Origin of the sequence: Nocardia nova NBRC 15556 (genome assembly GCF_001613005.1) — a bacterium.
Taxonomy (GTDB): Bacteria; Actinomycetota; Actinomycetes; order Mycobacteriales; family Mycobacteriaceae; genus Nocardia; species Nocardia nova.
In genome coordinates, this window is the sequence record NZ_BDBN01000074.1 from 1 (window position 1) to 53,968 (window position 53,968).

Annotated in this window: 37 protein-coding genes; 13 read left to right on the forward strand and 24 right to left on the reverse strand. The window is 67.2% G+C overall.

Annotated elements, in window-relative coordinates; genetic code table 11:
- Nucleotides 1-435 precede the first annotated feature (435 nt).
- Nucleotides 436-1,467, reverse strand: coding sequence for an alpha/beta hydrolase (locus tag NN2_RS26280; RefSeq protein WP_082857270.1), 1,032 nt, complete (start codon nt 1,465-1,467; stop codon nt 436-438).
- Between the two features lie 229 nt (nt 1,468-1,696).
- On the opposite strand from NN2_RS26280, the gene rfbA reads away from it, so the two are divergent.
- The gene (gene rfbA / locus NN2_RS26285) at nt 1,697-2,587 is read left to right on the forward strand and encodes a glucose-1-phosphate thymidylyltransferase RfbA (RefSeq protein WP_063016822.1); all 891 of its coding nucleotides are present in this window, start codon (nt 1,697-1,699) and stop codon (nt 2,585-2,587) included.
- Nucleotide 2,588: 1 nt separating this feature from the next.
- A complete protein-coding gene (locus tag NN2_RS26290; protein WP_063016824.1) occupies nt 2,589-3,146 on the forward strand; it encodes a dTDP-4-dehydrorhamnose 3,5-epimerase family protein in 558 nt (185 codons plus the stop codon).
- Between the two features lie 61 nt (nt 3,147-3,207).
- On the opposite strand, the gene NN2_RS26295 is transcribed toward NN2_RS26290, so the two are convergent.
- Nucleotides 3,208-4,674 (reverse strand): MFS transporter, encoded by a 1,467-nt coding sequence (locus NN2_RS26295; protein ID WP_063016868.1) that lies wholly within the window; start codon nt 4,672-4,674, stop codon nt 3,208-3,210.
- A 236-nt stretch (nt 4,675-4,910) separates the two neighbouring features.
- On the opposite strand from NN2_RS26295, the gene NN2_RS26300 reads away from it, so the two are divergent.
- The gene (locus tag NN2_RS26300; RefSeq protein ID WP_036525409.1) at nt 4,911-5,264 is read left to right on the forward strand and encodes a MarR family winged helix-turn-helix transcriptional regulator; all 354 of its coding nucleotides are present in this window, start codon (nt 4,911-4,913) and stop codon (nt 5,262-5,264) included.
- A gap of 28 nt (nt 5,265-5,292) precedes the next feature.
- On the opposite strand, the gene NN2_RS26305 is transcribed toward NN2_RS26300, so the two are convergent.
- Both NN2_RS26305 and NN2_RS26310 read right to left on the reverse strand, forming a co-directional pair.
- Nucleotides 5,293-6,165, reverse strand: a complete 873-nt coding sequence (locus NN2_RS26305; protein WP_063016826.1) for a helix-turn-helix domain-containing protein — start codon at nt 6,163-6,165, stop codon at nt 5,293-5,295.
- Between the two features lie 123 nt (nt 6,166-6,288).
- Entirely contained in the window at nt 6,289-6,990 is a 702-nt protein-coding gene (locus NN2_RS26310; RefSeq protein ID WP_231509340.1) for a DUF4282 domain-containing protein, read from the reverse strand.
- Between the two features lie 367 nt (nt 6,991-7,357).
- On the opposite strand from NN2_RS26310, the gene NN2_RS26315 reads away from it, so the two are divergent.
- The 3 genes from NN2_RS26315 (at nt 7,358) to NN2_RS26325 (ending at nt 11,173) form a co-directional block, all read left to right on the forward strand.
- Nucleotides 7,358-7,840: a hypothetical protein gene (locus NN2_RS26315; RefSeq protein ID WP_036525405.1), complete on the forward strand. Its 483-nt coding sequence runs from the start codon at nt 7,358-7,360 to the stop codon at nt 7,838-7,840.
- Nucleotides 7,841-7,950: 110 nt separating this feature from the next.
- Nucleotides 7,951-10,182, forward strand: a complete 2,232-nt coding sequence (locus NN2_RS26320; RefSeq protein WP_063016828.1) for a molybdopterin-dependent oxidoreductase — start codon at nt 7,951-7,953, stop codon at nt 10,180-10,182.
- Nucleotides 10,183-10,552: 370 nt separating this feature from the next.
- Nucleotides 10,553-11,173: a pyridoxamine 5'-phosphate oxidase family protein gene (locus NN2_RS26325; RefSeq protein WP_063016870.1), complete on the forward strand. Its 621-nt coding sequence runs from the start codon at nt 10,553-10,555 to the stop codon at nt 11,171-11,173.
- 25 nt (nt 11,174-11,198) lie between these two features.
- On the opposite strand, the gene NN2_RS26330 is transcribed toward NN2_RS26325, so the two are convergent.
- Nucleotides 11,199-11,681: a GtrA family protein gene (locus NN2_RS26330; RefSeq protein ID WP_104379108.1), complete on the reverse strand. Its 483-nt coding sequence runs from the start codon at nt 11,679-11,681 to the stop codon at nt 11,199-11,201.
- 142 nt (nt 11,682-11,823) lie between these two features.
- Here NN2_RS26330 and dprE1 point away from each other — a divergent pair, with 142 nt between their 5' ends.
- The 6 genes from dprE1 (at nt 11,824) to NN2_RS26360 (ending at nt 25,025) form a co-directional block, all read left to right on the forward strand.
- Nucleotides 11,824-13,314 carry a decaprenylphosphoryl-beta-D-ribose oxidase gene (gene dprE1 / locus NN2_RS26335; protein WP_167356699.1) on the forward strand — a complete coding sequence of 497 codons (1,491 nt, stop codon included), beginning with the start codon at nt 11,824-11,826 and terminating at the stop codon, nt 13,312-13,314.
- Nucleotides 13,311-14,072 carry a decaprenylphospho-beta-D-erythro-pentofuranosid-2-ulose 2-reductase gene (gene dprE2 / locus NN2_RS26340; protein ID WP_063016831.1) on the forward strand — a complete coding sequence of 254 codons (762 nt, stop codon included), beginning with the start codon at nt 13,311-13,313 and terminating at the stop codon, nt 14,070-14,072. Before dprE1 ends, dprE2 begins: the two co-directional genes overlap by 4 nt.
- 175 nt (nt 14,073-14,247) lie before the next feature.
- Entirely contained in the window at nt 14,248-16,212 is a 1,965-nt protein-coding gene (locus NN2_RS26345) for a galactan 5-O-arabinofuranosyltransferase (protein WP_063016833.1), read from the forward strand.
- Between the two features lie 173 nt (nt 16,213-16,385).
- On the forward strand, nt 16,386-18,239 hold the full coding sequence (locus NN2_RS26350) for a DUF6541 family protein (protein ID WP_155525839.1): 1,854 nt from the start codon (nt 16,386-16,388) through the stop codon (nt 18,237-18,239).
- 50 nt (nt 18,240-18,289) lie between these two features.
- The gene (locus NN2_RS26355) at nt 18,290-21,541 is read left to right on the forward strand and encodes an arabinosyltransferase domain-containing protein (protein ID WP_063016835.1); all 3,252 of its coding nucleotides are present in this window, start codon (nt 18,290-18,292) and stop codon (nt 21,539-21,541) included.
- A gap of 112 nt (nt 21,542-21,653) precedes the next feature.
- Complete coding sequence (locus NN2_RS26360; RefSeq protein ID WP_439955867.1) at nt 21,654-25,025, forward strand: arabinosyltransferase domain-containing protein; 3,372 nt, start codon at nt 21,654-21,656, stop codon at nt 25,023-25,025.
- Nucleotides 25,026-25,117: 92 nt separating this feature from the next.
- On the opposite strand, the gene NN2_RS26365 is transcribed toward NN2_RS26360, so the two are convergent.
- The 19 genes from NN2_RS26365 to NN2_RS26455 form a co-directional block, all read right to left on the reverse strand.
- Nucleotides 25,118-25,318, reverse strand: a complete 201-nt coding sequence (locus NN2_RS26365) for a DUF5988 family protein (RefSeq protein WP_036497026.1) — start codon at nt 25,316-25,318, stop codon at nt 25,118-25,120.
- A 156-nt stretch (nt 25,319-25,474) separates the two neighbouring features.
- Nucleotides 25,475-27,019 (reverse strand): acyl-CoA carboxylase subunit beta, encoded by a 1,545-nt coding sequence (locus NN2_RS26370; protein WP_030516810.1) that lies wholly within the window; start codon nt 27,017-27,019, stop codon nt 25,475-25,477.
- A complete protein-coding gene (gene pks13, locus NN2_RS26375; protein WP_063016874.1) occupies nt 27,016-32,208 on the reverse strand; it encodes a polyketide synthase Pks13 in 5,193 nt (1,730 codons plus the stop codon). Before pks13 ends, NN2_RS26370 begins: the two co-directional genes overlap by 4 nt.
- 375 nt (nt 32,209-32,583) lie before the next feature.
- Nucleotides 32,584-34,506, reverse strand: coding sequence for a long-chain-fatty-acid--AMP ligase FadD32 (gene fadD32, locus NN2_RS26380; RefSeq protein WP_193615461.1), 1,923 nt, complete (start codon nt 34,504-34,506; stop codon nt 32,584-32,586).
- A 242-nt stretch (nt 34,507-34,748) separates the two neighbouring features.
- A complete protein-coding gene (locus NN2_RS26385; RefSeq protein ID WP_030516807.1) occupies nt 34,749-35,783 on the reverse strand; it encodes an LLM class F420-dependent oxidoreductase in 1,035 nt (344 codons plus the stop codon).
- A 138-nt stretch (nt 35,784-35,921) separates the two neighbouring features.
- The gene (locus tag NN2_RS26390) at nt 35,922-36,914 is read right to left on the reverse strand and encodes a cutinase family protein (RefSeq protein WP_063016841.1); all 993 of its coding nucleotides are present in this window, start codon (nt 36,912-36,914) and stop codon (nt 35,922-35,924) included.
- Entirely contained in the window at nt 36,911-37,459 is a 549-nt protein-coding gene (locus NN2_RS26395; RefSeq protein ID WP_169812448.1) for a DUF732 domain-containing protein, read from the reverse strand. The genes NN2_RS26390 and NN2_RS26395 overlap by 4 nt, the downstream gene beginning before the upstream one ends.
- A 133-nt stretch (nt 37,460-37,592) precedes the next feature.
- A complete protein-coding gene (locus NN2_RS26400; RefSeq protein WP_063016843.1) occupies nt 37,593-39,401 on the reverse strand; it encodes an alpha/beta hydrolase-fold protein in 1,809 nt (602 codons plus the stop codon).
- Nucleotides 39,402-39,634: 233 nt separating this feature from the next.
- Nucleotides 39,635-40,564, reverse strand: coding sequence for an alpha/beta hydrolase (locus tag NN2_RS26405; RefSeq protein ID WP_063016845.1), 930 nt, complete (start codon nt 40,562-40,564; stop codon nt 39,635-39,637).
- 492 nt (nt 40,565-41,056) lie between these two features.
- A complete protein-coding gene (locus tag NN2_RS26410) occupies nt 41,057-42,067 on the reverse strand; it encodes an alpha/beta hydrolase (RefSeq protein WP_063016847.1) in 1,011 nt (336 codons plus the stop codon).
- A 368-nt stretch (nt 42,068-42,435) separates the two neighbouring features.
- The gene (locus tag NN2_RS26415; protein ID WP_245658854.1) at nt 42,436-43,440 is read right to left on the reverse strand and encodes an alpha/beta hydrolase; all 1,005 of its coding nucleotides are present in this window, start codon (nt 43,438-43,440) and stop codon (nt 42,436-42,438) included.
- A 288-nt stretch (nt 43,441-43,728) separates the two neighbouring features.
- A complete protein-coding gene (locus NN2_RS26420) occupies nt 43,729-45,687 on the reverse strand; it encodes an arabinofuranosyltransferase AftB family protein (RefSeq protein ID WP_063016851.1) in 1,959 nt (652 codons plus the stop codon).
- A gap of 4 nt (nt 45,688-45,691) precedes the next feature.
- The gene (locus tag NN2_RS26425; RefSeq protein WP_030516799.1) at nt 45,692-46,639 is read right to left on the reverse strand and encodes a decaprenyl-phosphate phosphoribosyltransferase; all 948 of its coding nucleotides are present in this window, start codon (nt 46,637-46,639) and stop codon (nt 45,692-45,694) included.
- A 1-nt stretch (nt 46,640) separates the two neighbouring features.
- Nucleotides 46,641-47,174, reverse strand: coding sequence for a phosphatase PAP2 family protein (locus tag NN2_RS26430; RefSeq protein ID WP_030516798.1), 534 nt, complete (start codon nt 47,172-47,174; stop codon nt 46,641-46,643).
- A 62-nt stretch (nt 47,175-47,236) separates the two neighbouring features.
- On the reverse strand, nt 47,237-49,192 hold the full coding sequence (locus NN2_RS26435) for a glycosyltransferase (protein WP_063016853.1): 1,956 nt from the start codon (nt 49,190-49,192) through the stop codon (nt 47,237-47,239).
- 37 nt (nt 49,193-49,229) lie between these two features.
- Complete coding sequence (gene glf / locus NN2_RS26440; protein ID WP_030516796.1) at nt 49,230-50,432, reverse strand: UDP-galactopyranose mutase; 1,203 nt, start codon at nt 50,430-50,432, stop codon at nt 49,230-49,232.
- A gap of 250 nt (nt 50,433-50,682) precedes the next feature.
- Nucleotides 50,683-51,285 carry a hypothetical protein gene (locus tag NN2_RS26445; RefSeq protein ID WP_063016855.1) on the reverse strand — a complete coding sequence of 201 codons (603 nt, stop codon included), beginning with the start codon at nt 51,283-51,285 and terminating at the stop codon, nt 50,683-50,685.
- 179 nt (nt 51,286-51,464) lie between these two features.
- Nucleotides 51,465-52,103, reverse strand: a complete 639-nt coding sequence (locus NN2_RS26450; RefSeq protein WP_063016857.1) for an NAD(P)-dependent oxidoreductase — start codon at nt 52,101-52,103, stop codon at nt 51,465-51,467.
- A gap of 23 nt (nt 52,104-52,126) precedes the next feature.
- Entirely contained in the window at nt 52,127-53,137 is a 1,011-nt protein-coding gene (locus NN2_RS26455; protein ID WP_082857277.1) for an EamA family transporter, read from the reverse strand.
- A 107-nt stretch (nt 53,138-53,244) separates the two neighbouring features.
- On the opposite strand from NN2_RS26455, the gene NN2_RS26460 reads away from it, so the two are divergent.
- On the forward strand, nt 53,245-53,745 hold the full coding sequence (locus NN2_RS26460) for a MarR family winged helix-turn-helix transcriptional regulator (protein WP_063016859.1): 501 nt from the start codon (nt 53,245-53,247) through the stop codon (nt 53,743-53,745).
- Nucleotides 53,746-53,968: the final 223 nt, after the last annotated feature.

The following is a 53,968-nucleotide window of genomic DNA, read 5'->3' on the forward strand; positions in this document are numbered from 1 at the left end:
CTGTGTCGCCGGTGCCGCCGCCGTCGGCTTCCTGGGCGTGCTCGCCGGGCAGATCTTCATCACCGCCCCGGTCGCCATCGGCGCCGCGATCCAGTACTTCGCCACCACCACCGCGCCGTTCAACCCGCCGGCGCCGGCGCCGGCCAAGTAATTCCGCAGGCTGCCCGTCCCCCTGAGCGGGCGGATACCTCGGATCAGAGACAGTGCCCCGCCCACCGTCACGGTGGGCGGGGCACTGTCGTTTCCGTGGTTACGCTCCGCTGCCGCCTACGGGCCGTACCTGTCAGGCGGTGTTCGATGCGCCTGACAGGTCCGGCCCTCCGTGGTTACGCTCCGCTGCCGCCTCCGGGCCGTACCTGTCAGGCGGTGTTCGATGCGCCTGACAGGTCCGGCCCTCCGTGGTTACGCTCCGCTGCCGCCTACGGGCCGTACCTGTCAGGCGGTCCGCGCGGCCTCTTCCGGTTCGACCCGCGCCCGCACGAATCGCGCAACCCGGGCCAGTGCGGCCCGGCTCTCCGGCATATTCGGCAGGATGCTCATGAAGGCGTGGACCTGTCCGCGCCACAGCTCCAGCGAATTCGGCACCCCGGCCGCGGTGAGCCGGTGGGCCATCAATTCGCTGTCGCAGCGCAGCAATTCGTCCTCACCGACGATCAGCAGGGCCGGCGGCAGGCCGGTGAGCGATCCGTTGACCGGGGACAGCGCCGGGTCCAGCGGTTGCTCCGCCTCGGCCCCGTACCGCACCATCTGCCGCACCGCCGCCATCGGGATGTAGGCGTCGCGACCGACGTTCATGTACTCGCCCTTGACCCGGTAATCGAGATCCAGCAGCGGCGACAGGCCGACCAGGCCGGCCGGACCGGGCAAGCCGGCCTGCGCCGCCCGCAGTGCGGTGGCGAAGGTGAGGAAACCGCCCGCCGAATCTCCGGCGAAGACGATGCGCGACGGATCGGCGCCGTGCCGTAACAACCAGCGATAGGCCGTCAGGCAGTCCTCGACCGAGCCGGCGATATTCGTCCCGGGCAGTTGCCGATAGTCCACGTTCACCACCGGCAGCCCCGTACGACGCGCCAGGCTGGCCGCCACCGGCCGATGCGAGTCCAGTCCGCACAGGAAGAAGCCGCCCCCGTGCATGTACATCACGGCGCCGTCGCGCAGGGATCGCCGGGCGCCGGCCGGGCGGATGATCTCCATCCGGAAGCCGCTCATCCGCACCTGTTCGCGTTCCACGCCACGCACCTGCGGGCGCAGTGCCGCCAGCCGGTCGATCAGGACCCGCGCGACCGGCATGGTCATCGGGGTGATCGGGTAGCGCCGGATAACGGGGCCCACCACGCCCCGGCAGGTGAACAACACCGCTTGCGAATGCAGACTCGCACGGTCCGGGTTCACCACCACCGGATCCACGACAACACCGGGTTCGAGCCCCGGCCGGTATTCGGCCTCGCCGATGGGAATCGCGGTCATCGCGCACCTACCTGCCACTCGGCGCCGAGCGACCGGCTACCGGCAGATTCGGTAGCTGAGGTGTCGGCGCTGACATCTCACACACTCATGTTTCAGAACACCACGGATGTGTGACCTACGCAATACTTGATCGCCCGACCAGGCCGCGGCGAAACCATCGTGACCATTTCGCGGTCCAGTCGGAACCTCATCGAGCCCGAGTGGGCGAGAGCTGGCAGACTTGCGTCACATGCGCGGAATCATTCTGGCCGGGGGCACCGGGTCCCGGCTGCACCCGATCACGCGCGGGGTCAGCAAGCAACTGGTCCCGGTGTACGACAAGCCGATGGTCTACTACCCGCTGTCCACGCTGATGCTGGCGGGCATTCGCGACATCCTGGTGATCACCACGCCCGAGGATGCCGAGGCCTTCCGCCGGCTGCTCGGCGACGGTACCCAGTTCGGCCTGGCGATCGACTACGTGGTGCAACCCGAACCCGACGGCCTGGCCCGGGCGTTCGTGCTGGGCGCCGACCACATCGGCGGCGAATGCGCGGCACTGGTGCTCGGCGACAACATCTTCCACGGTCCCGGCCTGGGCACCCGGCTGCGGCGCTTCGACGGACTCGACGGCGGCGCGGTCTTCGCCTATCGGGTGTCCGATCCCTCGGCCTACGGCGTGATCGAATTCGACCGGGGCAGGGCCGTTTCCATCGAGGAGAAGCCGAAACTCCCACGGTCCAACTACGCCATTCCCGGCCTCTATTTCTACGACAACGACGTCGTCGAGATCGCCCGGGGACTGCGACCGTCCGCGCGCGGGGAATACGAGATCACCGATATCAACCGCACGTACCTCGAACAGGGACGATTGCAGGTCGAGACCCTCGCACGCGGCACCGCGTGGCTCGATACCGGCACCTTCGATTCGCTGCTGGACGCCGCCAATTACGTGCGCACCATCGAGGAACGCCAGGGTCTCAAGATCGGCGTCCCGGAGGAGGTGGCCTGGCGGATGGGCTTCATCGACGACGAACAGCTGTGCCGGCTGGCCGAGCCGCTGGTGCGCTCCGGATACGGGACCTACCTGCTGGACCTGCTGAATCGCGGGCGCGACGATCGCTACGGACAGGACGGTTGAGATGCGGATTCGAGAACTGGCGGTCCCCGGTGCGTGGGAGTTCACGCCGCAGTTACGCGGCGACGAGCGCGGCGTCTTCGCCGAGACGTTCAAGGCCTCGGAATTCGAGAAGGCGACCGGACGGCCCCTGGACCTGCTGCAGATGAACACCTCCACCTCGGCGGCGGGTGTCCTGCGTGGCATCCACTACACCGAAAATCCGCCCGGCCAGGCGAAATACGTCACATGCATGCGCGGCGCCTTCCTGGACGTCGTGGTCGATCTGCGCCGCGACTCCCCGACCTTCGGCCGCTGGGACAGTGTCGTGATCGACGACGTCTCGCGCCGCTCGGTCTTTCTCTCCGAAGGACTCGGCCACGCCCTGCTGTCACTGGCCGACGATTCCACCGTCACCTATCTGTGTTCGCTCGAATACACCCCCGAATTCGACCGGGACCTGGACGCATTCGACCCGGATCTCGGAATCGACTGGCCCACGGTCGGTTCCGACGGCACTCCGCTGACCGTCCTTCGCTCACCGAAGGACGCGGCCGCACCGCGCCTGCGCGAACTGCGCTGAACGCGCAAACGCCACGCCCGGCTCGAACCGATGAGCCGGGCGTGGCGCTCGGGGTGGAACCTCAGGCCGCCGCGAGTTCCGGTGCCTGTTCGGACTCCTCGACCTCCTGCCGCTTCTTGCGGGCAGGCAGGAAGTGGGTGAAGGCGATGAGGGCGCCGATGATCGCCGCGATGCCCGCGAAGATCAGGCCCGGACGGTAGCTGTCGAGCACCGCCTGCGGTGAATTGCCGTGCGGCCCCGAGGAGATCAGCGCGGTGGTGATGGCGAGGACGATGGCCGCGCCGACCTGCATGGAGGTCTGCAGCACGCCGGCCGCCAGGCCCTGTTCCTCGTCCTCGATGCCGTTGGTGGCCTGAATGTTGATGGCCGGGAAGCCGATCCATCCGATGCCGATCAGCAGCACCGCGGGCAGGATGACCGCGAGATAGGACGGTGCGGTGTCGATGCGCAGGAACAGCAGGTAGCCGATCGCCATGACGGTGGTGGTGACCGCGATGATCGGGCCGGTGCCGAAGCGGTCCACCAGCTTGTCGGAGAACACCGACGACAGCGCCACCAGCACCCCCACCGGCAGCAGCGCCATCGCCAGGGTCAGCGGCGACCAGCCCAGGCTGTCCTGCAGGTACAGGGTGACGATGAACTGCCAGCTGAAGTAGGAACCCGCCACCGCGACGATCACCAGACTGGCTCGCACCAACGTGGCCTTGCGCAGGATGCCCAGCCGGATCAGCGGATGCCGCACCCGCTTCTCCACCGCGACGAACGCGGCGAACAGGACGAGCACAGCCGCGAACGAGCCCACGGTGCGCGCCGAACCCCAGCCGGCCTGCGGTGCGGACACCACGGTGTAGACCAGCAGCAGCATGGCGGCGGTGGAGAACAGCGCACCCAGCAGATCGTGACCACCCTCGGCGGTGTCACCCTTGTCCTTCGGCACCAGGATCGCCGCGGAGACCAGGGCGGCCAGCGCGATCGGCACCGGCAGCAGGAAGGTCCAGCGCCAGCCGAAACCGGTCATCAGGCCACCGAAGACCAGACCCATGGAGTAGCCGCCCGCACCGAAGACGGTGTAGATGGACAGCGCCTTGTTGCGCGCGGGCCCCTCGGCGAAGTTCGTGGTGATGATCGACAACCCGGTGGGCGCGGTGAAGGCGGCCGCCAGCCCCTTGACGAAGCGGGTCGCGATCAGCAGCGGCCCGGAACTGACCAGCCCGCCCGCCAGGGAGGCGACCGCGAAGACGGCCAATGCGATGAGGAAGACCTTGCGCCGGCCCAGCAGATCGGCGGTGCGGCCACCGAGCAGCAACAGACCGCCGTAGCCGAGCACGTATCCGCTGACCAGCCACTGCAGGGTCGAGGTTTCGAGATGGAGTTCGGTACCGATGGACGGCAGCGCGACGCCGACCATCGAGACGTCGAGGCCGTCCAGGAACAGCACGATGCACAGCGTGATGAGCATGCCCCAGAGCCGGATCGGCCACCGAGTATCGGCCGCCGAGGCGGCCGGAAGTGTTGCTGTGGAAGTCATGTCGCGGAACATTACATGCGTGCGCATCTAATGCACAAGCATTTAATGCAGTTGCATGAATCTGCCCCAGGCACTAGGATGGCGACATGACAAAGGCGTCGACAGCGTTTCCGGCGCATTCGACGGACGCGGTGGCACCGGATACGGAGCTCGCCGCAGGTCTGCCGTCCACCGCGCCGAGTGATACCGAGGCCGGTTGCCCGTCTCCGGCCGGCCGGAACGACGGGCCGGGCGGCTTGGTCGGCGAGTGGCGCGATCTACTCGCTCGTCATGCCGCGGTGTCCTGTGCGCTGGAGAAGGACCTGCAGCGCGAACACCACATCGGCCTGAGTGAGTTCGAGACGCTGGACCGCCTGGTCGACGCCTCCTGCGACAGCTACCGGATGAGCGATCTGGCCCACGACATCCACCTGAGCCAGAGCGCACTGTCCCGTACGGTGGCACGGCTCGAACGCGACGGACTGGTCGATCGCACCCTGTGCACCGAGGACCGCCGCGCGATCTTCGTCTGCCTCACCGACAAGGGCCGCGCGCTCCACACCGCCGCCGTTCCGACTCATCGCGAAGTATTGGAACGCACCCTGCACTGAATTCGCCGGTACCGAATCCGGTAGCGCGTCAGGCGGCGGCGATGGCCTCGTCCAGGGCCGCCCTCCCGTCCACCGAGGCCGCGCGGATATTCGCGAATGCGCCTCGATAGCGGTCGATGTCGGAATTTTTATCGAAATAGGTGGATACGCCGAAATTTTCGACGTAAACGACCGGCGGCTCGGTCGTTTCCGCGCCGGCCGCGCCGAATTCCAACAGGACGAATCGCCCGGAATCGAGACCGTCGTGGTAACCGGAATCGTTGGGCACCAGACGAATGTCGATATTCGGGCGCTCACACATGCGGCGCAGATGATCCAGTTGCCCCGCGATCACGGCCGGATCACCGATCCGCCGCCACAGCAGCGATTCGGCGATGATCGCCACCAGCCGCACCGGCTCCGGGGTGCGGGTGAGCAGACGCTGCCGCTGCCCGCGCACCTCGATCCGGCGCTCGATATCGGCGGGGCTCAGATTCGGCCGGGCCGCGGTCAGCAGCGCGCGGGTGTAGTCCTCGGTCTGCAGCAGGCCCGGCACGAATTCGTTCTCGAAGGTGGAGATTTCGGTCGCGGCCTCTTCCAGGCCGATGTACACGTCGAAACCCTCGGCGATCACGTCACTGTAGGGAGCCCACCAACCGCGCGCCTTGGTTTCACGGGCGAGAGCGGTGAGGGGTTCCAGCTCGGCCTCGGGTGCGCCGTAGATCTTGCACATGGCTTCCACGTCGAGGCTGCGCAGGGAGGTCTGACCGGTCTCGATCCGCCAGATCTTGGCCTCCGACCATTCCAGCCGGCGAGCGGCCACCCGGGTCGTCATCCGGGCGCGATTGCGCAGGTCACGCAACCGGCGGCCCAGTTGCCGCCGCGGCATGGTCGAACCTGTGATCCCCTGCGGTGAAGCCATTTTTCCCCCTCGGCAGAAAGCTTCGCGGGCATCGGGATTCGCTCCGGACACCCCCGAACGGATTGTTGCACAACAGAACAACGCCCGACAGCCGCGCCGATCGGCCGGGCCGCCGGTGCGCTGCTACTTGCGCGGGGGACGCTTGCGGAACCGCCAGAACTGCACCGCGCGAACGTCTTCCGAGAGCTGGTTCACCGGCTCGGCGACATCGGACAGAGCGCGGAACAGATCGTCGGCGAGGGTGTTGATGTGTTCCACCCGGGTTGCCAGCCGCGAGGCGTTGACCAGGAATTCCAGCGCCAATCGCACCGAGGCCGCGATGGTCAGGCCGAGCGGCACCGCCACCACGATCGCGAAGATCAATCCCAGCAGTGCGGATACCTGCCACAGGACCACGACCAGGACCAGGGGGATGCCGACCGCGAAGGCCAGTCCCAGGAGATAGGCCAGCGGCAGCAGCGTGCGCGTGGCCGGGGTGCGGAACTGCACATCCAGCAGCGCGCGGGCGGCCGCACCGCACCAGGCCCGGAAGGCGCCCGGACTCCGGAACGGTTCGGGCCGCTCGTCCTCCTCGGCGGTATCGCTCTCCTCGGCGGCATCGTCCGGCGACCGGCGTCGTCGTGCGGAGTCCTTCCATGCGAGCCAGCGCGATTCCACCGCGTAGTCGGCGTCGCCCGGTTCGCCTTCGCCGGACCGGTCGTCGATTCCGGCACGTTCGGCCGGCGACTCGGGTGCTTCGTCCATATTTCGTGCGCCCCCAGCGGAATCGCGCGCGCCGGCGGTATCGGAGTCCCGGTTCCTGGGCCGCTGCGGGTCGTCGCTCATGATTCGAATCCTCTCCCGGCACAGCGGAAGCGAGCAATCTCCCGGCGGGATCGAATCCCATCGGTCACATGCGACTCACATCACACTTTCGTCCCATTTCTTCCCAGCGACCTGCCAGGGAATCAACAGCCGCAACGCATTCGATTCACAGCGACGCGCACAAAGGTGGTAGTCGTAGCAGTTCACAACGGCGGCGAACGGCGGTCCGAAAGGTTCATAGCCACCGGCGATCACCGCCCGACCCTGTGACGTATCCGACCATCACGAAGAAATTTCCACCAAGTTGTAACACCGCCGGTAGCGCGGCCCGATACGTCCCATGAACACCGACGCAGGACCCAGATCTACCCGGGGAATGGAGAACACAGTGCGTACAGCGTTTCCGACTTCCGTCCACGCGGCGACGTTGGCCGCTACCGCGCAGGACTACATCCAGCGCGGGTGGACGGTCGCTGAAACGGCCAACGGCATCTGCCTGATCACCGACACGAATGTGTCGGGTATCGAGGTCGCCGGCGAACTGGCCGCGAACGTGCGCCGATTCCTGCGGGCCAACAACCTGTCCGGACCGGTGATCGAGATCCCGGGCGCCGAGCGCCGCGAGATCCACCTGGTGACCGGACTCGCCAAGGCCGCGATGGCGCTCGAGGCGCTGCGCGCGGCCGGCGCGATCGTCTACACCGACGGTGCGGGCATCCCGTTGCCGCCCACCCAGCTCTCGGCCGGCGAGGCCTGCTGGGGTGTAGCGCCGACCGAGGCCCGCTGGCTGCCGCCGGTCGTCGCGATCGCCGCGGCCGTGCGTTCGGCGAACTCCGGCCGTAAGCCGCAGGTCGCTCGCATCGCCAGCTGAATCGACCATCCGCGAAACCGCGAGAACGACACTGTTCTCGCGGTTTCGCGGTTTTCGTGCATTTCGAATGAATCTCGGCGCGACGACGAGTCGCCGACGATGATGGATCCATGTCACGCGTCACCGCAGAAGCCCGTACCACCCACCGCACCTGCCCGCTGTGCGAGGCCGTCTGCGGACTCGAGATCACCCTGGACGCTCAGGACCGGGTGACGCGCGTGCGCGGCGACCGTGAGGACCCGTTCAGCCGCGGCTTCATCTGCCCGAAGGGCGCGAGCCTCGGGGCGCTGGACGCCGACCCCGATCGGCTGGCCGAACCGATCATCCGTGATCGCGCCACCGACACCTGGCGCCAGGCCACCTGGACCGAGGCCTTCGACCTCATCGCCGAGCGGGCCCCGGCCGTCCTCGACGAATACGGCCGCCAGGCCGCGGCGCTGTATCTGGGCAATCCGAATGCGCACACAGTCGCCGGCGCGCTGTACGTGCCGGCGCTCATCCGGGCGTTGAGCACGCGCAATCTGTACTCGGCCAGCACCGCCGATCAGATGCCGAAGCAGGTGTCGAGCGGGCTCATGTTCGGCGATCCGCTCACGGTCGCGGTACCCGATCTGGACCGCACCGACTACCTGCTGATGCTCGGCGCCAATCCGCTGGAGTCCAACGGCTCGCTGTGTACCGCCCCGGACTATCCGGGCCGGTTGAAGGCGCTGCGCAAACGCGGCGGGCGGTTGGTCGTGGTCGATCCGCGGCGCACCCGGACCGCGGACCTCGCCGACGAGCATCTGTTCATCCGGCCCGGAAGCGATGCCTATCTGCTGTTCGGCATCGTGCACACACTCTTCGCGGAGGATCTGACCGATATCCGAGTCGAGGTGGCGGGACTCGAACAGATCCGTTCGGCGGCAGTCTCGTTCACGCCCGAGGCCGTGCAGGCACGCACGGGCATCCCCGCCGAGACCGTGGCGCGGCTGGCGCGGGAGCTGGCCGCGGCGCCGACGGCCGCGGTCTATGCGCGCATCGGCACCTGCACCGCCGAATTCGGCACTCTCACGCAGTGGCTGGTGGATGTGATCAACGTGCTCACCGGCAATCTCGACCGGCCCGGCGGCGCGATGTTCGCGACCGCCGCGGCACTGGGCATCGTGCGAACGCGGCCGTTCCGGCTCGGGCGCTGGACCAGCCGGGTGCGCGAATTGCCCGAAGCCATGGGCGAATTCCCCGTCGCGACGCTGGCCGACGAAATTCTCACGCCCGGTGAGGGACAGGTCCGGATGCTGGTGACGGTGGCCGGCAATCCGGTGCTCTCGGCGCCCGCGGGCGCACGGCTGGGCGAAGCGCTGGCCGGGCTGGACTTCATGGTCAGCGTGGATCGCTACCTCAACGAGACCACCCGCCATGCGGATGTGATTCTGCCGCCGCCGCGCACACTGCAGGCGCCGCACTACGATTTCGCGCTGCTGCAGTTCGCGGTGCACAACTACGCCCGCTATTCCCCGCCGCTGGTCGCCCTGCCGGACGATCGGCCCTCGGAACCGGAAATACTTGCCCGCCTCGCACTTTCCCTGGCGGGGCAGCGACCGGAGCCCGGGCGCGATTACGTCGCCGAGGTGGACGAGCTGATCATCGCCGGCACGCTGCACAAGGCAGGTCTCACCGAGCGACGCGGCGAATTGATCGGCGCCGACACCACCGAACAGCGCATCGACATGATGCTGCGCCTGGGCCCGTACGGCGAGTGGAATCCCGATCGTCAGCCGGTGGACATCGGCACCGGCGAGAGCGGGGCGCCCGAGGGACTGAACCTGCAGGTTCTCCTCGACAATCCGCACGGCGTCGACCTGGGTGCGCTGCGACCGCGACTGCCCGGTGTGCTGCGCACCGCCTCCCGGAAGGTGGAGCTGGCGCCCCAGCCGCTGCTCGACGATACGACCCGGCTGGTGGCCGAATTGTCCGCTGCCCGACCGGATGTGGTCTTGATCGGCCGGCGGCAGCTGCGGTCGAACAACAGCTGGATGCACAACGTACCGGCGCTGGTCGGCGGCTCCAATACCTGCACGCTGCATATTCATCCCGACGACGTCGCCCGCCTCGGGCTCGGCGATCTGGCCGCGATCGAATCGGCGGCCGGAAAGCTGACCGTGCCGGTGGAACCGAACGACCGGATCATGCCCGGCGTGGTGAGCCTGCCGCACGGATGGGGACATTCGGGCAGTACCCAGACGGTCGCGCGGGAGCACGCCGGCGTGAATGCCAATGCCCTGACCGATGATTCCCGCATCGACGCCGTGTCCGGGAATGCGGTGTTCAACGGGGTTCCGGTGACCATCACGCCGGTGTGATTCTCCGACCGGTCGGCACGTGCAAGGGGGATAGCGCTCGTGGCGCAGCGGGCAACCCGCGCGCTATCTCCGTACTCGTAAATGTGAAAAGCGCACGCTCGCAAGCAGTTCGGCCGCCGGCACCCTTCGAATTCGGCCAGCAGCCCTGAGGCAAACGGCATTTCGGGCGTTGCCGCGCACCTGTCCCGTACGCGAGACTGATGCGCGGTAGCGGCTCAGCTCACAGATTGTCTTCACAGACAGTGCGCCCATCTGCCGGTTCGCTGATTTCGCCATCCGAAACACGTTCGTTCCTATAGGATTTCGACATATTTCAGGTTCAATGCCGAACCATCCACGTGCGGATCTCAGCTACCCGGAGGGGTGTGGCATGTCCGGTTCCACAGGCGGCAGTGACGGCGAGCGAGAACTGCAACGCCGATTCGGCACCGAGGAGCGCGCGGAGCGTTTCTACGACGAACAGGTGCTGAACAGCCTCAACTCACGCATGCGCGAGTTCGTGGGACGGATGGATATGGCCTTCATCGCCACCGCCGACCGGCACGGTGAATGCGATACCAGCTTCCGGGCCGGCAAACCCGGATTCGTGCACGTCATCGACGACCGCACGGTCGCCTATCCGGAATACCGCGGCAACGGAGTGATGGCCTCCCTCGGCAACATCCTGGAGAATCCGCACGTCGGCATCCTGATGATCGACTTCGTCCACGACCTGGTCGGGCTGCATATCAACGGATCGGCACGCATCGTCGACGATCAGTCGTTGCGAGGCCGGGTACCCGACCTGCCGCCGGCCGAGCGCGGCCGGGTCGCCGAGCGGTGGGTGGTCGTGGATGTCGAGGAGGCCTACATCCACTGCAGAAAGCACATCCCGCACCTGACGCCGGCCGCCCGCGAGGAGCGGGAATGGGGTACCGACAGTCCGCGGGCCAAGGGTGGGGACTACTTCGGCGCCAAGGCGCAGGCGCGGGCCCTCGTCGCGGAGGGTTGACGGTTCGGGATAGGCGATCCGAACGTCAGCGGATCTTGAAGATCACCGCACGCTGCACGACGAAGTTGATCACGGTGGCCACGCCCTGCGCGATGACGAAGGCGATCAGCACCGCACCCTTCACCGAATGGCCGGCGATATCCACCGACATCGCGGGCAGGGTGTCGTTGAGCAGCGCGTTGATACCCACCTGCGCCGCGAAGGTCACCGCGTAGAGGATCACCACCGCCACGAACCGGCTGCGGCTCGGCGGCGCCTTGAACGTCCAGCGCCGGTTGATCAGATACGCCGTGGTGGTACCGACGATGAAACTGCAGGCCTTGGCGAAATCGCGCGGGACCCCGAACAGGGCCATGAGCAGCACGTACAGCCCGAAGTCGACCACCGCCGACAATCCGCCGGTGAGGACGAACCGGACAATCTGCGTCTTCAGATCGACATCCGTGCCGCCCGGCTCGTCTACCAGGGGCAACTCGGCCGGAAGAGGAAGATGGGGTTCCGCACTCACGGCACGAGAGTAGCGGGTCGCGCCGCACACGCCGCGACAACCGCGCTCCCGCCCCGGTCGCCGCTGTGAAATCCGCCTCGAGCGGGCCGCGGACACGCGACAGCCGACCCCTGCCCCGGCCATACCTGTAGCCTCTATGCCGATGTCCACGAAAGCTCAGACCTCCACCGCCGCGGGTCCTGCGAACTCCGCGGGCGACGGCGAGGCGTCACAGGCAAGCAGCAACGGCTCCGCCGACAGCTTTTCGCTGCCGACGCATACCCGTCGACTGACCGGATGGGGTCGTACCGCTCCCTCCACCTCCGAAGTGCTCTCGACCGGCGATCCGGAACTGATCGCCAAGGCCGTGGCCATGGTCGCGGAGGACAACGAGTCCAAGCCGGCGTACCTGCGACGCGGCGTGATCGCGCGCGGGCTCGGCCGGTCCTACGGTGACCATGCGCAGAACGGTGGCGGCCTCGTCATCGACATGTCGGCGCTGAACAACATCCACCGGATCGACCGTGACAGCCACCTGGTCGATGTGGATGCGGGCGTCAGCCTCGATCAGCTGATGAAGGCCGCGCTCCCGTTCGGCCTGTGGGTTCCGGTCCTGCCCGGCACCCGGCAGGTGACCGTCGGCGGCGCCATCGCCTCCGATATCCACGGCAAGAACCACCACAGCGCCGGCAGCTTCGGCAACCACGTGCGTTCGATCGACCTGCTGACCGCCGACGGCAAGATTCAGCACATCGGTCCCAAGAAGAACGCCAAGCTGTTCTGGGCGACCGTCGGCGGCAACGGCCTGACCGGCATCATCCTGCGCGCCACGATCGAGATGACGCCGACCGAGACGGCCTACTTCATCGCCGACGGCATCAAGACCACGACGCTGGACGAGACCATCGCCGTACACAAGGACGGCTCCGAGGAGAACTACACCTACTCCTCGACCTGGTTCGACGTGATCAGCGCACCGCCGAAGCTGGGGCGCGCCAACGTTTCTCGCGGCCGACTGGCCAAGTTGGACGAACTGCCGAAGAAGCTGCGCGCCAATCCGCTGAAGTTCGACGCGCCGAATCTGCTGACGGTGCCGAACATCTTCCCGAGTTTCGCGGCCAACAAGCTCACGCTCGGCATGGTCGGCGAGGCGTACTACGCGCTCGGCGGCAACTACACCGGCAAGATCATGAACTTGACGCAGTTCTATCACATGCTGGACGTGGTCTCGGAGTGGAATCGGGCCTACGGATCGGCCGGTTTCATCCAGTATCAGTTCGTCCTGCCGCCCGAGGCGCTGGACGAATTCACCAAGATCATCGTCGACATCCAGCGTTCCGGTCACTACTCGGCGCTCAATGTGCTGAAGTTCTTCGGGCCGGGCAACCAGGCGCCGCTGAGCTTCCCCATGGAGGGCTGGAACATCTGCGTCGACTTCCCCGTGCGTCCGGGCCTCAACGAGCTGGTCACCGAATTGGACCGTCGCGTCCTGGAATTCGGCGGTCGCCTCTACACGGCGAAGGACTCCCGGACCACCGCGGAGACCTTCCACAAGATGTATCCCAAGATCGACGAGTGGATCAAGGTCCGCCGAAGTGTCGATCCCACAGGCGTTTTCATGTCCGATATGGCGAGAAGGCTGGAGCTGCAGTGATCAACGCGGTAGGTAACCCGCAGAACATTCTGCTTTTGGGCGGCACCTCGGAGATCGGCCGCGCGATCGTCGAGGAGTACTTGAAGAAGGGTCCGGCGCGAGTGGTGCTCGCGGCGCTGCCGAACGATCCGTTGCGCGCGCAGTCGGTCGCTCAGTTGGAGGCCGCGGGCGCGTCGAAGGTCGAGATCGTCGACTTCGACGCGCTGGACACCGGCAGCCACCCCAAGGTGATCGAACAGGCCTGGGCCGACGGCGATATCGATGTCGCGATCGTCGCCTTCGCGCTCGACGGCGACGCCGAGGAGCTGTGGCAGAACCAGCTCAAGGCCGTGCGGGTCGCCGAGGTCAACTACACCGCGGGCGTATCGGTCGGCGTGCTCGTCGGCGAGAAGATGAAGGCCCAGGGCTTCGGGCGGATCATCGTCATGTCCTCGGTGGCCGGTGAGCGCGTCAAGCGCGCCAACTTCGTCTACGGCTCCACCAAGGCCGGTCTGGACGGGTTCTATCTCGGCCTGGGCGAGGCGCTGCGCCCGCACGGCCCGCGCGTCACCGTGGTGCGGCCGGGCCAGGTGCGCACCCAGTTCTCCGCGCACGTCGCCGAGGCGCCGCTCACGGTGAACAAGGAAGACGTTGCGGTGCTTGCGGTTTCGGCGTCCGAGAAGGGTAAGGAACTGGTCTGGGCGCCGGGTACGTTCCGCTGGGTCATGATGATCCTGCGCCACGTTCCGCGCCCGATCTTCCGCAGACTTCCCATCTAGATCGGTTCGATTTCGAGCCGCGAAGGAGAGTCGCCGCTACCGAGCGCCGGCTCTCCTTCGTCGTTTCACGAGGACGGCCGCCGGCACAGCGCGAGCATCGCGCCGACGCGAACCGGTTCCACCCGGCTTGTAGGCTCGCGGGCAGATCGGCGGCGAGAGAGGATCCGGAGGCACTGTGCGCGTACTAGTCCGGCAGGTCGGGGGCGGGCTCGGGGAAGCTGTCGTCGGGGCGGTGGTCGCCGCGCTGGTGGCGGCGATCGGGCTGACGGCGATGTCGGCGGTGCAGTGGCCGGCGTTCAACTCCTCCAATGTGACTCGCGCGCTGACCACCGTGGGGCAGGCGGGTGCGGCGGTGCTGCTGGTGCTCGCCATCGTGCTGATCCGGATGCGCCGGTGGCCGTGGGTGGCGAAAGTGCTGTCCTGGGCGGGTATTTCCGCCTTCGTCACGGTAACGCTGGGAATGCCGCTCGCGGCGACCAAGCTGTATCTGTTCGGCATTTCGGTGGATCAGGAATTCCGCACCGAATATCTGACGCGCCTCACCGATACCGCCGCGCTGCACGATATGACCTACGCCGACATTCCGGCGTACTACCCCGCCGGCTGGTTCTGGATCGGCGGACGGGTCGCGAATCTGCTCGGCCTGGCCGGGTGGGAGACGTTCAAGCCTTATGCGATCGTGTCGCTGGCGGTGGCGTCGGTGCTGGCACTCGTGTTGTGGTCCAAGCTGATTCGCTGGGATTGGGCGGTCGCGGTCGCGGCGACGACCACCGCGGTGATGGTGGCGTTCGCCTCCCCCGAGGCCTACAGCGCCGTGCTGGTGATCCTGTTCGCGCCGGCGATGGTGCTGGCGTGGGGTGCGCTGTATCGACCCGCCGAATTCGGGGCGACGGGGAGCCCGGCCGGCGAGCCGCGCACCGCGGGCGGCTGGGGCGCGGCGCTCGGAGCGGGGGCGTTCCTCGGACTGTCGGCGATGTTCTACACGCTGTTCTTCGTGGTCGCGGTCTTCACCGTGGTCCTGATGGGTCTCGTCGCCTGGGCAACCCTGTGGTGGCAGCAGCGCGAGATCGCGGTACATCAGCCGCGCGCTCCGCGGCTGGGCCTCTTCCGCCTGCTGTGGCCGATTCTGCTGCGGCTGATCGTCATGGGCGTGATCGCCGCGATCCTGGCCCTGATCGTCTGGGCCCCGTATCTGGCGAAGGTGCTGACCGGGCATCCGCCGGAATCCAATACGGCCCTGCACTACCTGCCGGAATCCGGTTCGCGCCTGGCGTTCCCGATGTTCGACTTCTCCGAACCGCTGCTCGGTGCCCTCTGCCTGCTCGGCACCCTCTGGCTGGTGGTGCGGGCCGCGAGTTCGCGACGGGCCCAGGCACTCGCCATCTCGGTGGTCGCGATCTATCTGTGGTCGCTGGCCTCCATGCTGGTCACGGCCGCCGGTACGACGGGGCTGGCCTTCCGGTTGGAACCCATCCTGCAGGTGCTGCTGGCCGCGGCGGGAGCGTTCGGATTCGTCGAGGGCACACGAGCCGTGTACCAAGCCCTCGACGAACCGCGACGATTCCGGGCGGCAACCGCGGTGGTGGCGGTCCTCGGTGCGCTGGCCTTCACACAGAGCATTCCCGGCATCCTGAATGCCGAGATCACCACCGCCTACACCGACACCGACGGCAACGGGGTACGAGCGGACAAGCGCAGCCCCTCGGCGGTGTCGCATTACGGCCACATCGACCAGGTCCTCACCGAGCAGACCGGGCGGCCGCGCGACGAGACGGTGCTCCTCACCGCCGACACGAGCTTCCTGTCCTACTATCCGTATTTCGGTTTCCAGGCCCTGACCTCGCATTACGCCAACCCGCTCGCCGATTTCCCGGCCCGGGCCGCCGAGATCAAGCGCTGGAGCGAGCTGAAATCACCGGCCGAGTTGATCGACGCGCTGAACCACTCTCCGTGGCGCGCGCCGGACGCCTTCCTGTTCCGCCGCAGCGGCGAGAACTACACCCTGCGCCTGGCCGAGGACGTCTATCCCAACGACCCCAACGTGCGCCGCTACACCATCGAATTCCCGGGGAGGCTCTTCGCCGATCCGCATTTCCGGATCACGGATATCGGGCCGTTCACCCTGGTCGTGCGCTCCTGACCCGCACTGTGGATAACGCTGTGGAATTTCCCCGTTCCTGTGGATAACCAACGCGCACCCGGCGCCACCTCACTCCGGATGGGTACGGTGGGTGGCTGATTGTCGGCCGAAGGAGTGTTTTACCAGTGGTGCAGGGCGGGCCAGCGGTTCCCGACGAGTCACAGCGTCCGGGGGTGAGCGCGGCCGTTCTGTCCGAGGGGCACGAGCTGCGCACGTCGCCGGAGCCGAGACCCGCGGACAGACCCTCCCGGGGCGCGCGGCTGCTCGACCGGCTGCTCGCGTCCCGCGCAGATCTTGCGGTCGCCGTCCTCTATCTCACTGCCGCTGTGTACGTACTGTCCGGGCAGTGGCGCGACACCGCGCACGGATACCTGGTGAAGAGTGGCCAGGACCAGTCGATGTGGGAGTGGTTCTTCGCCGAAACCGCACATGCGGTGATCCATCGGCACAACCCGCTGGGCACGAATCTGCAGAACTATCCCGACGGCGTGAACATGATGGCCAATACCGCCATGTTCGGCGTCGGGATTCCGTTGACGCCGGTGACCGTGCTGTTCGGCCCGACCGTCACCTTCGCGCTCGTGCTCACCCTGGGTCTCGCCGGAACCGGTTTCGCCTGGTACTGGCTATTCTCGCGGGAGTTGGTGCGATCCCGTTTCGCCGCCGCCCTGGGCGGCGCGTTCTGCGGCTTCGCACCCGCGATGATCTCGCATGCCAACGCCCACCCCAATTTCGTCGGTCTGGCGATCCTGCCGGTGCTCGCGATCCTGCTCGTCCGGATGGCGCGCCGGGCCGCGTCCGACGAAACGGTGAGCCGGGCGCGGCAAATGCGAGAGGCCGTGGTGCTCGCGGTTCTGGTCGCGCTGCAGATCGCGCTCGGCGAGGAGCCGCTGCTGATCTTCGCCCTGGGCTTCGGCCTGTACGCCCTCGTCTACTACCTGCACGAACCTCGGACCGGGCTGCGGGTGGTACGTGCCGTGACGCCGACCCTGGCGCTGGCCGCGGTGATCACGGTGGCCGCCACGGCGATTCCGCTGTGGTGGCAGTTCTTCGGGCCGCAGAGTTACCGGTCCATCGATCACGGGCCGATGGGCAACGATCTCGAGGCGCTGGTCGAATTTCCCTCGCAATCGCTGGGCGGGGTCTTCGCCCCGGGCAAGACCCCGGCGATCAATCCGACCGAGGAGAACGCCTTCTTCGGCTGGCCGCTGCTGGCCTCGACCGCTGTGACCGCGGTCTGGCTGTGGCGCTCACGCCACCGCGACTATCGGGCGATTCGCGCGGCCACGACGGTGATCGTCGTGTTCAGCGTCCTGTCGCTGGGCGTATCGCTGCGAATCGGCAGGTCCGATACCGGGATCACCCTCCCGTGGCACTGGCTCGACCACGTGCCGCTGCTGAACACCGTGCTGGAGACGCGTTTCACCATGGCCGCGATTCCGGCGCTCGCGGTGATCCTGGCGCTGGGGACGCAGCGAATCCTCGAGTACGCCGGCACCAGCACGAACGACCTGCGGCCGGCGATCTGGTTCACCGCCGTCGCGCTGGCACTGGTCCCGCTGGTCCCCACCGTGCTGCCGGTGACCCATCGCGATCCGACGCCGCGGTTCTTCACCGACGGCACGGTCGGCCGCTATGTCGGCGACGGCTCGGTCGTCATCGCGCCGCCGCCGACCCGGCTCGACGCCCAGCCGCTGAACTGGCAGGTCGATGCCCATTTCGGCTTTCCGCTCGCGGGCGGCTATTTCGTCGGGCCGACGGCCGACAAGAAGGGCCGCTACGGTCCCGACGATCGGCCGACCGCGACGCTGTTGATGCGGGCGCAGAAAACCGATCGGATCCAGCCGGTCGATTCCCGGGCGAGGGCGCAAGCGCTGACCGATCTGGCCTACTGGCACGCCGACGTGGTCGTCCTGCCGCCCACCGAACACGGCGGGGCGATCCGCGCGACCCTCGACCAGCTGCTCGGCATCCCGGGGCAGGTGGTCGACGGTGTCGTCGTCTGGGATGTGCGCGGACTGCGGTGATGCGCCCTGCCACCTCCGGGCCCGTCGCTCCGGTCGCCTAGCATCGCTGGGTGCGCGCAGACTCTCCAGCGTTTCCCCGCATCCGCGTGATCGCCCTTCTTTCGGGCTTGATCGCCGTCGCCCTCGCGGTGCTCACACCGCTGCTACCGGTGCGGGAGGACCGGGCGAGCCTGGATTGGCCGCAGCCGCAATCGGTCCCGGTGAACGCGCCACTGGTGTCGTATGTGCCGCTCACCGTCGACGCCTCGCTGCCGTGCAGCGCGCTACGCGAACTACCCAGCGGCACGGTCTTGTCCACGGTGCCCGCCGACGCACCCAATGCCTCTGCGAAGGGTCTGATCGCCAAGGTCACCGACGAGCCGGGTGGGCGCACACTCTCGGTGCTGCTGCGCGATATTCCGCTGCTCTCGGCGCCGCTGGCCGAGGTGGGTGGCTGCGCGCGCTTCGTCGTCACCTCCACGGCCCAGGCCACGACGGCCGAATTCACCGGTGTGACACGGCAGGACGGCACACCGTTCACCAATACCGTCGGCGGCGATGTGCGACCCCAAATCGTCGGCGTCTTCACCGATCTGACGCGAGCGCAGCTCGGTGACGCCCACCTGCACGCCGCCATCGACTCGCGCTTCTCGTCGACGCCGAGCCCGCTGAAGCTGGCCGCGATCATCGGCGCGGTCGTCTTCACCCTCATAGCACTGATCTGCCTGCACCTGATCGATACCGCCGACGGACGACGACCGCGCCGCTTCCTGCCGGCCCACTGGTGGCGGGTCACCGTCACGGATGTGGTGGTGCTGGGCACCCTGGTGGTCTGGCACATCATCGGCGCCAACACCTCCGACGACGGCTACATCCTGAATATGGCCCGGGCGTCGAAACATTCGGGCTATATGGCCAACTACTACCGCTGGTTCGGAGTGGCCGAGGCACCCTTCGGCTGGCCGTACGAGGTGCTGGCGTGGATGACCCGGGTGAGCGACACCGGTTGGTGGATGCGGTTGCCGGCCCTGCTGGCCGGCGTGCTGTGCTGGCTGGTGATCAGCCGGGAAGTGCTGCCGCGCCTGGGTTCTCGCGTCCGCCGCGACACCGTGGCGCTGTGGACGGCGGGGCTGGTGTTCCTGGTCGCCTGGCTGCCCTACGACAACGGCCTGCGCCCGGAACCGCTGATCGCCCTGGGCGCGCTGCTGACCTGGTGCTCGATCGAACGCTCGATCGCGACCGGACGACTGCTGCCCGCCGCGATCGCGGTGTTGATCGCGGCGTTCTCGCTCGCCGCCGGGCCGACCGGCCTGATCTGCATCGCCGCCCTGGTCGCCGGCTCGCGACCGGTCCTGCAGCACATCATCTCCCGCGCCCGCGGCGGCGGTTCGGCCCGCGCGGCGGTACTGCGGTACGGCGCCCTGCTCGCACCGGGCGCGGCCGCCGGAGCACTGGTCCTGGTGGTGGTCTTCGCCGATCAGACACTGGCCTCGGTGATGGAGGCGACCCGGGTCCGCAAGATCATCGGACCGAATGTGGCCTGGTTCGACGAGCGGACCCGCTGGGATTCGCTGCTGATGCTGGCGCCGGACGGCTCGCTGGCCCGCCGGTTCGGCATTCTCGGCATGCTGCTGTGCCTGCTGGTGTGCGTTCTGGTCATGTTGCGCAAGAACGGCCGCATTCCGGGTACCTCGAAGGGCCCTTCGGCCCGCATCCTCGGCATCGTGTTCATGTCGCTGCTGCTGATGATGTTCACGCCCACCAAGTGGACCCACCACTTCGGCGTCTATGCCGGATTGGCCGGTTCGCTCGCGGCGCTGACCGCGGTCGCGGTGGGTATCAACGGAATTCGCGCCCGCTACAACCGCTCGCTGTTCGCGGCCGCGGTGTTCTTCCTGCTGGCGATCACGTTCACCGGATCCAACGGCTGGTGGTACGTCTCCAGCTACGGTGTGCCGTGGTACGACAAGGCGCCGCTGGTCGCGGGTAAGGGCCTCTCGACGCTGTTTCTCGGACTCGCGGTGCTGAGCCTGCTGCTGGCGGCGTATCAGTACTATCGCGAGCCGTATCGAAAGACCGAGGGCCGCAGGCGGTTCGACACCTGGGCGGTGCAACCGCTGACCATCGCGGCCGCGGTCATGGTGCTGTTCGAGGTCGCCTCCCTCGGCAAGGGCGCGATTACGCAATATCCGGCCTATTCCATCGCGAAGTCGAATATCCGTGCCCTGGGCGGACATCCCTGCTCCCTGGCCGACGCGGTACTCACCGAAACCGATACCGCCGATTCCCTGCTGCAGCCCTACTCCGGTTCCGCGGCCGATGCGCTCGGCGCCGACAGTGTGGGCTTCGACCCGAACGGTGTGGCCAAGGACTTGACCGCCGACGCCGAGGAGACGACCACCGGCGGCGCGAATTCGGTCAACGCCGATTCCGCGAACAAGACCACCCGCACCACCACCGCGGGCACCGGCGGCGGCACCACACAGCAGGCGGGCGTCAACGGCAGCACCGTCGCATTGCCGTTCGGTCTGGATCCGGCCCGCACACCGGTGCTGGGCAGCTACACCACCGGGACCAAACAGCAGGCGCATCTGACCTCGGGCTGGTACCGGATGGACCTGCCCGGCGCCCGCCAGGATCCGGACCGCAAGGTCCTGGTGGTCACCGCGGCCGGACGGATCAAATCGGTGAACGCCGACGGCGTGGTCACCTACGGCCAGGATCTGCGCGTCGAATTCGGCGACCGCGCCGCCGACGGCACCGTGCGGCCGCTGGGCTCGTTCGTGCCGCTGGATATCGGCGGCGCGCCGTCGTGGCGGAATATGCGGGTGCCGCTGGACCGCATTCCGGACGGGACCAACGCGGTGCGGATCGTGGCGGTCGCCAACGATCTGACGCCGCGGCAGTGGCTCGCGGTCACACCGCCACGCCTGCCGAAGCTCGCCACCCTCGATTCGGTGGTCGGACACACCGATCCCGTCCTCGAGGATTGGCACGTCGGCCTGGCCTTCCCCTGCCAGCGCCCGTTCGACCACAAGGACGGCGTGGCCGAGGTGCCGAAGTGGCGCATCCTGCCGGACCGGGTCGGTTCCGACGCCTCCAACGCCTGGCAGGACGATATCGGCGGCGGTCCACTGGGCTGGACCGGATTGTTGCTGTCGGCCCAGACCATCCCCGCCTATCTGAACGACGACTGGAGCCGCGACTGGGGTTCGCTGGAACGGTTCACCCCCTACGTCCCGGAGGCGCGCCAGGCCGATGTCGGGGTGACGGTTCGGACGCGCTGGGGCTGGGCCAAGGATGCGCCCATCAAAGTGAAATAGCAGGTCGACCGGTATGTAGCGGAAGTACGGGCAACGGTTCGGAAAATCGATAGGTCCGAACCGTTCCCGTGAACACGGTCACTCTCAGTGTGGGCAGATAACATCACCATCCGTGCCCGACGCCGCAACAGCTGTCTTGACCAAACCGCCGGTCGCCGAACAACCGGTGACGTCGCGCGATTTCCGCACCGCCCGGATGATCGCCGTGATCGCCGGCCTGCTCGGCGCGATCTTCGCGCTCGCCACCCCGTTTCTGCCGGTCCAGCAGACCACCGCCGAGGTGAACTGGCCGCAGGGCGGGAGCATCGGCAATGTCGAGGCGCCGCTGATGTCGCAGGTCCCGGTGGATCTGCGGGCATCCATCCCGTGTTCGACGGTGGCCGCGCTGCCCCAGGGCGGCATGCTGCTCAACACCGCGCCGCCGCAGGGCGACCGCTCCGCGCTCGAGGGCATGTTCGTGCGTGTCACCAGCGATTCGGTCGACGTGGTCGACCGCAACGCGATCGTCGCCTCCGCGAAGCGCAGCGAGCTCGAGCGCTGCACCGCCATCACCATCACCTCCGATATCGACCGCACCTACGCCCACTTCGAGGGCCTGACCAAGCAGGTCGAACGGCCCACCGCCGACGGCGGCACCGAAACCGTGACCGTGCCGGTGGACGGCGCCCTGCAGGGTGATCTGCGGCCGCAGGTGGTCGGCGTGTTCTCGGATCTGAAGGGCGCGGCGCCGGCCGGGCTGTCGTTCCACATGACCGTCGATTCCCGCTTCTCGTCCTCGCCGACCGTGATCAAACTGGTCGCGATGATCGCCGCGGTGCTGTGCACACTCATCGCGCTGGCCGCACTCGGCCGCCTCGACACCAGCGACGGCCGCGGCCACCGCCGCTTCTTCCCCGCGCACTGGCTGAAGCCGACCTGGGCCGACGGCGCGGTCCTGGGCATTCTGCTGGTGTGGCACTTCATCGGCGCCAATACCTCCGACGACGGCTACATCCTGACCATGGTGCGAGTGGCACCGCACGCGGGCTATCTGGCCAACTACTTCCGCTGGTACGGCGTGCCGGAGGCGCCGTTCGGCTGGTACTACGACGTCATCCAGGTCTTCGCGCAGATCTCCACGGCCAGCCCGTGGGTGCGCATTCCCGCGCTGCTGTGCGGAGTCCTGTGCTGGATGGTGATCAGCCGCGAGGTGGTGCCACGACTGGGCCGCAGCGTGCGGACCTCGAAGGTCGCGCTGTGGACCGGCGGGCTGGTGTTCCTCGCCTTCTGGCTGCCCTACGACAACGGCCTGCGCTCGGAGCCGATCGTCGCGCTGGGCGCGCTGCTGACCTGGGTGTCCATCGAACGCGCGATCGCCACCGGACGCCTGTTGCCCGCCGCCGGCGCGGTACTGGTCGCGGCGTTCACCCTCGCCGCGGCGCCGACCGGCCTGATGTGTGTGGCCGCCCTGCTCGCCGGTATCCGGCCGCTGATTCGAATCGTGGTGCGCCGCAAGCGCGACCTGCAGGCGCGTGCCGGTAGCGGCTGGCGCGCTTCGGGATTCGTATCCTCACTACCGTTGCTGGCGCCGATCGCGGCGGCCGGTTTCCTGGTGCTCACCGTCGTCTACAGCGACCAGACCTTCGCCGGGATCCAGGAGGCCAACCGCGTGCGGCGCCTCACCGGTCCGAACCTGGCCTGGTACGAGGACTACCTGCGCTACTACTACCTGTTCGTGCAGACCGTCGACGGCTCGGTCTCGCGCCGGTTCGCCTTCATCGTGATGATCCTGTGCCTGATCACCACCGCCCTGGTGTTGTTGCGGCGCAAGCAGATTCCCGGCATCTCCAGCGGTCCGACCTGGCGGTTGATCGGGGTGGTCTGCGGAACCATCTTCTTCATGATGTTCAACCCGACCAAGTGGACCCACCACTTCGGCGCGTACGCGGGCATCGCGGGTGCGCTCGCGGCGGTGACCGCGGTCGCGGTTTCGGCGACGGCGCTGCGGTCGCGCAAGAACCGCTCGATCTTCCTGGCCGCTCTGTTGTTCGCTCTGGCGCTGTCGTTCTCCGGCACCAACGGCTACTGGTACGTCTCGAGTTACGGCGTGCCGTGGTTCGACAAGACGGTCTCCTTGCACGGCTTCCAGTCCAACACGCTGATGCTGGTGCTGTTCGGCCTCGCGCTCGCGGTGGTGGCCTGGCAGGCGCTGCGCGAGGGTTACGCCAAACCGCCGGAGAGTTCGAAATCCTCGCGCGGCAAGCGCATTCGCCGGTTCGCGGCCATTCCGCTGACGCTCGTCGCCGCGGCGATGGTGTTGTTCGAGGTGCTGTCGCTGGCCAAGGGCGCTGTGACCCAGTACCCGGCCTACTCACTGGCCCGCGGCAACGTCGACGCGGTCGACGGCAACCGCTGCGGAATCGCCGATGACGTTCTGGTCGAGTCGAACCCGAACCAGGGCCGGTTGAATCCGATCATCGATCCCGCGCATCCGCCCAAGGACAACGATCCGCTGGCCGGTGTCGACCCGACCGGCTTCGATCCCAACGGCGTGCCGACCGATCTGAAAGCCGATGCGGTGGAGGTGAAGCCGGGCACCGGTAACACCTCCAACCAGTCGGTGGGCGCGAACTTCGCCGAGGGACAGAACGCGGGCACCGGCGGCGGCACCTCGAAAGAGGCCGGGATCAACGGCTCCACGGTGGCACTGCCCTACGGCCTCGACCCGAAGGCGACCCCGGTGATGGGCAGCTATCAGCAGGGCCTGCAGCAGCCCGCGCATCTGACCTCGAGCTGGTACGAACTGCCCGCTCGCTCGGCCGATGCACCGCTGGTGGTCATCTCCGCGGCCGGCCGCATCCTGTCCTTCGACCAGACCGGGGCGCTGCAGTACGGCCAGGACCTGAAGCTCGAGTACGGCAAACGCCAGCCCGACGGTTCGGTGAAATTCGAGGGCAGCTACGTCCCGCGCGATATCGGCCCGGCGCCGTCGTGGCGCAACCTGCGCGTTCCGCTGTCGGAGATCGCCGCGGACGCCGATGCGGTGCGGATCTCGGCTAATCGCAATGTGCTGATCGGTGACCAGTGGCTGGCGTTCACACCGCCGCGAGTGCCGAAGATGGTCACGCTGAACAACTTCCTGGGCTCCGAGCAGCCGGTGCTCGAGGACTGGGCGGTGGGCCTGCAGTTCCCGTGCCAGAACCCGTTCCCGCACCGTTACGGCGTGGCGAGCATGCCGAACTACCGCATCCTGCCCGACCGCCCGCTCGCGGTGAGCTCGACCGACACCTGGCAGGCCGAGGAATTCGGCGGCCCGCTCGGTTTCACCCAGATGCTGGCGAGCTCCACCACGATCCCGACCTATCTGAAGGACAACTGGGCTCGTGACTGGGGCACCTTGGAGCGCTACGACCGGTACTACACCGATGCCACACCGGCGAAGGTGGACACCGGCACCGCGACGCGCTCCGGATTCTGGAGTCCGGGACAGCTGCGCGTGTTCTGATCGTCGCTGCATACGACCACGGCGGGCGGCGCACATATCGTGCGCCGCCCGCCGTCGTCGTATGCAGCGATGTGGGATTGCCGGGCCGGGGCCTACACGTCGACGTGTTCGATCCACTCGTAGACCGGGAGATTGCCTTCGGGAGTGTCCTGGCGGCGTGGTGTGGATTTGAAACGTTCGTAGCCACCGGCGTTCTGCACGCGTAATTCGATGCCGGGTGGGGTGATGGGAACGATGCGGTGCGGCAGGTCGGCCGGCCCGCCTTCGAGTACAGCCTTCGGTGAGCTACCCATAGCTGAAGGCTCTCATATGGCGGCCCGCCGACCGAGCGATTCCACGAAAGACACGCGCTACCCGGCGTTCAACCGGACGTTACCCCGGCATACCCGCGACAGCGCCACCCGGACCGCTCGTGCGGTGCGGGCGGCGCTGTGCGCTCATGTGCCGCTCTACAGCGGCAGCAGGTGGTGTTTGCGGGGGTTGCGCTGCAGGCGCTTGTCCCGCAGCAGCGTCAGCGCCTTGCGGATCTCCAGGCGGGTCGCCGAGGGTTCGATGACCGCATCGATGTAGCCGCGCTCGGCCGCGGGCCACGGGGTGGCCGCGGTCGCGTTGTAGAAGTCGATCATCTGTTTGCGGATGGCCTCACGCTGATCCTCCGGCGCCGCCTCGAGCTGGCGACGGCCGACCAGGCCGACCGCCTGCTCCGCACCCATCACGGCGATCCGGGCGGTGGGCCAGGCGAAGTACACATCCGCGCCCAGGGCCTTGGACCCCATGACCGCCCAGCCGCCGCCGTAGGCCTTGCGAACCACGACGGTGACCTTCGGAACCGTCGCCTCCACGAAGGAGAACAAGAAGCGGCCGCCGCGCTTGATGACGCCGGCCTTCTCCTGCTCCAAACCGGGCATGAAGCCGGGCGTGTCCACAACCAGCACCAGCGGAATTTCGAACGCATCGCACATCCGCACGAAATGCGAGGCCTTGTCGGACGCCTTGGCGTCGAGCGCACCCGCCAGGTACATCGGCTGGTTGGCGACGACGCCGACCGACCGGCCGTCGACCCGGGCGAAACCGGTGATGATGTTGCGGGCCATATCGGACCCGACCTCGTGGAAGCCGCCGTCGTCGAAGATCCGCAGCAGCACCTCGTGCATGTCGTAGCTGGCGTTGTCGGAGTCGGGGACGAAGCTGTCGAGTTCCAGATCGGTTTCGGTGATCTCGGGCTCGAGGCCCGGATTGACGATCGGCGGCTCCTCCTGGCAGCTCGACGGGAGGAAGCTCAGATATTCGCGCGCCCACTCGAACGCCGCCTTCTCATCCTTGGCGACGTGGTGGATATTGCCCCAATCGGCCTGGTTGTAGGCGCCGCCCAGCTCGTCGGCGCTTACGTCCTCACCGGTGGCCTCGCGAGTGATCTGTGGGCCGGTGACGAACATGTGCGCGGATGCGGTGGCGATCACGACATCCGTACAGATCGGCTGATATACCGCACCGGCGGCACAGTTGCCGAGGATCAGCGACACCATCGGCACCGCACCCGAGAGCGATTCCTGAACGATCGCCATCTCGCCGTACCAGCGCAGCGAGGTTACCGCCTCCTGCACGCGCGCGCCGCCGGAGTCGTTGATGCCGACCAGCGGGCAACCCATCTTGGCGGCGAAGCGCATGAGTGAGGCGACCTTGCGGCCGAACATCTCGCCGACCGTCCCGCCGTACACGGTCTGGTCGTGGGAGAACACCGCCACCGGCCGACCTTCCACCAGCCCGTGGCCGGTGACCACACCGTCGCTGTACAGCGAGTTCTTGTCCGCCGGATTGCGAACCAGCGCACCGATTTCCACGAAGGTACCCGGGTCCAGCAGCATGTTGATCCGCTCGCGCGGCGAGGGGATACCTTTCTTGGCCCGCTTGGCAATCCCCGCTTCGCCGGCCGGCTCCTGCGCGAGTTCCAGCTTCTTCCGCAGGTCGGCAAGCCTCTCGGCGGTCGTACTCACTGCTCTCCCTTCCCGGGCGCATCGTCGGCTTCGGTGCTGATCGCGGCCAGTTTCCGGGTGAGGTCGGCACCGATCTGCGCGACGCGCGGTTCATCGATGATCTGGAGGTGGTCACCCGGGATGTGGATGACTTCCAGGTTGGGGATGTAGTCGTCCCATCCGCCGTTCGGCTTGCGTTCGGCGAAACGAGGCTCGAGCTCGATCATGCCGTCGTGATACCGATCGGCCAGATAGAGAACGACATCGCCCTCGTAGTGAGACGGCTGGGCCTTCTCCAACTCACGGCTTTCGATCCACGAGTAACGCTGGTGTTCGATGACACCACCCGGGATCTTCACGTCAGCGAATTTCAGCAAATCCGTGACGATTTTGAACTGCTCCTCGTCGGACGCCTCCGCGAGTTCCTGCAGCATCTCGTCGTCCAGTTCGCCTTGAATGCCGTAAGTCTTCTGCGCAAAGGCTTGGAAACGCTCGATGCGGCCGCGCCGTCCCTGAGGACTGTTGTCCTCATCCTGGGTAGGCAGAGCCAAGTCGATCAGGCCGACCAGACGGACGTCCGCACCCTCCGAACGAAGGATCTGTGCCACCTGCAAAGCCAGGACCGCACCCAGTGACCACCCGTAGAACACGTACGGGCCAGCGGGCTCGATTTCCCGAATCTTGGTGACGTACTGACGCGCCCGTTCCTCGATGGAACCGTCGACCCGCTCGAAGCCGTACATCGGAGTACTCTCCGGCAGCCGCTTCAGCAGGGGTTCGTAAACGAGCGTATTACCGCCGGAGGGATGGAATACGAAGACCGGCACAGCTTTCGAGCCTTCGGCTCGCGGCCGCAGGGGCCGTACGAATCCTTCGACGTCACCGCTGTTGTCCTGGTGTACCCGGACGATATCCGACAGTTGCTCGATGGTTTCGCAATCGAGCACATCCTCGACGTCGATCGTCGCGCCGACCCGATCCGACAGGCGCGCGGCCAGCTTCTCCGCGGTCTCCTCGTCGAGGATCGGCAGGGTGTTGAAGATGCCGCCGGCCGACTTACCGGTCACCATCGCCCAAGCCGCGAAGGTCAACCGCTCGGCCGCATCACGCGGGGGCACATCGGATTCCGGTTCCTTGGTGCCCGCGTCTCGGCCGCCGCCGAACACTGCCGCCGCCTGCGCGGGAGCGGTGCCGTTCTCGGATCCGGTCTTCGCATCGACCGCGTCGCCGGCGGGAGCAACCGTCTCGGCCGGCTTCGGCTCGGCGGCCTGCACCTGCTGCTTCACCGCCGCGGCCGGGTCCTCCCCGGCCTCCATCGCCGCGCGCGCGGCGGCGACGAAGTTGTCGTCCACGGTGAGCGAACCACCTTCGGCGGCTTGCTTTTCCGCCATCGCCGCGACCTGGTCGCGGTGCTCGATCGCGTAGCGCAGCACCTTGCCGACCTCGTTGAGGCTGGCATCGCGCACCGCGGAGACCTGCAGCGACGGGATGTCGAATTCGTATTCGACGCGGTTCTTGATCCGCATCGCCATCAGCGAGTCGAGCCCCAGCTCCATCAGCGGGATCTCCATCGGCAGATCCTCCACGGCATAACCCATGGATTCCGCGGCGATGGTGGCCAGGCGCTCCTCGACGGTCTGCGTACCGTTCGGATCCCAGCGTTCGCCGAAGCTCTCCGCGACGACGAGATCGGCTGTGCCGCTGTCCGTCTCGGCCGGAGCGGGAGCGGGCTGGACCGCGGGAGCCGGAGTTCCGTTGCCGGACGGCGCGCTCGCGGTGACCACCGCATCGAACAGCAGCCGGAACGCATTGCCCTCGCGGACGTGCACCTGCACCGAGGCTCCGCCCGGATGCGGGGTGAGCGTCGTGGTCAGGGTGCCGGACGCCGGCAGCGGGGAATGCGCGACGGTCGCACCCAGTGCCACCTCCGACAACACCTGCGCCGCAGCCGCATTCACCAGACCGGCCAGATCGGTGACCGCCGAGGCCGCGACCTCCCAGGCGTGGCGGCCGTCGGGCAGCGCCACGTGCGCACCGGGTGCGCGACCGCTGCCCGAACCCGTCGCGATGCTGACCTTGGGCCAGTACTCCTTGCGCAGGAAGGCCGTTCGCGGCACGTCGGCGTAGTCACCGGCGGGCAGCAGCGACACCAGGTCGACCGGATGGCCCTGCACATACAGCTGGGCGAGCGCGGAGATGACGCCCGCGGCCTCGTCCTCCTTACGCTTGAGCGTGGGGATCAGGGCCGCGTTGTGCACACCGGCGGCGAAGGTCGTGCCCATGACCTGCATGAGCGCAACGGAATTCGGCGCCAGTTCCAGGTAGGTGGTGACGCCGGCGTCGACGGCGCGGCGGATCGCGTTGGTGAAGTACACCGAGCCGCGCATATTGGTCACCCAGTAATCGACATCGTGCACCGGGTCCGAACCGGCCTTGTACACGGTCGCCTTGTGCACGGTCGAGTAGAGATCCGTGGTCACCTTGGTCGGCTCGATACCGGCCAGCTCCGCGGCCAGCTCGCCCAGCAGCGGATCCATCTGCGAGGTGTGTCCCGCGCCGCGCGTCTGCAGTACCCGGGCGAATTTGCCCTCGGCCTCGGCGCGCGCCACGATCGCGTGCACCTGGTCGGGCGGCCCGCCGATCACGGTATTGGTCGGCGCGGCGTACACCGCCACCTCGAGATCCGGATACTCCGGCAGCACCTTCTCGATATCTTCGGCGCTGTACTCGACCAGGGCCATATTGCGCACCTGGTCGTCGGTGATCATCTGCTCGCCCTCGCCCATCAGCCGCGAGCGTGCGCAGATCACCCGCACCGCGTCCTCGAGTGGGAGGCCACCGGAGATGTAGGCACCGGCCGCCTCACCCTGCGAATGTCCCACCACGCCCGCCGGTTCGGCGCCGTGCGCACGCAGCAGCGCGGCCAGACCGAGCTGGATGGTGAACACACCCACCTGCGAGGTGCCCACATCCCAGTCCTGGGCGTCGTCGAGGATCATCTCCTTGACCGAATATCCGGCCTCGTCGACAACCAGTTCGTCGACCTCGTCCACGGTCCGGGCGAAGATCGAATTCTCCAGATAGAGCTGCTTACCCATCTTCCGGTGGTGCGAGCCGAATCCGGCCAGCACCCACATCGGGCCCTGGGCGGCCGGGGAATCGGCGGTGAACACACCCGGTCCCGGCTTACCGGCGGCGATGGCGCGCAAGCCGGCCACTGCCTCCTCGTGCGTCTTCGCCAGCACCACGCCGCGCGAACGCCCGTGGTTGCGCTTGGCCAGCGACCGTGCCACATCCTCGAGCGGAGTCGCCTGTCCCGCTTCGGATTCCAGCCAGTCGGCGAGGTCGCTCGCGGCCCGGCGACGGCGCGACGGCAGGTAGGCCGAAACCGGCAGGATCACCGGCAGGGGCTCGGTGCGTTCCTGCGTCCACTCGGCAGCCTCGGCGACGGGCTCGGGTTCGGCCAGCGGATCGTTGCCCTCGATGATGGCCTCGGCACCGGCGAGCACATCGGTCGCCTCGTTGTCGAGTTCGGCGTCGAGCTCGGTTTCGGCCGAAGTACCCTGCGCCGCATCGTCTTTCACCTCGGTGGCGGCGGCCGGTACGTATTCCTGGATGACCACGTGCGCGTTGGTGCCACCGAATCCGAATCCGGAGACACCGATGGTGGCGGTACCGCTGTAGCGCGGGAATTCGGTCGGCTCGTCGACGACCTTCAGGTGTGCCTGATCGAACGGAATGAAGGGGCTCGGCCCCGCATAGCCGATATTCGGCGGAATGACGTTGTGCTGCAAAGCCAGAATCGCCTTGGCGAGGGCGGCGGCGCCGGCGCCGGATTCGAGATGTCCGAAGTTGGTCTTCGCCGAACCCAGCAGCGCCGGCTTGTCGTCTTCGCGCCCACGGCCGACCACCCGGCCGAGCGCGTCGGCCTCGATCGGATCACCGATCGGGGTACCGGTGCCGTGTGCCTCGATGTAGTCGACGGTCGAGGGCGCGATACCGGCATCCCGGTACGCGCGGCGCAGGACATCGACCTGGGCATCCGGATTCGGGGCGACGATGCCGTTGGAACGGCCGTCGGAGTTGACGGCAGTGCCCTTTACCACCGCGAGAATTCGGTCTCCGTCGCGTTCGGCGTCGGCCAGGCGCTTGAGCACCACCATGCCGGCGCCCTCACTGCGGACCATGCCGTCGGCATCGGAGGAAAACGCTTTGATGTGGCCGTCTTTCGCGACCGCGCCGATGGAGTCGAATCCGAGCGTGATCGCGGGGGCCAGCAGCATGTTCACACCACCGGCCAGCGCCACGTCGGCGTCGCCGTTGCGCAGGGCACGCACCGCGTCGTGCACCGCTACCAGGGTCGAGGAGCACGCGGTGTCCACGGCTACCGAAGGACCGCGGAAATCGTAGAAGTACGACACCCGGTTGGCGACGATCGCGGTGGAGCCGCCCGTGAGGGCGTAGGCATCGGCCGAGGCCGGAGCGTCGGCGTCCGACTTGCCCAGCCCCAGTGCGGCGATCAACGAGAAATCGTTGGTCGAGGTGCCGATGAACACGCCGACCGATTCACCCTTGAGGGTATTCGCCGGAATTCGCGCGTGTTCCAACGCTTCCCAGGTCAGCTCCATCATGAGCCGCTGCTGCGGATCGACGCGCTCGACCTCGACCGGCGACATCGCGAAGAACTCCGCGTCGAAGCCCTTGATCACATCCTGGTCGAGATAGCCGCCGAGGGTATTGCCGTTCTCGACGGCCGCCGCGATATCCGGATCGGCCAGGAATTCGGACCAGCGGCCCTCGGGCAGCTCCCGGATGCCGTCGCCCCGGTTGATCAGGAAATCCCAGGTCGACTCCGGCGTATCGCCTGCTCCGGGCAATCGCGTGGACAGACCGACGATGGCGATATCGTGCGCCGCCCCCGGCTGGTATCCGGCGGTGTAGAAGGAGTCGTCGGCCGCCTCCTCCGGCGCCTCCGGCTCACCGTTGATGATCCGCTCGGCGAGCGCCGCGATCGTCGGGTGCTGATACACGATCGTCGCGTTCAGCAGGACGCCGGTGAGCTCTTCGATATCACCGCCCAGGGCGATCGCGTCACGGGAGGCCAGGCCGAATTCCTCCATCGGCCGGTCGACCGTGATCTGCTCCACGGGCTGGCCGGTGGCGTCGGCGACCCAGCGCTGCAGCCACTCGCGCAGCTCGGCCACCGACATATCGGTGCCGCCGGATTTCGCCGCGCCGCCCGGTTCGGTCACACTCTGTTCGGTCGCAGTGGTCTGCTGCTCCACCTCGGCGTTCGCGTCGCCGGTGGTTGCCGTCGTCTGGGTGCCCTCGTTGTCAGCCATCAATTCCTCAAGCTACCTGTGTGCGAATGTTGCGCGGGCGGGGATTGACAGCCGATTCGCCGTCATGTGGATAAGTCGCGGGTTGTGGACAACCCGCCGGCAGATCGCGTCCCCCGGCGAATTCCACACCGCTGCGGGCTGCCGGCCGGCCCGTCGAACGGGCACGTCACAGCGACCAACGGACCGGCCGGGGCGACGAGAAACCCCGATCTCGGAACGGTGGGAATTCACCGGGAACACGACTTACTCTTCGTCCGGTGCGTCGGGGAAGGCCTGCTGCTGATAGCCGCCGCGCAGGGTGCCCTCCAGATACGCGGCCCGGCACGCCCGGCGTGCCAGCTTGCCGCTCGAGGTACGCGGAATCGAACCGGCGGGCACCAGCAGCACGTCACGCACGGTCACGCCGTGACGCTGCGACAGCGCACCGCGCACCGCGTCGGCGATCGGCTGCGGGTCGGCCTTGTGCGCGCCCGGGCCCCGCTCGGCCACGATCACCAGCTGCTCGGAGGCGTCGTCGGCGTCGTACTTGAGACCGGCGTGGCTGTCCGAGGCGAAGACCTCGGCCGGCAGCTGGTTGGCCGGCACCGAGAACGCCGCGATGAAGCCCGGGCGCAGCATCTTGCTGGCCTCCTGCGCGGAGAACTCCAGATCCTGCGGGTAATGGTTGCGGCCGTCGACGATCACCAGGTCCTTGACGCGGCCGGTGATGTACAGCTCGCCGTCGACGTAGACGCCGTAGTCGCCGGTGCGCAGCCAGATCGCGTCGTCGGGGGTGCCGGCGGCGTGCGAGCCCTCGGCCTGGCGGTTGGTCAGCAGGTTCTTGAAGGTCTTGCGAGTTTCCTCCTCGCGACCCCAGTAACCGATGCCGATGTTGTTGCCGTGCAACCAGATTTCGCCGACGCGGCCCTCGGGCAGCTCCTGCGCGCCCTCGGGGCTGTCGATGGATTCGGGGTCGACGATCGCGGCCCACTGCGACAGCGCGATGTAGCCACAGCTCACCTGCGCGATCGCGTTCGGCGCGCCCTGGTCGACCTTCGCCACGCGGCCGGCGTTGAGTTCGTTGCGGTCGACGTAGATGACCTTGGCCTCGTCCTCGGCCCGCGTCGCGGAGACGAACAGGGTCGCCTCGGCCATGCCGTAGCAGGGCTTGATCGCGGTCTTGGGCAGCCCGTAGGGGGCGAAGGCCTCGTTGAACTTCTTCATCGACGAGGTGGTCACCGGCTCACTGCCGTTGATCAGGCCAATCACGTTCGACAGATCCAGCGTTTCGCCGTTCTTCGGCAGACCGCGCGCCGCGGCGTGCTCGAAGGCGAAGTTCGGCGCGGCGGCGAAGGTGCCGGCACCGTCGGATACCGCGGCGAGCTCGGAGATCCAGCGACCCGGGCGCCGGACGAAGGCGCTCGGCGACATGATGGTGATGTACTTACCGCCGATCGCCGGCAGGATCACGCACAGCAGGCCCATGTCGTGGTACAGCGGCAGCCAGGTGACACCGCGCGAGTTCCAGTCCAGATTGATGGCGTGAACCATCTGCAGCAGGTTGGTGCCGACCGCGCGGTGGGTGATCTCCACGCCGGCCGGGGTCCGGGTCGAACCCGAGGTGTACTGCAGGTAGGCGATGTCGTCGACGGCCAGATTCGGCCGCACCCAGGACTCGCCGAGAGTGTCGGGCACCGCGTCGACGGCGATGATGCGCGGACGCTGCGCGGCCGGCAGCGGCCGGAAGAACTGGCGCACGCCGGCGGCCGAGGAGCTGGCCGTCAGAATCGCCGACGGCTTGCAGTCGCCCAGTACGGCGTGCAGGCGGTCGGTGTGGCCCGGCTCGTCCGGATCGAACAGCGGCACCGCGATGGTGCCGGCGTAGATGGCGGCGAAGAAGGAGATCACATAGTCCAGGCCCTGCGGCGCCAGGATCGCCACCCGGTCGCCGGGTTTGGTCACCTGTTGCAGGCGAGCGGCCACCGCGCGCAGCCGGACGCCGAATTCCTTCCAGGTCAGGTCCTGATACTCCCCGTCGCGCTCGCGGGAGTAGTCGATATAGCGATACGCAAGATCGTTCGCATCGTTGCGGGTGTGCTTCTCGACGTAATCGACCAGGGTGCGGCCCTCGGGAATTGCGATGTTCCCGGTTTCGTCCAGGTAGTCGTCGAAAGTCTCGTCCGTCATTCCTTCTCCTCCGAGGCACACGCAGCACGGCGACATGGCCGCTGTTACCTGTGAGGCCCCGACTCTCTTTCACCCGCGGGCGCTCTGTGGTGGGAGAGCATGCCTGCAGCTTTTTCCGGTGGTCTGCGCGGTGACCACCTATCGGCTAGATGTACTCGAGCCAGGGACATGTTACAGAGCAGGCCCCGAAGCGGTCTCCGGAGCGAGCCGAACGATTCCCCGGCTTGCACGGTGGCGACTCGCTACGGCTCCTCTCGCAGCAAGGGGATCACCGGTGCGAAAGCATCCATCTGGGTCGGAAACACTCCGACATAGGACATCGATGTCAATCGCCGCACGTTACGGATCTGCTCGGCGATCTCCTCGAATGTGCCGATGGCCACATAGGGCGAATTCAGGATGTCTTCCACCGACAGCTGGACATCGACCTCGAGATCCGGGTGCAAACCCTTGTCAAGGGCGGCCAACGCCATCTCGGCCGTGCGCTCGCGATCGTCGGTGATCACGACGGCGGTGATGGTCCAGTTGAGTTCGATGTCGGGGAACCGGTCCCCGGCGGCCTCCTTGATGAGATTCACCTTCTCGATGGTCTTCTCGAGGGTGATTCCCGACAGCAGGCCCTTACCGGTCTTGGTCGTGCGCGGCACGACCGAGATGATGTCGGCGTGCTTGGCGGCCAGCCGCAGCATCTTGGGGCCGCCACCGCCGGTCACCAGCGGCGGGCGCGGGCCCTGCCGCGGCCGCGGCGTGCCCTTGATGCCGCGCACCTGATAGTGCTTGCCCTCGAAATGGCATTCCTGCCCGCGCAGGAGCACATCGAGAATGGTCAGCGCCTCGTCCAGCTTCTCCAACCGCACGCCCGGCGATTCGTAGGGCAGGCCGGCGGCTTCGAATTCGCTCTTGATCCAGCCCGCGCCGACGCCGAGTTCCAGCCGCCCGCGCGAGAGCACGTCGATGGTCGCGGCGTCCTTGGCCAGCACCACCGGATGCCGGAAACCGTTGGCCAGCACCGAGGTTCCGATCCGGATGCGGTCGGTGGCCACGGCCAGCGCGCCGAGCGCGGCGATCGGCCCGACCTGGGGGCCGAGGTGGTCCGGAATCGCGAAGGAGTCGTATCCGTATTCCTCGGCCTGCTGGGCGAGCTTGACGAATTTCCGCGCACCGCCCTCCTGCTGATTTCCTTCACCGGCAGCAGCGAATCGGAACGCGCGCGCCGGAACACCCAGCGCTGTCATCTCGACACCGCTGGTCGCGCCGGCGGCGGCGGCTTCTGTCATGAACTCTCTGCTCCTGGCTGTGCGGATGTGCGCTGTGGCGCGATCATCGCTGCACTTTACAGCCTTCACCAAAATCTGAGTGACCCTCGGGTTTACCTTTTTCCCGGGAGCTCCGGCGACCGCGGTCACCGCTGGTCGTCAGCCGTGCGCCGGGTGGGGCGCGTCCTTGATCAGCCCCTCGGCCCAGGCGGCCGCCCATTGGGTGGCAGTGGTGCCCTGATCGTCCACCTGGAAGGTGTTGTAGAGGCTGTGCACCGGATTGCCCACGGCATGGACCAGGGTCATCAGGCTGGGCACGATATTCACCGGATTCAACGCCTGCTGCGGGGCGTCGCAGATCAGATCCCCGGGCGCGCAGATGGTGTTCGTGCGCCCGGCCAGCGAACCGAAACCGGCACGTGGCCCCGTCATGGTGATGCCCGGAACCGACAGGCCCTTCAGCGCGACCTCCGCGCCCACACCCGGCGGGGAGACCCCGATCTCACCGGCCTGTCCGGGCCCGTTCACGCGACGGCCGTCGGCGATCAGCGTCACACCGAGAACCTGGTCGGCGGCGACCGGTCCCTGCCCGGCGCCGATCTGTGCCGCGATATCACCCGCGATCACGGCGCCCTGCGAGAATCCGGCGATCACATAGTTGGTGAGCGGGCAGTTCTTCGACATATCGGTGAGTTCCGCCAGCGCACGCTGCGTGCCCTCGGACCGGCTGTTGTTGTAGGACGATTGACCGTCCGGCGGAAGCGCGATCGGATTGGAGAATTGCGCGACGTAGGGGACGGTGTAGACGTCGAGCCGGGACTCCGGGAACTGCTGGCGCACCGGATTGGTCACATGCAGCATCAACGACGCCGGATTGGCCGTCGGATCGCGCGGGTCGTCGTTGCTGTTCGACTCCCAGGTGCCGGGAATCGCCAGTAACTGCACATCCGGGCAGGAGGCCGGCTGGCTGCTGGGCTTACCGGGCTTCGGCGGTCCCGGCTTCGGGACGTGCAGCCGGCCCGCGAGCACGAACCACAGCACCAGCGCCACGATCGCCACCAGGACCGCGATCAGCACGAACAGCAGACAGCCCGGCCGCCGGTTGCGGCCGGGACCGCCCGCGGCGTATCCGGAACGTCGTCGCGCGTTCACTTGTTGCAGTAGGACTGGGTCGCGACGTCGATGTAGATCTGGCCCGCCTGTTCAACCGACATCTTCTGCGGATCGAAGGACGGGTCGGTGCCCGCCATCGCGTTCACGAACGTCTTGACCTCCTGATCGGAGGCGCCGCTCGCCTTGCTCTGGCAGACGTAGTTGGCCGCGGTGATCGCGATGTCCGGGCTGGACGGATTCACCCCGCGCTTCTTCAACTCGTCCAGATAGGCCTGATCCTTCGCCGACAGCTGCGTGTTGTCACCCGAGTTCGGCTGCGCCGGCTCCGGACGCTCGTTCGCGGTGCTGGTGGCCGGGGCCTGTTCCTGGGTCGGCTCGGGCGCCGCCGGCGCGCTGTTCGGCGCACTCTGCGCGGGCGCGACCGTGGCGGTCGTGGTGGAGGGCTTCAACGTGGGCGTGCTCGACGCCGTGGAATCGTTACCGCCGCAGGCGGCCAGTAGTCCCGTGGCCGCCAGCGCGACCATGATGCCGGCGACCTTGCCACCGGCGATGTACCGTTCTCCGACCGGACGGGTCCGAAGCATGAATCGTGTCCTCGATCTAGTTCGCTGAGGGCTAGAACTCCTAGCAGGTCGCGCTCCAGGTTAACGGCAACCGGCGCGGACAGGGATCCCATGGCCGGAACCCTCATCAACCACTTAAAGGTGATTTATCGCCCTAGGCTCCGTGTACCTCGGGCGGTTTGCCGTCGCGCACGACGACGAATCCGGTCTGGAAATTCTGCTGCACGCCCCCGGGAACCGGGAACTCGTCGCTGATGGGGTAGCCGAGCTTGCCGTTCTCGAAGCCCTGCTGCCCCCACGCGTCCATGATCGGGCCGTTGCGCACGGCCCATGCCCCCGAGAGCGGACTCCAGTAGATGTTGCCGCCCTCGAACTTGCTGTAGCGGCCCAGATCCTTGGTCGGCTGTTCCTCGGCGGCCGGGAAACCGAGCCAGCTGTTCTCGAAGCCCATCTGCGCGTACTTACCGAGGATCAGGCCCTGCACCCGGTGCGCCCCGGTCTTGTCGCTGAAGTACATCGGACCGCCCTGGAAGCCCTGCACCACGCCGTCCTTGTTCGGCGTTTTGGCCTCCGGCCCGGTCGGATAGCCGGCGGGGCCACGTTCGAAGCCCTGCCGCTCCCATTCGGCGAGAATCGCCCCGCGGATCACCTGGGCGCCGGTCTGCGGCGTCCAATAGACCGAACCGCCCTGGAAGGTCTGGAAACGGCCCTGACCGTCCGGCAGTGGCTGTTCGGCGGCGGTGGGCAAGCCCAGCGGGCCGCCCGGTCCGGACGTCGCCTGGTAGGTCCCGCCGATCGCTCCCGCGACGGCATGCGCGCCGGTGGTCTGCGACCAGAACATCCGGCCGCCCTTGAAGTCCTGCGCGCTGCCGTTGGTCACCTGGTATTCGCCGGTGACGCAGTCACCCAGCCACTTGTCGATCTGCACGGCCGCGGCGACCGCGCCGTTCACCGCGCAGGCGGGTTTGTCGGCCTCCACGCCGAGCGCGGCCGCGGCCTGGGGCCAGGACTGACGCATCTCGAAATCCCAGTACGGCCACGAATGTGTGCCGGAGGGGCGGTAATTGGCCTGGACCGGAATCGACAGCTTGTTCAGCTTGTCGACGAAGTTCTGACTGGTCAGCCGGGACAGCATTTCCAGGCCCATCCCGGCGTAATTGGTGCTGATGCCCGGGATGTCGGAGGGCTTGTCGTAGGCGCCGGTGGTGCCGCTGCCGGCGGAAACGTACAGGCTGATGCCCTTGAGCTTGGGCGCCAGCTGATACGGATCGTGTTCGGACCACTCGGCATTCGTCGGCGGACCCCACATGGCGTTGGCGTCGAATCCGCCGGCGTCGCGCATCGCGAACATGATCGCCTGTGGCATACCGACACTCGTGGTGGTCAGGAAGCCCGAATACGAGGCCGCGTACTTCACCCAGCCGGGATTGCGGCCGGCCAGGAACATCGCGGCCGTACCGCCCATCGAAAGCCCCTCGACGCCACGGGCATCGGTGGCGCGCCACTGGTTCTCCAGCAGGGGCGGCAATTCCTTGGTCAGGAAGGTTTCCCACTTGTAGTTCTTGCCGTTGTCCTGCTGCACCCAGTCGGAATAGAAGCTCGACTGGCCGCCGATGGGCAGCACCACGGTGACGTTCTTGTCCGCGTAGAAGTCGACGGCCCCGGCATCCTTGGTCCAGCCGCTCTCGTCGTCCTGAGCGCGCAGGCCGTCGAGCATGAACAGCAGTGGAAATCGCGCGTCCGGGCGGGAATTCCAGTCGCGGGCCAGCAGTAGTTGCACCTGGACGGGTGAACCCATGGACGGCGAATTCACCCACAGAGCGACGCGGCGATCGGTCAGCCAGACGACCTTCTCGATCACCGCCCCGGCCGGTGCGGGCACCGCGGCGGGTTCGGCGAATGCCGGCAGCGGTGCGACGCTGATTCCGGAAGCCATCGGCACGACCACGGCAGCGGCCAGCATCGCGAGTCGTCGACGGCCCCAGCGGCCGCGACGAACCGTCCCCCGTCTACCAGATGCCACACCTGCCACAGGAGTGTTGTACCGCGCCCGGACGGCTCGAGGCGGTAGGACGCGCGGACAGCAAACCTGAGAAATCGCAGCGCACAACGCAACCGGCGCCCGCCCGCAACATGCCGGCGCCGCGCAGATCAGATCTGCGCGGCGCCGGGTTCAGCTGTTGTTACGGCCCTTGATCAGGCGTTCAATGCGGCCAGAATGCCCGTGCGGGCCTTTGCCAGCTCGTCCTGCCAGTAGAGCCAGGAGTGGGTGCCCGTGGGCGGGAAGTCGTAGGCGGCCGGAATGCCCAGCGAGTCCAGGCGAGCCTTGAACGAGTGGGTGCTGACCATCGAGATCAGCTCGATGCCCATGGCGTTACCGGTATTGAACGCACCGACAAGGCCGTTCGGGTGGTCGTACTGACCGGGCAGACCACTGGCGGCCGAGATGTACATCGGCAGACCACGCAGCTGCGGCGCGAACACCATCGGGTCCGAACGCAGCCACTGCGGGCTCCACGGCGCGGCCATCGAGTCGACGTTGAAGCGGCCGGCGTCGAGCATCATCACGCGAATCGCCTCGCGCATACCGGGGGCGTTCCAGTTCAGCGGACCGGAGAACGAGGCCGCGTACTTGAACTGGTCCCGGTGGAACGCCGCCAGGCGCAGCGCCGCCGGACCACTCATCGACAGACCGGCGACCGCGTAGTTGGTCCGCGAAACCCCGTAGTTGCTGAGGAAGTCCGGAAGTTCCTTGGTGAGGAACGTTTCCCACTTGTAGGTGAACTTCTGGCCGTTGGTGTTGCTCGGGCCCTGCCAGTCGGCGTACCAGCTGGACTGGCCACCCACCGGCATCACCAGGGTGACGTTGTCGTTGCCGAACATCTGCTGCGCGTTGGTCTCGAACGACCAGGCGTTGCGGTCGTCGCGCGCACGCAGGCCGTCCAGCAGCAGCAGCGCCGCGTTACCGCCGTTGCGCGCCCACTGCACTTGCACCTTCACGGGCCCCATGCTCGACGGAACCATCAGTTCGTCGTAGCCGCCCGCGGGAGTCTGGTGCACGGGTGCGTGAACGGGAGCGGCGATGGCGGCCGGGGCCATGATGCCCGCCGCAATCGGGAGTGCCATCGCGGCACCCGCAGCGAGAAGTCGTGTGCGCCAACCACGCTGAGCGCCTCGCCGCCCTCTGGGGGCTGACTCCGGCGCGAGCGCCGAATGCGAAACCGGCGCGGCCGACCTGCCGAAACGCATGGATACTGCTCTCTTTCTGCTGCTGTCTGCTGTTGTCGCCGCGCCACGACCACTTCCGTCAGCGACGGCATGATCTGCACCCACGTCGAACCCGACCTTTCGACATGAGCGACGCCGCGGCTACGAACGGTCACACTTGCGCTCGCTGGACGATATTCGACCGCCCAATCGTTAGCAACACGGACCCCGCCGGGTGGCTGAAATCCGCCCGTGCGCCATTCGTAATCGTGCAGTGACCCTATCGCGTCCGGCCGGAAATGACAGCGTGAAATGACGAATCAACTACTGCGCCGGTGAATTTCACCAGGAAACACCGAACATGGCTCGGGCCCCGGCGGTTTCGGCCGGGGCCCGAGATGTCGCGGATGTTCAGCCGATATTCGCCGAAAGGTCCGGAATCATCCGGTATGCCTCGGCTTGCCAGTTGAACCAGTCGTGCACACCGACATTCGGGAACGAATACACCGCGTTGGTCGCGCCCAGCGTCGCCATCCGCACCTGGAACGCCCGGGTATTCGCCAATGCCAGCACCTCCAGCGGCGCACCGCGAATGATGTGGTCGGCGGCCGCCGGCAGTGGCAGGCCCAGGTCCTCCTGCGACGGCACACCGCTGCCGGCGGCGATCCAGAGCCGGGTGTTGTTCGCGATCAGGCGCGGCGCGAATACGAACGGGTCCATTCGCAACCACTGCGGGCCCCACGGCGGAGCCATCGAATCGACGTTGTAACCGCCCGCGTCGATCATCGCCATCCGAATCGCCTCCCGCATACCGGGGGCGGAAATGTTCAGATAGCCCGAGAACGATCCGGCGAAGCTGAACTGGTCCGGGTGATACGCGGCCAGCGTCAGCGCGGCGCTACCACCCATCGACAATCCGAACGCCCCGTTGCGGCTGGCCCGGAACCCGAGCCGATCACGCAGGGCATTGCGCAACTGGCCGGTCAGGAACGTCTCCCAGTCATAGCGATAGTCCTTCCCCGGCCCGCCCAGGAATGCCTCGGTCGCACCGGATCCGGTGTTGGCCGAACCGAAATTGCTCGGCGGGACGCCGAAGAACGAGCTGGGCGCATTCCAGTCGGCGTAGAAACTGGATTGGCCGCCGACCGGCATGACCACGTTGATATTCCAGTCGGTCAGCACCTGCGCGACATTCGTCTCGATCTCCCAGCCGTTCAACGTCTGGGGTGCCCGCAGACCGTCGAGCGCGTAGACCACGCGATCGGTGTTGCCGTCCTTGGCCCGGAAAATACGGGACTTGACCGCGCCCATCACCGGAGAATCGACCCAGAAGTCGAAGCCCGACGGGTCGAATGCCGCCGATGCGGTCGCGCCGTTGCCGAGTACCGAAACTCCCAATGGCAGCAACAGTGCCAATGCCATGCCCAGCGCCGAGCGCCTGAGCCGCGAACGCGGCGCCTGACCAGGCCTTCCTCCGAGCAACGGCTTCCTGCGCGCAATTCGCATCGACACGGCCTTTCGCCAGAAGCGGCGGTCGCAACCGATCCCACACCGCACGAACCACCGCTCGTTCCGGACAACACAGACAAAGCGTTTCGGCGAAGGCGCTCGCCGCTGTACTGCAGGGTTCTTCGATACCAATCGAGTATCGGTGATCGAGTAGCGCGACCGAATGATTCAACACGGAAATAGTCCGAAAGGTGATCTGCGGCACAGGTCGTCAGGACGGCTCCGCATACGACACAGCCCCGCAGCGGACATCCGCTGCGGGGCTGTGAGTCGTGCTGATATCAGCCGATATTGGCCGACATATCCGGGAGCATCCGATAGACCTCGTCCTCCCAGTTGTGCCAGTTGTGCACACCCACGTTCGGGAAGTCATAGGTCACGTTGCCGGCGCCCAGGGTCATCATGCGGACCTGGAAGGCGCGGGTGTTGGCCAGCGCCAACGCCTCCAGCGGCGACCCCTGGACGATGTCGAGCGGGGCGACCGCGTCCTGCGGCGACGGAATGCCGCTGCCGGCCGCGACCCACAGCCGAGTGTTGTTGGCCTTCAACCGCGGCGCGAACACGAACGGATCCATCCGCAACCACTGCGGGCCCCACGGCGGCGCCATGGCGTCGATGTTGTACCCACCGGCGCTCAGCATCGCCACGCGCATGGCCTCACGCATACCCGGCGCCGAGATGTTCAGGTAGCCCGAGAACGAGCCCGCGTAGCTGAACTGGTCCGGGTGGTACGCGGCCAGGGTCAGGGCGGCGCTACCGCCCATCGACAGGCCGAAGACGCCGTTGCGGTGCGAGCTGAAGCCCAACCGCGAGCTGAGGGCATTGGGCAGATCCTGGGTGAGGAAGCTTTCCCACTTGTAGGTGTTGACCTTGCCCAGCGTCTCGTTGTAGTTCGAGGAACCGGTCATCGCCGAGCCGGTCGAGGCCGAGCCGGACGAGCCGGCCGAACCGGTGTCGATGCCGAAGAAGTTGCTCGGCGCGTTCCAGTCGGCGTAGAAGCTCGACGGACCGCCGACCGGCATCACCACGTTGATATTGGCGTTGACCAACGCCGGGATGATGTTGGTTTCCTTCTCCCAGCCGCTGATGTCACCCTGGGCGCGCATACCGTCGAGGGCGTACACCACCCGTCCGGTGTTGCCGTCGGCCGCACGGAAGATGCGCGACTTGATCGGGCCCATCGACGAATCGACCCAGAAGTCGATACCCGTCGGATTGAAGGCGGCGGCCGCATGTCCGGCCTCTGCCACCGACACCCCGAACGGCAGCAACGTCGCCAAAGCCACGCCCACCGCGGACCGCTTGAGCCACCCGGCTCGATGAGGCGCCGACGGCTGCTGCGACCGTCTCCGACGTCTCTGCTGCACCCATCGCACAGTCACGCCTCGCATACCCTGTCCGGCCTTTCCCGTAGCGCGGCCCGTCCGACCGCTGTTCTTCTCTGCGAATGATCACCCGTGCGCATGCTGAGATGCGCCCCCGACGGACGTCCGTCACCGAGCGTATCGTGAAATCGATACATCGGCGTTATCAAACCGAGACTAATACACGACTTCTTCGTTGTCGTCGGCGGTCTAGTTCGGCACCGGGGGCGGTGTCGTCGGGTCCACCAGATGGCAACGCTGGATCTCGTATTTGGGCACCCGGTCGATGCGGTACTTCGCGAAATGCAGCGACTGGATGACATTGTGCTTGAACCGATCCCAGGTCAGCGGGGCTCGATACGAGGCCAGCAGATCCTGAGTCGGCGGGCACGACAGCGCGGTCCGCGCCTGACGCACCCACTTCTCGTCGAGGAACCACGGCATCCACGGATGCTGGTCGACCATACCGGTATCGACGATCACCCAGTCCGGATACAGGTTCTTGTCGTGTCCGATACGTCCGTCGGCCAGCCGGTCGGTATGCGCGGCCAACGGGTAGGCCAGGCCCTCCTGATCGATGACGCGCACGCTCAGCGGCACGTTCATGCTGGTCATGCCCAGGTTGAGGAAGTAGACGGTGTGCCCGTACCCGCCCGGCGGAATCGGCAGCGGCGGCGGCGCGACGTACCACATCATGAACGAGGGCGAGTTGATCAGCAGGCCACCGTCCGGCGTGGCGGCGATGTCCTGCAGCATGGCCCGCATGCGCGGGTAGTCCAGATAGTCCTCCGCCAGCACCGGGTGGTCGTGGCCGCTGTTGAGGACGTAGTAGATCCGCTCGTCCACGATGCCCGAGGCACTGATCTGCCCGCCCGAGGTGTCGGCGGTGGTGTTGGCTGCGAACAGCGCCCAGCCGACCGTCCCGGCCCAGGCGATCAGCGGCAGGGCGAACGACCACCGCAGCCATTCGGAACGGTCGCCGACCGGCAACCGCACGGGCAGCACCGAAACCGGCAGCATCAGGCAGAACAGCTGTGGCAGCAGCATGCGGCCGTGCATGAAGTCGCCGCCGACGCGCATATTGAACAGCACCAGCAGCAGACCGCCGCCGACCATCAGCGTCACCACCGCGGCCGGGGAGCGCAGCCACCGCTGCAGCCGGATCCGTCGTCCGGTTTCGCCGGACGGTTTGGCATCGGGAGTCCGGCGGCTCCGTCCGCGCAGCAGCACGGCGGTCACCACGACGAGGACCAGCAGCGGAATCCACAGGTAGTACGGGCCGACCAGATCCCACAGATATTTCAGGCCCTGGCCCCATTTCGCGCCGCCGGCCTCCTTGGCCACCGCGGTGTTCGGATAGGGCAGGCCGTAATAGCCCATGCGCCAGATCTGATAGCCGACCGGCACCGCGCCGCCGACCGCCACCAGCAGCGCGCGAATCAGCACCGGGCGCAACCGGGTACGCGGCACCGGTGCGAAAAAGAGCATGAGCAGCGCCAGACCGCCGATGACGGTCATCTCCGGGCGGACCACCCAGCACAATCCGGCCCAGAAGCCGGTCACGAGAAGTTTTGCCAGGCCGCGCTTCTCGTCCTGACTCCAGCGCAGCAGCAACCACCACAGCACGCCGAGCCAGAAGATGACCAGGCAGTTCTCCAGGCCGGAGGTGGCGTAGTCGCGAGCCGGCGGCACGGCGATGTAGACCAGCGCACCGGCGGGCAGCAGCAGCGTCGGCGCGGTCCGGGTCACCGGGCGCCACAACCGCGCCGAACCCACCATGGCGAAGACGACGGCCAGCAGCGAAAGGGTCAGCGCGACAGCCAGACTGACGTATTCGAGCCGGGCGTCGCTGACCCAGCTGAAGAACCAGATCACATACGTCCAGGCCGCGCTGGTATTGGTCTCCACCCGCTCGCCGGCGTTGAAGACCGGGCCGTTCCCGGCCAGCAGATTGCGCACGGTGCGCAGGACGATCAGGCCGTCGTCGGCGATCCAGCGCCGTTGCCAGGCACCGATACCGAACAACGCGACGGTGACGATCACCCCACCGACGAATACCGTGCGGGAGAGCACCGAAAAGCGGCGCGCGGCATCGCCATCGCGCTGTAGTGCGCGATCGGACGACTCCGCGTCTGCCCCCTCCCCATGTTCGTCTCCCGCTACCAGCATCTCGTCAGGTGAGATAGACAGCGACACCTACCGCTCCGATCCAGGCGATGGCCAGGAGCTGCAATATGCGATCCCCCAGCGCGATCTCTTCGGGTTCCCCGGCCTCGCCGCCATCGACGTCGACCGCGTAGCGCAGGACTGCGATGGTAAACGGAATCATCGAGATCGCGAACCACTGGGTGTGCTTGTGATCGGTTTCGAAGGCCCACAGCCCGTAGAAGACCACCACCGCGGTGGCCGACAGGGTCCAGATGAAGCGCAGGTAGGTGGGTGTGTAGTACTGCAGCGACTTGCGGATCTTGGCGCCGGTGTCGAGCGCGATCTTCAACTCCGCGTAGCGCTTACCGGCCGCCATGAACAGCGAACCGAAGGCCATGATCAGCAGGAACCACTGCGAGAGCCGGATATCGGCGGCCGCGCCACCGGCGACCGCGCGCAGCAGGAAGCCCGAGGACACGATGCAGATGTCGAGCACCGCTTGGTGTTTCAGGCCGAAGCAGTAGGCCAGCTGAATGCCGATGTAGACCGCCATCACGACGGCCAGATGCCAGGACGCCAGGAACGACGCCGCGATCGAGCCGACCAGCAGCACCGCGGAGAGCGAATACGCCAGGTTCACCGGCACCACGCCGGCCGCGATGGGCCGGAAGCGCTTGGTGGGGTGCGCGCGGTCGGCCTCGACGTCGAGCGCGTCGTTGACCAGGTAGATACCCGAGGCCGCCATGCAGAACACGACGAACGCGATCGCGATATGGGCGACCACGGTCGCATCCGCCAGCACGTACGCACCGGAGGCCGCGTCCTTGCCCGCGGCCAGTGGCGCCGCCAGCACGAGGACGTTCTTCACCCACTGCCGTGGCCGCACGGCCTTGACGATTCCGCCGGCCAGCGTCTTCGGCGGACCCTTGAGGACGGCTTCGTCGAGGTCGGTGCCGGTCGGCTCTTCACTCATATCAGCGAGGGTTCTTTCCTGTGCGGTCACTGGCGAATCTCTTTTCGGCGGCTAGCACGGCTGCGGCGGATGCCGCACCCAGAGCGGATCCGGCGAGCACGTCGGAGGGATAGTGCACTCCCAGAACGACCCGGGAGAGCAGCATCGGCGGCACGAGCACCGCAGGCAAGGGTAGCCCGGTCAACTTTCCGAGCAACACGGCCGCCGCCGTCGTGGAGGTGGCGTGCGAGGACGGGAAGCTCAGTTTGCTCGGCGTCGACACGTTGACCTGCACCGATGGATCGTGCGGGCGCGGGCGCCGGACGACGCGCTTGATGACGACGGAGGCGGCGTGCGCCCCGAAGGCGCCCACCGCGACTCCGGCCCACTGACGCCGGCGGGACTTGTCGACCAGTGCGCCCGCGGCGCCGATGGCCATCCAGCCGAGCGCGTGCTCACCGAAATGCGACATCCCGCGCGCGGCCTTGATCACCGGCGGGGTGCCGATGGCGCCCTGGACGGCGTTGAGGATCTTGACCTCCGCGGGCTTGGACACCTCGGGGTCCGCCACCACCTGCAAGTGCGGGGCGCCGGCCGGATCGGAGGAGGCTGGGGCGGTCATTTGTCCTCACTAGTGTTGATTCCGAACGCGTTCTCCCAGGCCGCGGTGCTGGTCAAGCGCGCGTGTGCGGCACGGTACCGCTCCCGCAGCTCGGGGAACCGCGCGGCCAGTTCCCGGCGCAATCGCATCGCCTCGGTGAACAGCTCCCGGGCCTGGCGCGGATCGCGCTTGCGGTAGACCACGCCACGCCCGTCGGCTGTGGTCACGGTAACCCCGTCGACCTGCGAGAGCAGGAACCAACGCGCGTCCAGTGTCGGGACGTTCAACTGCGGGCGATCGTGATGTTCGGTCTTGGCCTTGCGCAGGTTGTGCGCCACGCCCTTGCCGAGCCGGACGATCTTGGCCAGCGGATTCGACGGTTCACCGACCGCGCCCACATCGGCGCCGCTGGGCAGCGGCAGGTCCGTCGAGGAGCCGACGATCACCGCATCCGGGAATTCCTTGCGCATCGCGGCGACCTGGCCCAGCGCGGTGGGCAGCAGTTCGAACAGCTTGTCCGGTCCGGCGAGGAAATCGCGAATCGCCTGGTTTTGAATGGCGACCGTCGAATATTCCAGGCACAGCAGATGTTTCAGCGTCGCCTTGACCGTATTGACGATCATCGGACGGCCGTCGTTGCCGAGGTGCAGCGCCGCGACCACCAGGCGGTTGCGCAGGTGGAAATACGCCTGCCAGTCGATGGCGTCGTCCTTGTCGCTCCACGCCATGTGCCAGACCGCCGCACCCGGCAGCGTGACCGTCGGATATCCGGCCGCCCGGGCGCGCAGCCCGTACTCCACGTCGTCCCACTTCAGGAACAGCGGCAGCGGCTGACCGATCTGCTCGGCCACCACGCGCGGGATGACGCAGGTCCACCAGCCGTTGAAATCGACATCGATGCGCCGGTGCAGCAGTTTGGAATTGTCGCGGTCGCGCAGCGGATACTTCGAGAAATCGTGGTCGTATTCGACATTCGGCGCCGCGGTCCACATCCAGATGCCGCGGTCGACCACCTCGCCCATGGTGTGCAGATGCGAACGCTCCTGCAGATTCAGCATCTGGCCGCCCACCAGCGTGGGTGTGCGCGAGAAACGGGCAAAGGCCAGCGCGCGCAGAATGCAGTCCGGCTCGATCTCGATATCGTCGTCCATGTAGACGATGTATTGCGCGTCCGTGGTTTTCAGCGCCTCGTACATGACGCGGCTGTATCCGCCGGAACCACCGAGATTCGGCTGATCGTGAATGGCGAGCCGATCGCCGAGAACCGCGGCGGCCTCGGCGAATCCGGGTTCGTCCACGGCCTTGCGATTGCCCTGATCGGGAATGATCACGGCCTTGATCTTCTCCAGCACCAGCGGATCGGAACCGAGGGCCGCGAGAGTGTTCACACAGTCGGTGGGCCGGTTGAAGGTCGGCATGCCCACCGCGATGCTGCCCTCACCGGGCGCCTCGACCGGCGCGTACCACCCGCCGCTGCGCAATTCGACCGCGGAATCGGTGGTGATGTCGAACCAGATCCAGCCGCCGTCCTCGAACGGCGCCAGATCGACCTCGAATTCCACGGTGGTGATATCGGCCGGCGCGGTGAGCGATTCACGGCCCGCCGAGGCTGTCGCGAATTCGTTGCCGCGCACGTGGATCCGGGAACCGTCGGCCTTGGAACGGTAGACGTCCACCCGGCCGTGCCCGGACAGGTCCAGGCGCAGCACCACCGATTCCAGAATCGTCCAGCGTCGCCAGTAACTGGCCGGCACCGCATTGAAATAGGTGCAGAACGACACTTCGGATTCGGCGCCGATCGACAGCGAGGTGCGCGTGGGAGCATGCGCGCGGCGAGCGTTCGTCGCCGATTCCTCCAGATACAGCGTCCGCACATCCAGCGGCTCGCCGGGGCGAGGCAGAATGATGCGCTGCAGCAGGGATTTCGCGCGGGTCTCGGTGCTCATATCCTCGAGGGTCACTTGTGCGGTCATTTCACTTCCTGCATCCGCGGTACGGGCCGGTGGCACATTACTGGGGATCGCCGGCCGTGAGCGGTGCGCCGGATTCCAGATGCGGGCGCAGCACGTTGTCGAAGGTACTCAACGCGCTGCCGATGGCCATATGCATGTCGAGATACTGGTAGGTGCCCAAACGTCCGCCGAAAACGACCTTGGCCGTCGCGGTTTCGTTCTTCGCCCGCTCGCGGTAGGCGAGCAGTTTCGCGCGGTCCTCCGGGGTGTTGATCGGGTAGTACGGCTCGTCGCCGGTCTGCGCGAATCGCGAGAATTCGCGCATGATGACGGTCTTGTCCTCCGGATAGCCGTCGCGCTCCGGGTGGAAATGGCGCGGCTCGATGATGCGGGTGAACGGGACATCGGCATCGTTGTAATTCATCACCGAGGTGCCCTGGAAGTCGCCGGTCTCGAGCACTTCGGTCTCGAAATCGATGGTGCGCCAGCCCAGTTCGCCCTCGCTGTAGTCGAAGTAGCGGTCCAGCGGGCCGGTGTAGACGACGGGCGCGTCCGGATTCTGCGCGCGGATTTCGTCGCGCACCTCGAACCAATCGGTATTCAGGCGCACCTCGATCAGATCCGATTCGGCCATCTTCTCCAGCCAGGCGGTGTAACCGTTGACCGGCAGACCCTCGTAGGTGTCGTTGAAATAGCGATTGTCGAAGGTGTATCGCACGGGCAGCCGGGTGATATTGCCGGCGGGCAGCTCCTTGGGATCGGTCTGCCACTGCTTGGCGGTGTAATCGCGGACGAACGCCTCGTAGAGCGGGCGGCCGATCAGCGAAATCGCCTTTTCCTCGAGGTTCGCGGCATCTTTGGTCTCGATCTCGGCGGACTGCTCCGCGATCAGCGCCCGCGCCTCCTCGGGACTGAAATAACGGCCGAAGAACTGCGAGATCAGGCCGAGTCCCATCGGGAACTGGTAAGCCTGCCCCTTGTGCATCGCGAAGACCCGATGCTGGTAACCGGTGAACTCGGTGAACTGATTGACGTAATCCCACACCCGCTTATTGGAGGTGTGGAAGAGGTGGGCACCGTACTTGTGGATTTCGATGCCGGTTTCCGGATCCGCCTCCGAATACGCGTTACCGCCCAGGTGGTAGCGGCGCTCGACCACGAGCACCCGCTTTCCCAGCAGGTTGGCGGTGCGTTCGGCAACGGTCAGCCCGAAGAATCCGGAGCCGACGACGATCAGATCGAAGGGAGCTGCGACGGTCACGGGAGCCCAGCGTAGCCGTAGCGGGTCACCGCGTCTGCACGCCGTAGGTCTCGGTAGCGGGGACGGTGGTCACGGCCGTGCGCGGACCGGCAGGGGTAGCGGAATCTCGCCGCGAGGGGCCGGGAAGTGTTCACCAGGGCGTCACCGGGGGTTGACGCGGACACCGTCCCCATCGAGACCACACGCCACCCATACCGCTCCCGGGATGGGCGAGCGCCCCGGCCACGGCGGCGCCCACCCGCCGACCGCCTCAGTACGGGTAGGGAGGCTGGCCGTAGTACGCGGCAGGCGGATAGGCGGGCATGCCCACGCCACACCACCGCTTCGCCGAACCGGACAGCGTCAGGCTCAGCATCAACACCGCGAACAGCAGTCCGACGATTCCGCCGATCGATGCCGCGGGCACGCCGTTGGCCAATGCCATGACGATCCCCGCGAGACCGCCCAGCAGCCCGAGCGAGGACAGCGCGACCAGCATCACGCGCCCGGCATTCTTGTGGTTCATCAGCATGATTCCGCCGACGGCCCACAGCAGCGCGATCAGACCGTCGACCGCGGCCATGACATAGAAGATGTCGCCCGAACCGCTGCTGTGCGAACTGTACGAGCCGTACGAACGATTCAGATTGCTTGCCGCACTGAGCAAACCGATGATTCCGAACCCGGCCAGCAACGCCAGCAGCAGTGCGAAAACGCCGGCCGTGATCGCCGCGCCACCACTCGGCCGCGGCTCCTGATAACCGTAGGGCGCATACCCCGGCGCCGGATACCCCGCAGGCGGATACCCGGGCGGCGGATAACCCGCCGGCGGATAACCATTACCCCCGTAGCCGGGTCCATATGGATAGCTCATCGGCCTCCCCCTTCTCTCGGGCAGGCACTCTACCGCCTGCGAACGACGTCGGTACCAGGTGAACCCGCATCACGGGGAAGCCGGCTCACCGGATGTCTCCTTATCGTCGCCGTGGTGGTTGGCCGATTCTTAAGGCGGGGATAAATCCCTGTCCGCGAGGCTCGTTCGGCCCGACACATTCAGTAGGCGACCGTGAAGCGGGTGCGGGCGTGGCGCGGATTCTCGGCCTCGTCGAGGAGTGCGACGGCGAGGTCCTCCATCGAGATGCACGAGGTGCCCGTGCTGTCGCTGAGCAGTTCGTCGAGGCCGGTCCGGTAGCTTCCGCGGCGTTCGCCGGGCTCGAGCAGGGCCGGCGGGCTGAGGTAGGTCCAGTCGACATCGGTTGCCGCCCTGCGGAATACCTCGCGTTGCGCGTGACAGGCCAGGGCGATCGGCCGCCAGTCCGGCGGAAAGTCGGGCATCTGCATGACGGTCGAGCCGGTTCCGGGCACGATCAGATCGCCCGCGCCGCCCACGACCAGCAGGCGGATTCCGGTGTTGCGCAATCCCTCCAGCAGCGCCGCGGCCACATCCGCCATTTCGTACTCGCGCCCGGCGCGGGGCCTGGTCGCACTGATGACCACATCGCTTCCGGCGGTGACATCCTTCACCCGGTCCGGGTCGGTGGCGTCCGCGGCGCGGAAGTTCGCCGCTGCGGGCAGCGTATTCGGACGCTCGGCGCTGCGGCCGACGGCGGTGACCTCGTGGCCGCGCGACAGCGCCTCGTGCACGATCCGGCTGCCGGCGGTTCCCGCGGCACCGAAAACGGTGATATGCATGATCTTTCACTCCTGCCAAGGAATCAGCGGACTCGGGAGATGTGCGCCGAAGGGTCTTCGGGCGCGATCGAATCGGTGTCGGCCGACGAAAGTTGCCGGGGATCGGCGAGTTCGGGCGCATCGATGGTTACCGGTGACAGCGAATGTCCGGCCGGCTTCTGCATGCGATCCCCCACCTGGCCCAGCACCGTGCCACCCAACGCGATCACCATGCCCAGCACCTGCAACGGAGTCAGCGACTGGCCGAGCGCAGCCCATCCGATCACCGCCGCGGAGAGCGGGCTGAGCAGGCCGAGGAAGGCGACCGACGTGGCCGGCACCCGAGCCAAACCGCGAAACCAGAGGGCGTAGGCGGCCGCGGTGCCGAGCGCGCCCAGATAGAGGTATCCGCCGATCGCCGGGGCGTCCAGTGCGGGCGGCGCACCCTCGGTGAGCAGCGCCAACGGCAGCAGGACCACTCCGCCCGCGGTCAACTGCCAGCTCGTGAACGCCAGCGGGCCGACCCCTTCCGGCCGACCCCAATGACCGGTCAGCACGGTTCCCGCGGCCATCGATGCCGCGCCGGCCAGTCCGGCCAGCACACCGATCGGGTCCAGCGCGGCATTCGCCCGCAGCACCACCAATGCCACCCCCAGCATGCCGATCCCCGCGGCCAGCAGTTTGCGACCGCTCGGCCGCACCCGCAGCAGCAGCGCCGCGAAGCCGAGCGCGAACAGCGGTGCGGCCGAACCCAATACGGCCGCCACACCGCCGGGCAGCCGGTATGCGGCGAGGAACAGCAACGGGAAGAAGGCGCCGATATTGAGCACGCCGAGCAGTGCGGCACGGCCGATCCAACGGCCGCGCGGCAGCACCCGGGTGGCGCCCAGCAACACCAATCCGGCCGGGAGGGCGCGCATCAATGCGGTGAACATCGGCCGCTCCGGCGGCAGGAACTCGGACGTGACGGCGTACGTGGTGCCCCACACCAGCGGGGCCAGACCGGTGATCGCGAGGATCGCGGCAGTCGAACCGCGGGCGGTGGTGCGATTCATCTCGGTATCTCCTCATTGATAATCTCAACGTTGAGATAATCCGACACCGCCAAGTGTCTTGATGTCAAGTATCTGAACGTTGAGATATTGCGCACGAGAGGAGACCGATGAGCGACGCCGTGGATCGGATCGTCGCGGACTGGGGTCGCGTCCGCCCGGAACTCGACGTGTGGCCCACCCACGTCATCGGCCGGCTGAAGCGCTTGAGCCGACGGCTCGAGCGCGAGATGAAGGACTTCTTCGCCCGCTACGGCCTCGAGTACTGGGAGTTCGACGTACTGACCACGCTGCGCCGCTCCGGCGGTCCCGACGGTCTCACCGCCGGCGACCTGATCAATGCCACCATGGTGACCTCGGGCGCGATCACCAATCGCATCGACCGCATGGCCGCCAAGGATCTGGTCCGCCGAGTTCCCGATGCGAAGGACCGGCGAACCATCCGAGTCCAGCTCACCGACCGCGGACGCGAAGTGATCGACGAGCTCATGCCGCTGCACGTCGACAACGAGATCCGCCTGCTGTCCGGCATGAGCCGCACCGATCTCGACCAGCTCGCCGGCCTGCTCCGCCGACTGTCCGAATCACTGGACGACACCTCGCTGGGCTGAGCGGGACTACTACGGCAGCGCCGACGATCCGGTCCCGGATGCGGGCGAGACCGGCGGGGTCGGCGAACCCGGCCGCGCCACATCGGACACGCCAGGTGCAGTCCGCTAACCCGGAATCTGCTGCGGAGCGACTGCCTCCGGCACGGGCGCGGTGTGGTCGGGCGCCGCGATACCCGCTGCCGACGAGTCGGCCGGAGCGCCGGTCGCAGCAGCCGGAGCGCCG

Coding starts and splice junctions, on each gene's coding strand:
- NN2_RS26280 (WP_082857270.1), bottom strand. CDS start 1,467: ATGACCGCGATTCCCATCGGCGAGGCCGAATACCGGCCGGGGCTCGAA.
- rfbA (WP_063016822.1), top strand. CDS start 1,697: ATGCGCGGAATCATTCTGGCCGGGGGCACCGGGTCCCGGCTGCACCCG.
- NN2_RS26290 (WP_063016824.1), top strand. CDS start 2,589: ATGCGGATTCGAGAACTGGCGGTCCCCGGTGCGTGGGAGTTCACGCCG.
- NN2_RS26295 (WP_063016868.1), bottom strand. CDS start 4,674: ATGACTTCCACAGCAACACTTCCGGCCGCCTCGGCGGCCGATACTCGG.
- NN2_RS26305 (WP_063016826.1), bottom strand. CDS start 6,165: ATGGCTTCACCGCAGGGGATCACAGGTTCGACCATGCCGCGGCGGCAA.
- NN2_RS26310 (WP_231509340.1), bottom strand. CDS start 6,990: ATGAGCGACGACCCGCAGCGGCCCAGGAACCGGGACTCCGATACCGCC.
- NN2_RS26320 (WP_063016828.1), top strand. CDS start 7,951: ATGTCACGCGTCACCGCAGAAGCCCGTACCACCCACCGCACCTGCCCG.
- NN2_RS26325 (WP_063016870.1), top strand. CDS start 10,553: ATGTCCGGTTCCACAGGCGGCAGTGACGGCGAGCGAGAACTGCAACGC.
- dprE1 (WP_167356699.1), top strand. CDS start 11,824: ATGTCCACGAAAGCTCAGACCTCCACCGCCGCGGGTCCTGCGAACTCC.
- NN2_RS26365 (WP_036497026.1), bottom strand. CDS start 25,318: ATGGGTAGCTCACCGAAGGCTGTACTCGAAGGCGGGCCGGCCGACCTG.
- pks13 (WP_063016874.1), bottom strand. CDS start 32,208: ATGTCGGTGGCCGAGCTGCGCGAGTGGCTGCAGCGCTGGGTCGCCGAC.
- fadD32 (WP_193615461.1), bottom strand. CDS start 34,506: ATGACGGACGAGACTTTCGACGACTACCTGGACGAAACCGGGAACATC.
- NN2_RS26385 (WP_030516807.1), bottom strand. CDS start 35,783: ATGACAGAAGCCGCCGCCGCCGGCGCGACCAGCGGTGTCGAGATGACA.
- NN2_RS26395 (WP_169812448.1), bottom strand. CDS start 37,459: ATGCTTCGGACCCGTCCGGTCGGAGAACGGTACATCGCCGGTGGCAAG.
- NN2_RS26400 (WP_063016843.1), bottom strand. CDS start 39,401: ATGCTGGCCGCTGCCGTGGTCGTGCCGATGGCTTCCGGAATCAGCGTC.
- NN2_RS26405 (WP_063016845.1), bottom strand. CDS start 40,564: ATGGCACTCCCGATTGCGGCGGGCATCATGGCCCCGGCCGCCATCGCC.
- NN2_RS26410 (WP_063016847.1), bottom strand. CDS start 42,067: ATGGCATTGGCACTGTTGCTGCCATTGGGAGTTTCGGTACTCGGCAAC.
- NN2_RS26420 (WP_063016851.1), bottom strand. CDS start 45,687: ATGCTGGTAGCGGGAGACGAACATGGGGAGGGGGCAGACGCGGAGTCG.
- NN2_RS26425 (WP_030516799.1), bottom strand. CDS start 46,639: ATGAGTGAAGAGCCGACCGGCACCGACCTCGACGAAGCCGTCCTCAAG.
- NN2_RS26435 (WP_063016853.1), bottom strand. CDS start 49,192: ATGACCGCACAAGTGACCCTCGAGGATATGAGCACCGAGACCCGCGCG.
- NN2_RS26445 (WP_063016855.1), bottom strand. CDS start 51,285: ATGAGCTATCCATATGGACCCGGCTACGGGGGTAATGGTTATCCGCCG.
- NN2_RS26450 (WP_063016857.1), bottom strand. CDS start 52,103: ATGCATATCACCGTTTTCGGTGCCGCGGGAACCGCCGGCAGCCGGATC.
- NN2_RS26455 (WP_082857277.1), bottom strand. CDS start 53,137: ATGAATCGCACCACCGCCCGCGGTTCGACTGCCGCGATCCTCGCGATC.
- NN2_RS26460 (WP_063016859.1), top strand. CDS start 53,245: ATGAGCGACGCCGTGGATCGGATCGTCGCGGACTGGGGTCGCGTCCGC.